Raw genomic sequence first — 57,671 nt, 5'->3', positions numbered from 1 at the left:
AAAGATTAAAATCCTGCTTATCAGATATCGCTTGTGTATTTTTATATTCAAGTATTATTTTTACTGAGTTAGACGGATATATGATACCTTTTCCCCGTACCTGTAAATCGGGTGTTTCGAGAAGAGCCAAATCTCTTTTCAGAAGTCTTGCTCCATAAGATTCAGGATATTTATCTATTCCTTTCTTCAACCAGTCATACTTCTCTTTATTAATCTCTACGGACATTTCGCCCCAATTGTACGAATTAACAATTCTAGAAATAACCTCTGTACTGGTCTCATTATTCTCATATTTTTTCTCTAAACGTACTAACGCATCATGGGCAGGCTTACCACTAAAATTACCGGAAACGGAAGATATAAAGTCTATCTTATCCATCTCTGTAAGAATAATTGTGGAAGTAAGATTTCGTCCGAGCAGATCTCTCAGATATTCCTGATAATAAAGAAATACAGATTGTTTTTTATCTGCTCCTGTTTTTATATTCAGTTTTGTGTATTCTTCAGCAAATAAAGCCAACTCATCTACACTCACTTCGGTATTTTCTAGTCCTGAATCACCATAATTTATACTATTGATATTCTTAGATATATCAATAGCACGCTTCATGAGAAAGTCATATATAGTCGGATATATTTCAGTATCTCTCCCCAGATTTATTATATCATCATATTCCTTTGTAGTATGTTTTTTTAAGGTAGAAATATCTTGTATAGACAAGTTGAGGTTTTCTATAATTTTATCAAGGAACATATTTCCACTCCATTCATTAATGTCTTCCGGCACAAAGTCTGCAATATTCGTCCTTCGGTTTATCTGCCAACTATTATCACTATAATAATTAGAATAAACCTCAGCCAACATGGAATTCAACAAAGCCTTTTCTACAGCATTATTTGTCTGTACAATAAGCGTTTGAAGATCTGAATAAATACTGTCGCTGTCACGGTCAATATCTCTATTCAATTTATTCTTATATATAAGAGCCTTTATTACCTGAGTATTATTTTTCTCGGCAAATGCTTTCTTCAGAACAGTATTTACTTCATTCAATGCCGATTGGGGAAGAGACTCCTCCAAGAACTTCTCAATTCGGCTCCAATCATTCTCATATTTATTGTTTGCTTTTTGTGCCATCATACCGATGCTCAATAAAAGGAGTAAACTAATTAATAATTGCTTGTTCATATTATTATGTATAGGATTATTTCTCGATTATATGATATAGACGAATAACAGGTAGTTATTTCACAAATTAGAATATTAAATATCGTTAAGAGATCTGCGATTTGTTTACTTTGTAAGATACATACCTAACCAAACAGCTCCAAGTCCAAATACAAGGCTTGATACTACGTAAACAACAGCAATGGGTATATGGTTGTTATTTACCAACGTTAAAGTTTCATTAGCAAAAGTGGAAAATGTAGTGAAACCTCCACAAAAACCTGTAATAAGCAAGAACCGTAGATTATTTGAAGGAATAAGGTTTGCGAAAAGGCCAATACAAAAGCAACCCAATATATTAACAAAAAATGTTGCAACCGGAAAAGGAAAAGGTTCGATACGTGCAACAAAAACAGATGTAAGAAATCTCAAGATACTCCCTACAGCCCCTCCAGCACCAACCAACATTATTTGCTTTATCATAGATACAAATCTACTTAAATATAGATAAACCGTAAACTAAATACTCCAATATTATTCAAGATGAAAGGTAAAAAACAAAAAGAGGGTGAGCAATTAGCATTTGTTAAACAATAGTTAAGGGTTTTTGTTATATTTGCATCTCAATAAAAATAAATAATGCGGAGTAAAAATGCGAAACAAACTAATCCCCGTTTTCCTCTTAATAATTATAATCTCCACTTCGGCGCATGCACAGTTCGCGATCCGCTATCAGGTAGCCCCGCCCAAACCTGCCGATTCGCTCGACATTGCATACTATTCTAAAAAGAATGGTTGGCTGGCAGCGTCAAAAATAGTAGGATTGAATATGAGTATTTGGGCTTTTGACAGATATGTCCAAAAAGCAGACTTTGCTTATATCAATATTCATACCATAAAAAAGAATCTTAAACATGGTTTTGTTTTCGATAACGACCAGATGGGAACAAATATGTTTCTACATCCTTATCATGGTAGCTTATATTACAATTCAGCCCGCTCTAATGGGTTTAACTATTGGGAGTCCGGACTTTTTGCTTTGGGAGGAAGTGCAATGTGGGAGCTTTTTATGGAAAATGAATATCCTTCTATAAACGACATTATAGCAACCCCTATAGGAGGGTTATCATTGGGGGAAGTATTTTATCGCACATCTGATCTTGTTTTGGATGACAGAAGAACGGGTAGAAATAGGTTTGGCCGAGAGCTAGCCGGTTTTATCATTGCTCCTACGCGTGGGCTCAGCCGTATTATCAGTGGCGATGCATGGAAAAGACGTTCTACATCAGGAAAACAATTCGGAGTACCGGATGTGAGTGTTGAAGTCTCTGCCGGAGTACGTGTTCTGGAACTAAAAGGAGAGATATTAGACAAAGGAGTTGGTGCTGCAATGGATGTAAACATAGAGTATGGCGATAGATTTTCAGCCGAAAATGAAAAGCCTTACGATTACTTTACATTTAAGGGTAACCTCAATGTTCATAGTTCGCAGCCTTTGCTCAGTCAGTTAAATATTATAGGCCGATTGTATGTCACAGATCTGGTAGACACACAGAAAGATTTCCTTAGTCTAGGATTTTATCAGCATTTCGATTATTATGATTCAGACACTATCTCAAGTGTTTCTAACAAAATACCTTATAAATTTTGTACACCAGCATCAGCCGGTGTAGGGCTAATATACAGAAGCAACAGAACCCGTAGCTTCTCATTCGATGCTTTCCTACACTCTAACTTAATTATACTTGGAGGTACTCTCAGCGACCATTATAAAGTAGATCAAAGAAACTATAATCTGGCTAGTGGGTTCAGTACTAAAGCCGGATTCAATCTCGCTTATAAAGATAGACTAAGCATCTCCGGAAACTATGAAATGTATCGTATGTTTACGTGGAAAGGTTATCCGGAAGATATAGACTGGGATACGATCGACGTCCACGAATTCGATTATCAGGGAGATAGGTCACAAGCCATACTTCATGCAGCCAGCCTCAGAGCAGATCTGAGACTGACCAGACACATGTTTCTTACCGGAATCTATTACAATTATACTCGTGATACGAACTACAAGTATTTTTCTGACGTATTCTCTAATACATCTGAAGGTCGTCTGATGCTAACTTATAAATTCTAAAAACTATGATAATATCCGAAGCTCCTTATGGAGAGGTTTTAACCATACGCCAACAAGTAATGTACCCTGAGAAAGATGTTGATTTTGTAAAACTACAAGACGATGATCGGGCTATTCATGTCGGAGTATATGAGAACAATTCTCTGGTTTCAGTCATGTCCATTTTTCTACACGGACGAGATGTCCAATTCCGAAAACTAGCTACTCTTAACAGTATGCAACAAAAAGGATATGCGTCAGCCCTCATGCAGTGGCTTATAGACTATGCCAATGATATGAAACTAGAACGTCTGTGGTGTAATTCGAGGAAAGAGGCTATAGACTTTTATAAAAAATTCGGATATGAAGAAACTGACAAACAATTTACAAAAAACGGATACGATTATATTGTTATGGAAAGAATATTCCAGCATAGCTAGAATCTGACTTAATCAGAAACTAAATGTCCGGAATTATAAAATCCGTCTTCTAAATTCTGCACAAATAATAGCTGTAGCTATGGCTACATTAAGAGATTCTGAAGTAGAGCTTCCCAAAGGATAATTTGGTATATAGAGTCTTTGGGTTATCAGTTTTTCTATTTCAGGGCGTATTCCGTTTCCCTCATTTCCCATCACAATAATTCCATTTTCGGAAATAGTCTGTTCGTACATATTTTTACCATCAAGCAAAGTTCCATAGATAGGCAGATGTTTGTTCCTGATCAAAAAGACTGACAAATCTGTATAATGAACAGATACCCTAGCCAAAGCACCCATAGTAGCCTGTACTACTTTAGGGTTATATACATCTGCGGTGTCCTGCGAACAAAATATATTATGAATTCCATACCAGTCTGCCAAACGTATTATAGTCCCTAAATTTCCCGGATCTTGTATTCCGTCAAGAGCAATTGTCAACTGACTATCTACATTTACATTCTCTGGCTGCTTAGGTTGATAAAAAACAGCTAAAACCTGTTGTGGATTTTGCAAGAAGCTAGCTTGTGCCAACTGACTTTCAGTGACTTCTATAACATCTTCTACATCCGAAACATCAAGACCTTCTAAAAATGTATGAGTTCCAATTAATAATTGACACTTTATAAAAGGAAGTAGGTCTGTTACAAGTTTATTTCCTTCAGCAACAAATGTACCAAACTCTGTCCTATATTTCTTCTCTTTAAGAGAGCGTATATATTTTAGTTTACTTTTACTTAAATCCATAATTAAATATGATCTCTATATAATACTTCGAGCCTATTACCCTCAGGGTCTACCGTTTCGAATTCGTAATAGCCATCTCCGGTAATTCTGGGACCTCTCAATATTTGATAACCGCTCACAGACAATTCCTGAGCTTTCTTGTCTACTTCTTCTTTAGTATTTACAGCAAAAGCAAGATGAATATATCCTTTATATTGCCGAATATTATCATTCAGATTATCAGGAATATCCTCTCTGTGCATAATTTCTAATTGAGATCCCGAAGAGAACGTTAAGAAATAGCTTCTAAATCCAGTCTGACTATTTTCGTACAGATCATTACTCTTAGCACCAAAATGATCTATATAATAATCTCTGATTAATGCTAGATCATTAACCCAAATAGCAGTGTGATGGAGTTTCATTTATATATTTTTCAAAAATACTTTATACTCTTTTCTCAACAAAACTACAAAAAGAAACAATTAAAACCCTAAATTTGTCGTTCATTTGATAAATAGAATTTGTACCGGTATGTCGCTTATGAAAAATAAGTTGTTCAAAATCCCTTTGCTTGCTGTTTTATGTGCTATACTTATACAGTCGTGTAGTTCCACAAAATTTGTACCCGATGGAGAATACTTATTAGCAAATGCAAGCGTAAAAAGTGATAAGAAGGTCATTCCTACATATGAGATAGAAACCTATATAAAACAAAAGCCCAACTATAAGACATTCTCTATATTTAAGCTTCCTCTTTTTATATATAATCTGTCCGGCTCCGATACCACCAAATGGGTAAACCGAACACTTAGAAATGCAGGAGATCCGCCCGTACTCTACGATAGCACACTCATGCATCAAACAATTATCGATCTCAAGCAAATCATGACAAATAAAGGATATCTGAATGCTGAGATCACTCCTACTGTAGACTTAAACAAAAAGAAAGCTAAAATAGTATATAATATTAAGGCCGGAGATCCTTACCGAATAAGTGAATACAATATAGACGTAAATGACAGTATAATATCGAATCCGATCTTTTTATTACGGAAGTATAATAAACAACCGGATGCTGAGTCTGCCAACATTAAGTATACAATGGACACTATACTACGTCACAACACATTGGTACGCCCCGGCACTCCTTTCGATCTGGATATGCTGGACAAAGAAAGAGAGAGAATTTCCTCCGTTTTCAGACGTACAGGATATTATGCTTTTAATAAAGAATACGTAGGATTTGAAGCTGACACAACTATAGGCAACAACAAGGTTTCATTAGACCTGAATCTCTATCCTTTTCTACTTCGCTCTCTCAATGGGCAGGAAGTAGAAACCCCGCATCATAGATATATCGTAAAAGAAGTTGAACTATACATTGATTACAACCCGTTGGAAGATGGAGATATCAGCCAGTACAAAGAATCGGAAGTATATGAAAGAAACGGCTATAAGATAAAGTATGGTCCAAGGGGAGAATATATAAAACCTCATATTATACTCAATAATTGCTACATAGTACCGGGAGCATTTTTTGATGAAAATATGACAACACTTACCTACAGTGCTTTGTCTCAGCTACAGATACTAAAAAACGTAAATATCAGCTATACTGAGTTTTGGGAGAATGATTCTACAAAACTACGCTGTACCATAACATGCGTACCTGATAAAAAACAGGGAATCTCCGATGAAGTGGAAGTTACCAATTCGGGCGGATATATTGGAGTAGGTGCAGGATTAGGCTATCTGCACAGAAATGTTTTCAGAGGATCCGAACTCTTCAATATTAAGATACAGGGAGCATATGAGGCTATTACACCCAATTTTGCGAGTTTTTCCGAAAACTACTTTGAGATAGGAGGAGAAACATCTCTTACTTTTCCCCGGTTTATGTTTCCATTCTTGAAGAAAGACTTTAGGCGGCAGATACATGCCTCTACACAGTTCAACACGAGCTATTCTTTTCAGCGGCGTCCCGGTTTCTTTACCCGAACGGTATTATCTACAGGTATTAAATACATCTGGCAAGATAGACGTATGTCTCTAAACCGCCATTCCTTCGACCTGATAGACATTAGCTATGTGCACTTACCAAAGGATCAATTAAACCAGAAGTTCTACAATGAATTATCGGCGGCAGCTCAACAATATAGTTTCAATGACCACTTTATAATGAGTTCCGGCTATACCTTTTCCCGATCGAATGTAGCTTCACCTACTCGTCGCAACAAACCCATCTACTCACTGAGAGCGTCAATAGAAAGTGCAGGTAATGTCTTGGCTTTAGCAGCTGCCCTAACCGATGCGAAGAAAGATGCGTATGGATCGAAACAAATATTTGGCACAAATTATGCCCAATATGTCAGAGGTATTGTAGACTATAGCAAGACCTATCAGGTAGATGAAAAGAACTCCATAGCATGGCACATTGGCGGTGGTTTAGCCTTCCCCTATGGCAACAACCAACAAATCCCTATCCAAAAAAGATTCTTCTCGGGAGGAGCTAACAGTGTCAGAGGATGGGCTATACGAGAGCTTGGCCCTGGATCATATTACTTTCAGGATACAAATGAAGAAGGACGGGTTAAAGAACGGGACAACTTCTATTTCCATTCGGGAGATATACGCCTCGATGGAAGTATAGAATACCGTAGTAAGTTGTTCTGGATATTAGAATTGGGAGCATTCTTAGACGCAGGTAACATCTGGACAATAAAAGAGTATGAGAAACAAGAAAGAGGCATGTTTAAGTTTAATAAATTTTACAAAGAAATAGCTGTTTCATGGGGGCTGGGAATCCGTCTCGATTTCGAATTCGTTCTTATTCGTCTCGATAGAGGATGGAAAGCTTATGATCCGAGTGGAGATCCAAGTACTACTAACTGGCCGATTAAAGATCCATTCAAATTTAAATCAAACGGAGCATGGCACATTGCTGTAGGATATCCATTCTAAACATTCAAAGAAATCTATCTCTCGTTCTCAATAACAACATAAGCCCTATATTTACTCTTTTCGGAAATGGGGCAAAGAGCTAAATAACCACTCTCTAATCTCTTATCAGCAAAGCTTATTGGATATTCTAACAAGTTTTCTTGATGTCTCTTCATTATTTCTCCCTCCGTAGCATTAAATTCTATAAAGAATTTTCCAGAAGAGGATGGTACAACGTAATTCTCGTACAGCTTAAAAGCTAAATATCCCATATTGTAACGCATATTAATCTCTAAACAAGGATGCAATTTATACACTCCACCGTCTTTATAGATCATCATATCCACCCCAATACATCCTTTATATACTTTGGCATATTGTTCTGTCAGTGTATTGAGTAATGACTTTTTGACCTCATCTAATAAGATATTGGATATTTTTGATGTCAAAATATTTTCGATCCTATTCTGAGAACCAATAAAATTTGCCTCATATCCACCTTTTTTATTTGTGTAAAATAATGAATAGCCTTCAAAAGAAACATTGCCTTTGCCATCACTCATAAACTCCATTGCAAAATCAACTTGCTTATCCAAAACACGTTCTACTGAAATATTACCTTGCTTCTTCAGAATACCGTGTAATATCTGACGCTCGGTACGGGTAAGCCCTGTAGGAGGTAACCAAAGCAATCCCCGCCCGGAAGAAGAATAAGGAGCTTTCGCCAAAAGAGGATAAGAAGAATTCTCCAGATAAGTTTCGAGGATTTCTAGACTATCGAAAATCTGAGGAGAAATGTTAGAGTCCACTTCGGGAACCATCTTTATCACTTCATTCAATACGTTTCTGGCAAACAATCTGCTATTCAAAAATGTATATTCATCATTCCAAATAGGGAGAGTAAATGATATATCTTGCTCTGCAGCCAACGTCTCCCAATAATATATTGACTGGGGAGAGATTCCCCACAATATTACCTCTTCGTCTGAATAATTTAGCAGGCTTTCATTTGTTACAGCCATAGGTAATGCCTCTAGATTCTGATAGAGAAATTGATAATAGTCCGGAATCTCTATCGTATCGACTAATACAACATCTCCCGTTGCCCCATACCATGCGGGCAGATAAGATAATTCATTTTGCATAGTCACAATATTCGCAGGCGCTGTATAATACGGAGAACCATTAAGCACTGCCGTTTCGTGTCCGGGATTGAAGTAAAGAATCATTCAACTAACGTTTTTATTATATATGACTATTTTCGGCCTAAGTAAAACTCCTATTTTAACTAAAAGGTGACAAAAGTTACATTTTCTACTCATATTTTGTTCGTTACTTTTATGTTACATAGAAAAGAGTATTTTCTTTATAGATAAAGTATAGAAATATAATAGCCACCTTTTACTATAGAAATTCAGAATACAAAATTAATCAATAAAATCAAGATAGAAATCACCTAAAAGAAGCTACAGTCTGAATAATAAATTGAATCAATCTCTACATAACAAATATCTATTTGACTTCTTGTTATCTTCAATGTATATTTGTAATAGAAATTAAACAAACTAAAAACAATAATTATGTCAGTATTAGTTGGAAAAAAAGCACCTGCATTTAATACAAATGCAGTAGTAAACGGACACGAAATCGTAGAGAACTTCTCTCTAAAACAATTCGAAGGTAAAAAGTATGTAGTATTGTTCTTTTATCCTGCCGATTTTACATTTGTTTGTCCTACAGAGATAATCGCATTTCAGGAAAAAATTGCAGAATTCGAATCTCGTAATGTAGCTGTTATCGGTGCATCTACCGATTCTGCATTTTCTCATTGGAAATGGCTACAAACAGAACAAAACGACGGAGGAATTAAAGGAGTAAAATACCCATTGGTATCTGACCAATCATTGATGATTTCTAATGCTTACGACGTTTTAGCCGGAAAATTCGATTACAACGACGAAGGAGAGGATGTATTTGAAGGCGCACCTCAAGCCTACAGGGGTCTGTTTCTTATCGACAAAAGCGGTATCGTTCGCCATCAGGTAGTAAACGACATGCCATTAGGACGTAGTGTAGACGAAATACTTAGAGTTATAGATGCTTTACAGTTTACAGAAGAGTATGGAGAAGTATGTCCTGCAAACTGGAAAAAAGGAGATAAAGCTCTGAAAGCAACACAAGAAGGAATATCGGACTATTTGTCACATAAACATTAATTATACATTATAGACCGTATTATTTTAGGTTAATTTAGTTCTGGAAAGGCCGCAATCAACAGTTGCGGCTCTTTTTATAGAATGAGCTCTATACCTTAATAAAAAGAGGAATATTTAAAGAAATCTCTAAAAACGATAACTTATAATTGAAGTTATGGATATATGAATAAATAATCCTGTGAACTTAAAAATGGAAAAAATAAAGATCTCCATCCGATTACTTGCTCCGAAAGGATTATCTTTGCATCTGTGTTGTTATTAAATAAATTTTAATATGTCCAAATATAATTTTGATGAGATAGTAGACCGCAAAGGTACAAATGCAATAAAAGTAGATGCTCTGGAGCCACGATATGGCAATCCTGATCTTATACCTATGTGGGTAGCCGATATGGATTTTAAGTCGCCTCCCTGTGTAACCGAAGCTATTATAGAAAGAGCTAAACATGGAATATTTGGCTATACCAATGCATACCAGTCCTACTACGATTCTATTATAAGTTGGGTAAACCGTCAGCACGATTGGGATATAAAACAAGAATGGATATCATTTATTCCGGGCATAGTAAAAGGTATTGCTTTCGCAATAGACTGCTTTAGTACTGTCGATCATAAGATAATAATACAGCCCCCAGTATATCATCCGTTCCGGATTATCCCAACCCTGCATCACAGGATAGTAGTAGACAATCCTCTAAAGCTGAATTCAGGACAATACGAGATGGATATAGAAGGACTAAAAAATCTCATTGATCCTACATGCAAAATGCTGATACTATGCAACCCTCACAATCCGGGAGGAAGAGTATGGACTCGCCAAGAGTTGATCGACATAGCAGAGATTTGCTACGACAATGATATATTAGTCATTTCGGACGAAATACATTCCGATTTGGCATTTGCCCCACATAAGCATATTCCATTTGCATGTGTTTCCGAAAAGGCAGCGCAAAACAGTATAACCTTTATGGCTCCGAGCAAGACATTCAATATCGCCGGAATCATTAGTTCTTTCTCTGTTATACCAAACAAAGAGATACGGGAGAAATTTTACGCCTATCTGGAAAGCAGTGAATTGGAAAGCGGACATATATTCGCCTATCTTGCTACTGAAACAGTATACAATCATGGTGAAAGATGGCTGACTGAATTAAAAGACTATCTGTGGAATAATATAACTTTTGTAGACAAATATCTGAAAGCAAATATACCTCAGATAAAAGCAATGCTACCCCAGGCTTCTTTTCTCATATGGCTCGACTGTAGGAAATTGAACCTCTCACAAAAAGAATTAAACTTTCTTTTTGTAAATGATGCAGGATTGGCTCTAAATGATGGCACAATGTTTGGGCAAGGAGGAGAAGGATACATGCGCCTAAATATAGGAACTCCGCTTTCTATAATTAAGAAAGCATTAGAGAATCTTAAAAAGGCAATAGACGCAAAACAAATTCAATATTGAGATTGTTTTTAGAATAAGTTAGGCACGATTATTGTAAATAAATAGTTAAAAGTCAGAAAAGACTTCGTTATTAATCAAAACAAACAAATACTTAAAAATGAAAATTTCTACAAATAAGTTTGTTTCTCTGTCTTACGACCTCAATGTAGGAGAAGGGGAGGAGCGCGAATTGATGGAAAGAGCTACAGTTGAAACTCCATTAGAGTTTATCTACGGAACGAATTCTATGCTCGAAGCTTTCGAAAAGAATATTGACGGATTAGCAGAAGGCGATAGCTTCGATTTTGTGCTTACTCCGGATGAAGCATACGGTGAGTATGACGATGAAGCTGTTGTAGATTTACCTCGCAATATTTTCGAACAAGATGGTAAACTCAACGAAGAAGTAATCTTCGAAGGAAATATCGTTCCGATGATGGATACTAACGGAAATCGTCTGAATGGCTCGGTAGTAGCAGTAAAAGAAGAGGTGGTAACAATGGACTTTAATCACCCATTGGCAGGCGAAACTCTTAACTTTAGCGGAAACGTACTTACTGTAAGAGAATCTACACCTGAAGAAATAGCTGCTCTGTTTGCTCCACAAGGTGGATGCGGATGCGGATCAGGTTGTGGATGCGGCGACAGCGAAGAAGGAGATTCTTGCGGATGCGGCAGTCACGGCGAAAAAGAAACTGCCGGAGGTTGCGGATCAGGATGCGGATGCGGTCACTAAAAAGCTAAATAAACAAATAAAAAAGCTACAGTATATACTGTAGCTTTTTTTGTTAATATCTAATTTTATTAAATTCCAATTTATTCTTTTATCTCAACCTTTAAGTTTAGTTCATCCAACTGAGATTGATCTATAACAGAAGGAGCATCTATCATAACATCCCTACCCGAATTATTTTTAGGGAAAGCAATGCAATCGCGAATACTATCCAATCCTGCAAACAAAGAAACCAGACGATCAAGACCAAATGCTAGTCCTGCATGAGGTGGTGCTCCATACTTAAACGCATTCATAAGAAAACCAAACTGAGCCTGAGCTTTTTCTTCGGTAAAGCCTAATACCTGAAACATCTTATTCTGTAGCTCGCTATTGTAGATACGAACAGAGCCTCCTCCTACTTCCACTCCGTTTATAACCATGTCGTAAGCATTAGCACGAACAGCTCCCGGATCGGTATCTAACAAATGGATGTCTTCTTCTTTAGGACTTGTGAAAGGATGGTGTTTAGCAAAATAACGTCCTAGCTCCTCATCCTTTTCCAGTAGAGGAAAGTCAACTACCCAAAGACAATTAAATTGATCTTTATCTCTCAATCCCAGCTGCTCCCCTACTTCGAGACGCAGTTCGCATAATTGTTTCTGTGCTTTTTCTGTTTCGCCACAAATAATTAGAATAAGATCTCCCGGCTCTGCATTACAACGATCAGCCCATGTTTTAAGGTCTTCTTGATTGTAAAACTTATCGACAGAAGATTTCAGCGTTCCATCAACCTCATAGCGGACATAAACCAACCCCTTAGCTCCTATCTGTGGACGTTTTACATAGTTGGTTAGTTCATCCAATTGCTTACGAGTGTACGATGCTGCACCCTTAGCACATATCCCCCCTACATATTCGGAAGAATCGAAGACAACGAAATCTTTGCCTGTGGTAAGATCTTTAATCTCTACAAACTCCATCCCAAAACGAGTATCAGGCTTGTCCGATCCGTAATATTTCATAGCGTGAGCATACGACATGCGAGGAAAATCAGGAATGCTAATACCTTTGATAACCTTAAAAAGATGTTTAGTCATTCCTTCAAACATATCCAATACATCCTCCTGACCGACATAAGACATTTCACAGTCTATCTGAGTAAACTCCGGTTGACGATCTGCACGCAAATCTTCGTCACGAAAACATTTTACTATTTGGAAATAACGATCAAAACCCGAAACCATCAGCAATTGTTTAAATAGCTGAGGCGATTGAGGCAGAGCATAAAATTCTCCGGGGTTCATACGTGATGGAACCACAAAGTCACGAGCTCCCTCAGGAGTAGAACCTATCAGTACAGGAGTTTCCACTTCGAGGAAATGACGCTCGTCGAGATAGCGGCGTGTTTCAAATGCAATCTTGTGGCGCAGTTCAAGGTTCTTGCGAACAACCTCACGACGCAAATCAAGATAACGATATTTCATCCTCACATCATCTCCCCCATCTGTATTGTCTTCAATAGTAAAAGGAGGTGTTTCCGAGGTATTTAGTATAACTAATTTAGTTACGATTATTTCTATTTCGCCTGTCGAACGGTTTAGGTTTTTATTTGAGCGTTCTTGCACCTTACCTGTCACCTGTAAGACATATTCTCTGCCCAGTTTATTAGACTGCTCGTATAAGTCGGCGTTTATATCTTTACCGAAAGATAGCTGTGTAATGCCATAACGGTCGCGAAGGTCAACGAAAGTTACACCTCCTCCAAGTTTGCGCACAGCCTGCACCCATCCGGCCAATATTACTTCTTTATTTACATCTGCAAGGGTCAACTCCCCACACGTATGATTTCTGTACATAGGATAATTATTTAAGCAGCCAACTCTCGAGGTTGGCTAGCTTTGTTCTATATTAATATATTCGCTTTATTACATCTACACTCAGGCTATCGACCTTACCTTCTATTGCTGCAACAAATGCCTTGAAATGTACACTTGCGTTATGCTCGTCAATAGCAGCCTGAGATTTCCATACTTCAAGAATTGTATATTTCAACTGATTTTTGCAATCTTGGTGTAAGTCATACGATACATTTCCCGATTCTTTTCGTGTTTCATCAACTACTGTACGGAATATCTTTTCCATTTCGTCACGAAACGCCTCTTTGACTACAACTACTGCAATAATTTTCAATTCCATCATAACCTTCTATATTTAACCATTCAGGGATACAAAAGTATAGATTTTATTTGTCTTTATTATTAAATCATGAGAACAATATCGTTACTTTCAGAATATAATATATAAATTGCATTGCTTTATTCTAAATGAGTACTCATCAAAATAATATCTCAATTTATGAAATATAATTACTGTGGAAGAAGCGGACTTCAACTACCTGAAATATCTTTGGGTTTATGGCACAATTTCGGAGATGTAGATGATTTCGAGACATCAACATCCATGATTTTACATGCTTTCGATAGAGGTATCACGCACTTCGATCTGGCAAACAACTATGGGCCTCCTCCGGGAAGTGCTGAAAGCAATTTTGGGAAGATACTCTCCAAAGAGCTTAAAAGCCATCGTGACGAACTGATTATATCGTCAAAGGCAGGACATCTTATGTGGGACGGACCATATGGAGATGGAGGTTCCCGAAAATATATAATGGCAAGTATAGATCAAAGTTTGAAACGCACAGGACTTGAATATTTTGATATATTCTATTCGCATCGTTACGACCCAAATACACCTGTAGAGGAAACGATGCAGGCATTGATAGATATAGTAAGACAAGGAAAAGCCTTGTATATAGGCATTTCGAAATATCCGCCACAAAAAGCGATAGAGGCTTACGAGATACTAAAAGGCCAAAATATTCCGTGCCTTATCTATCAAGACAGATATAGCATGCTGGCTCGTGAACCTGAAGCCGAACAAATGAATATAAACAAAAAGTACGGAGTCGGATTTATTGCATTTTCGCCGTTGGCTCAAGGCCTTCTCACCAATAAATATCTACACGGGATTCCTAAAGGATCGAGAGCAAGCAAAAGTCATGGATTTCTTCAGGAAAAGGAAGTGACGTCCGAAGTAGTAAAGAAAGTAACCGCTCTGAATGAGTTAGCTATACAACGAGGGCAAACTCTTGCCGAGATGTCTTTAGCTTGGTTACTACGAAACGAGCATGTGACATCCGTTATTATAGGTGCAAGTTCTGTAGAACAATTAAAAGATAACTTAAGAGCAACGGACAATTCTCTATTTAGTCCGGATGAGTTGAATCTAATTGAAAATATCCTAAGATAAAAAAATGAGCATCATTAAAAATGATGCTCATTACTTAATTATTAACCTTATAAAAGAACTGACTACATAGCACTTACATTGTAAGCACTATATCATTTTCTTCTGCCATACGGCGTATATTTAATATAGCATAACGCATCCGCCCCAAAGCTGTATTTATACTTACACCTGTCTGATCTGCTATTTCTTTGAAGCTTAAGTCCTGATAGTAGCGCATCTCTAGCACTTCTCGCTGAGTGTCGGGCAAATATGTTATTAATTTTCTGATATCTGAAGTTATCTGCATCTTTACCAACTCGTCTTCGATAGTACCATCGCACAGAGCCGGATTATTTAACAAATCGACTGGAGCTTCATCGTTCGATACTGTATTTTCGTTTTTCTCCTGACGAAAATGGTCTATTATCAAGTTGTGGGCTATACGAGAAATCCACCCGCGAAACCGACCTGTCTCAGTATAACGACCTTGTCGGATAGTTACAATTGCTTTTATAAAAGTTTCCTGAAAAATATCTTCGGCCAATTCTCTGTTACGCACAGTGAAGTAAATATAATTATAAATACTCTGCTTGTGACGAGTCAATAAAATGTCGAAAGCAAGATTGTTGCCATTAGAATAATCAATAACCAATTCTTCATCGGTCATACTTATTAATGTTTCCATTATCTCTTATATTTTAAATTAAAAAGAGTAATGTATATTCTATAGGCAAAAGTGTTTGAGGTTTTTACTAATCTTTTATTAATGATACAAATAAAAGGTAAAATTACGAAACAAACAAACCACAAAAGATTATTTAACAATGCGGCTATATTTTAATTAATTTTATAAAGTTCTTAGAAAAAACAAAACTCCTCGTTTGCGAGAGGAGTTTTGCTGTTCCATTATTTTTATTTGTACATTTTCTCTTTTAAGGCTTTAATATCTTCCGATGTAATATAATCATCATAATCCATAATCTTATCTATTATACCATTCGGAGTCAACTCAATAACCCTGTTACAAACAGTTTGAATAAATTCATGGTCATGAGACGACATCAACACATTCCCTTTAAATTGGATCAATGTATTATTAAATGCCTGTATCGATTCCAAGTCCAGATGGTTGGTAGGAGAATCCAATACAAGACAGTTGGCACTTTTCATCATCATACGGGCAATCATACAGCGCATCTTCTCCCCTCCCGAAAGTACTTTTGTATTCTTCAATACTTCTTCGCCGGAGAATAGCATTCTGCCCAAAAATCCTTTTATATATATTTCGCTGGTGTCGTCTGAGAATTGAGACAGCCATTCTATCAGATTAATGTCGTCCTTAAAATAATCGCTGTTATCCAAAGGTAGATAGGCCGGAGTAATAGTTTGTCCCCAACTAAATGTTCCTGCATCGGGTTTTATATAATCATTGATTATTTCAAAAAATGCAGTCATTGCCCTAGGATCTTTGGACAGGAATATAACCTTATCTTCCTTCTCTATATTAAAGCTCACATTGTCGAACAAAACTTTACCATCTATAGAAGCCTTCAAACCATTTACTTCCAGAATCTTATTTCCCGGTTCACGATCGGGCGAAAATATAATTCCCGGATAACGGCGTGAAGAAGGCTTGATCTCCTCAATGTTAAGTTTTTCCAACATCTTCTTACGACTGGTAGTCTGCTTCGATTTTGCCACATTGGCACTAAAACGACGTATAAACTCTTCCAGCTCTTTCTTCTTCTCTTCGGCTTTCTTATTTTGTTGTTGCTGTTGGCGCAATGCCAACTGGCTAGATTCGTACCAAAAGCTATAATTACCGGCAAACATATTTACTTTTCCGAAATCAATATCTACAGTGTGTGTACACACCGAGTCGAGGAAGTGACGGTCGTGCGAAACAACCAACACTGTATTTTCGCAATTAGCCAAATAGCTTTCCAACCACATTACAGTATCAATATCGAGGTCATTGGTAGGCTCATCGAGCAATAGGTTGTCAGGATTTCCGAACAGAGCACGGGCAAGCAATATACGAACCTTTTGTTTTCCGCTAATATCTCCCATTACCTGATAATGCAGATCTTCGGCAATACCCAGTCCGCTAAGAAGCATAGCCGCATCACTTTCAGCATTCCAGCCTTCCAGCTCTGCAAATTTCTCCTCTAATTCCGAAGCTTTTATGCCATCTGCATCAGAGAAATCTTCCTTTGCATAAAGAGCATCTTTTTCTTTCATTATTCCCCAAAGAATGTCATGTCCTTGCAGCACTGTATCCATTACAGTCTGGCTATCGAAAGCAAAGTGATCCTGCGATAGTACAGAAAGACGTTCTCCCGAGCCTAAAGAAAATGTTCCGGTTGTCGCATCTTTCTCTCCGCTCAAAATTTTAAGGAAAGTGGATTTTCCGGCACCATTTGCACCTATTATTCCATAGCAATTCCCGCTGGTAAACTTAAGATTCACATCTTGAAATAATACACGTTTACCAAACTGAATACCTAAATTTGAAACTGTTATCATTATTTATATCTTTATTTCGTAGTATACTGGCTATGTAAAATACATAACGCTGAAATCGGGTGCAAAGATACGAATTTTTATGTATATTTCCTCACTGTAAAACACCTGATCAAGATACAAATTAGAAAAAGTTACATGTTTTGTATTTTTTATCATTGAAACAATTCTGGTTCACGAAAACACCTTAATTTTCTTTATGTTTTATACAACGTAAACGATATAGTCCATGCCTTTTATGGACAAGTCGGTGCAACTAACGAAGTGCTTGTCGTTGTATTCGGAATATATTGAGGAGTCACTTTTCTTGAAGCAATATTACAATAATTCGGATTATTTGCTTTCAGATTATCTAAATCACTTTGTGTCATCCAATTAAAATCACATGTAAGTTCAGTCAACAAAGTATTCTGAGTGATATCAATAGCTGCAAGTTGATTATAACCAAATCTTAAGGTAGCTAATAATGTATTTTGTGTAACATCTAGCGCTTTAAGCTGATTTTGGGAACAAACTAGATATGTTAAGCTTTTATTGAGTGCGACATTTAACGATGTCAATTGATTGCCAAGTAGCGCAAGAGTAGTCAATTTTATGTTTTGAGTAAGATCTATTGCTGTTAGTTTGTTCGTTGCGGCCCACAAATAAACTAAATTAGGACTTTGTGTAACATCTATAGAAGATAATCGATTTGTCCCACAACTTATATACGTTAGATCTTTTTTGTTTCCTATTTTCAGAGTCGTCAACACATTGTTTTGACACTCTAGCCTTGTCATATCTAAATTGTAGGTCAAATCTAATATACCGATTTGATTATTACCACAGCGTAAGTCCAACAATTTGGTATTTTGAGATACATCTAATGAGGTAATTGAATTACCACTACAATATATATTTATCAATTCTCTATTTGCTGATACGTTGAGTGACGTAAGCTGGTTTGATGTTATTGACAGATGTGTCAATTGGCTCATTTCATTGATTCCCCTATCTGAAGTTATGTTAGAGCTTTGAACAGATAACCTTTTTAGACGGTGATTACCACAAATATTGTCTTTAGCCCATATTGTTCCGGTAAAAGCCGTTGGATCTCCATTCTCAATATCCCAGTTCAAAGTATTACTGGGATTACTATTGTAGAATAACTTCAAGGCTTCTACATCGGACTCGTAACTACCATCTTCTATTTGTTGTTTTCCTAGAGATGTCCACTTCTGACCACTCCATACATACACGCCTATAGGGTAACAAGTAGGATCATTGTTGAATACAGTAAGACCGACATGTTCTTCTAAGCCCCAGTCTCCTGATCCACCTATCGAGGCTGATAAAGCTGACGGAGTTTTTGGGCTCTGCTTTTTGAGGTTCACACGAGGTAGCCCAAAGCCCTTTGTTCCTGTAGTATTTTCGCCACTAGGAGTCTGCTCTTTTAAATCGAGCAAAGCTCCGGCTATTGGTTTCTCATAACTACCAATAGTTACTTGTGCATTGATCGATAGACAATACAATAATGATAATATGGTTAAGATAAAAATTAATAGTTTTGTTTTCATAAATGTTATAGTTTTGTCTGTAAGTTTTTGTTATGCCTTTTAAGTCTCTTTGTACCTAATCTGTAAATAAAATAAATATCAATCGTATTTATTTAGACCAAAGAGTAAAAAATCCGTAAATGTAATTAATAAGTTTTGTAGCACAGTTTCGTTAAAGAATTATTGTTTCAAAAGTTTATCTGTCAAAATAGGATTGCAAAACTAAAAAAATACAATTAAAACTATTTCATTATATTAAATTTATTGAACTTTTATAACAACAGATTTGCGAATTTCGGGTTTCACCTGAAATATACGTATCTGCATACCATCCCAAGCCTCAATAGTAATTTTATCCTCATATTTACTATTTACATACTTTCGGAAATCATACAAATAAGCGAAATGAGTAACATTTTGGGTTTTATTGAATTCCTTAACAATGTCCGCATAATAGCCGATATTCCAAAACATACAATCACTATACCCTTCGGCATTCGTAAAGCGGGTAGCCTCGTCACGATAAGGCATAGTTTCGGATATAAACCGTTTATAACCTTCCGATAGAGACTCTTTTGTATGGTCAAACTTTTTATTGTTTATTTTTCTGATAACATATCCGGGACGAATTCCCGCCTGATAGGCAGGAGAGCCTATCTCTACATCTTTTACTGTAGTCAGATCATTGGCATCGAAATAAATACCGGTATAATTATAACGATTAAATTCAGCTTTGTAATCTGCTTTTGTTTTAGATTCTGAATACGGAAACTGCTTTAACATAAGAGGAGTATGAAATTTCACATAATTCTCCAATGTATATTGAGCAGATAAGTAATCTGTAATACTACAATCCCATATCTGGGTAAGTTTTTTCTTATCTATGTATTTACGATCATATAAGCTGAACCCATATTCGACAATAAACTGGGCTACATTCTCTTTATTCTTCTCCTTCTCATCGAATATAGATAAAGATGTCATTTGCTCCCTTTCGCTATCATACCTCCATGTTCCCGGAGCATAATTAGGATTAACCAAAGCACTAAATCTTGGATTGGGCACATAGCTGTAATACGCCTGTACTACAATATCAGGATCGGAAGTATCCCGGGTAAGTCCTTTAGCTATTAATTCTTTTTCCAACAGGGCTGTTATCTGAACGTCGATGGGAGGAGTATCAACTCCGCTGGGTGTATAAAAATCGAATGTATGATAGTCTGTAAAATCTACATCTTTGTTTGTTTCCACCCTTAGAGGCAAAGAGAACAGACGCTCATTGGTATCTTCGAGACTATAGAACGCAAATATACGGGAAAGCTCTCGTTCACTAACAGAATTTGTTGCTATACATTCACGATTGAGAGTATATTCTTTGAAATAAGTATTCATATTACGTATAGTAAACTTAACGGTAGGAGCATACATATCTTCGAACAACCATCTGGCTATGGTCTGATTGTCACGCAGGTATGTCGCATTACCATTTATCTCCATTATGATATCGTTTACCTTTATACCTGTTTTTTCGGCAGGAGAATTTGGCGACACATCCGTAATCACAAGCTCTCCATAACCCCAGTTGGGATTCTGGCTCACCTCGAAAGAAAATCCGAAAAAACAATTTTTATCGTAGTCTTGTGATTTTATATTAATAACAACAAGTAGTAACAACAAGCAAACAGAGAGCGTTTTTCTCATTTTATGTATGTATTGAAATATTTAGGTCACAAAGATAGAACTTTTTTGCAAAAAGCCATGTTATTAGCAGGTCTTTAGCGATATAGGAACATGAATTGAAAGATTAAAACGTCCTCCAGTATCGAAGAAAATCAAAGATTAACCTATTTTCAAACAAGCATACACTAGATTTACCATAGTGTTATTTTAACTAAAAAGTAACGAAAGTGACATTTTTAGGCTGTTTTAAGATGTTACTTTTTTAATATTATTTCGAAGCAAGTATCTACTTTATAGATAAATTACTTTTATCTTTTATTATCTTTGGTAAACGGATATTATCCTCTAATTTCATTTTATGCTTACACACAAACACACTCTTATTTTATTTATTCTTCTGATAGGTAGTTTTGGTTGCCAAAAAGACACAAATGATTCCTTTATCTGTTACACTGTAGACACAAAATCTCAGAATATTCATTTCTATTGGCTCGATGATGCAGGAAAGAATATAGGAAGCATCCAAAATCTAAAAACTTATGTTGAAAGCAAAGGAGAAAAGTTGGTATTTGCAACCAACGGTGGCATGTATAATAAAGAAGCTTCGCCGCAAGGGCTTTTTATAGATCAGTATAAAATACAGACTCCTCTTGACACAACATCCGGAACAGGCAATTTTTATATGTTGCCCAACGGTGTATTTGCAATCACATCCGACAATGTTCCCATTATATGCAAAACAGAGAATTTTAAAGAAAAAGGACTTATCAGATTTGCAACACAATCCGGGCCTATGCTAGTTATTGATGGAGAAATACATCCTGCATTTAAGAAAGGATCTCAAAATACTCATATCAGAAACGGAGTTGGCATCCTGCCCGATGGGAAAGCCATCTTCGTTATGTCCAAATCGAAAGTGAATTTCTATGACCTTGCATTTTTCTTCAAATCTTTAGGCTGCAAAGATGCATTATATTTCGATGGATACGTATCCAGAACATATCTACCTGAGAAAGACTGGATACAAACAGATGGCAACTTCGGAGTCATCATTGCTGTTATAGAACCCTTTGTAACTTTTGCTCATTAAATCGGCAGAGACAAAAATAATTCAGTACCTTTGTACTCCTAAAATATAACATAACCAATAAAGGATAAATAACATGTTCTCAGGTATAGTAGAAGAAGCCGCAACAGTTGTTTCGTTGCGCAAGGAAGAAGAAAATTTACATCTGACAATGAGATGCTCGTTCACTCACGAACTAAAGGTTGACCAGAGTGTTTCCCACAATGGAGTATGTCTTACTGTAGTGGATATCTCTGACGACACATATACTGTCACAGCAATTAAAGAAACATTAGAATGCTCTAATCTGGGACTGCTTAAAATTGGCGATAAAGTAAATCTGGAACGCAGTATGATGATGAATGGTCGTCTGGACGGACATATCGTACAGGGACACGTAGACCAAACAGCAAAATGTATAGAAATAAAAGAAGCCGATGGCAGCTGGTATTTCGGGTTTCAATATGACTTCGATCGAGCAATGGCAAAAAAAGGCTATCTGACAGTAGATAAAGGTTCGGTAACAGTAAACGGAGTAAGCCTTACTGTAGTAGAACCAACAGACAATACATTCAAGGTTGCGATTATTCCATATACCTACGAGCACACGAATTTTCACCAATTTAAGATTGGAAGTACAGTAAATATAGAATTTGATATAATAGGCAAATACATAAGTCGTATAACTCAATTATAATCTCACTCTCTGCCGATAATGGTAACAACAAAATAAAATCGGCAGAAGAGATTATCTCTTATAGCACTTACAAATAAAAACAAACTCTGCATGATGAAGAAAAAGCATATAGCTTTTTTGCTTATATTTTTAGTAATAGCCACTTGGTCGGGAATTGGAGCTTATGAGTTAGGACTCTGGTTTCTCGAAGCAGGAATGTGTATTATTGGTGTAGCAATACTTATCCTTACCTACAAGAAATTCAGGTTTACAAATCTGACATACACTTTCATACTCATACATCTTATAATTCTGCTTGTAGGAGCACATTATTCCTATGCACGGGTTCCACTCTTCGACTGGATAAAAGAAGTTTTCGATCAGAGCAGGAATAATTATGACAAAGTAGGTCATTTTGCTCAGGGTTTCGTACCTGCCATGATTTCGCGAGAACTCTTAATTCGGCTTGATGTATTCAAAAAGCGCTCTTGGTTACCTTTCGTTGTAGTATGTATTTCGATGGCGATCAGTGCTTTTTACGAGCTTATAGAATGGTGGGTTGCAGTATTGTCCGGAGACGGAGCTGAGGACTTCTTAGGTATGCAAGGGTATGTGTGGGACACTCAGTCGGATATGTTTTGCGCAATGATAGGCGCTATATCAATGTTAGTTATTTTTTCAAAACTTCAGGACAAACAGATAAGTAAACTCCGGAAAGATTGAGCCATTTATTATTTTCTAAAAAATGAATTTGTCTAAAAAACAACAGGGAAATCTGATAATGCTTTTAGTTATCAGCATATTTGGACTAAACATTCCTGTCAACAAATATTTATATTCCGAGCACCTCCTATCTCCTATGGCAATGACAGCACTGAGAATGTCTTTTGCTGCGGTTGCTTTTTGGCTGGTGTCTTTGTTTATGCCAAAAGAAAAAGTAGAAAAGAAAGATTTACTTTTTCTATTTGCAGGAGGACTATGTGGCATGGTATTCAATCAGGGATTATTTGCATACGGACTAGGGCAGACATCGCCGGTGGATGCCTCAATTATAACTACAAGTAGTCCTCTGTTTGCTATGATAATAGCTGCCATTGTACTCAAAGAGCCTATCACATGGATGAAAGCTGGAGGAGTATTGGTCGGGGCAGCAGGAGCTATCTTTCTTGTATATTCCAGCAATCATGGAGATATAGAACAGGGAGCAAGCCTGTCAGGCAATATGGCAATAGTAGGCGCACAGTTCTTTTATGCTTTCTATTTGGTTATCACACGACCTCTGTCCGAAAAATATTCTTCGGTAACAATGATGAAATGGATGTTTCTTTCTGCTTGTATTGCAGCTCTGCCGTTCAGCTATGGAGATGTGCTTAAAGCTCCTTTATTCTATCAAACAGACACATTGCCATTTCTGTTATTAGCTTTCACCCTTGTTGGCGCCACATTTATTACCTATCTGCTGATTCCTTTTGCACAACGAAGAATAAGGCCAACAACCATATCTATGTACAACAACATGCAGCCTCTTATAGCATCCGGCATTGCCATATACATGGGAATGGATCATTTCACGTTAGAAAAACTCATTGCCGCCGTTTTCATATTCGGAGGTGTATATCTGGTAACAGCCAGTAAGTCGAAAGCAGATATAGAGAAAGAAAACATAACAAGTAAAGATATTGTTAAATAAAAAAAATATTCAAACATAACTACATATTAATGTTGCAGATACGAAAACAATAAAGAGGTCTGCGACCTTATTAGAAAAATAAAATGTAATTTTGTACCCTATTCAATTACACGAGAAATGAGATATATAAAAATCATACTTCTGCTACTTTTATTTCCTTTAGTGGGCTTTGCTCAGTTTTTGGGAATAGGAGCACAATACACAGATGCAAAAAACAAAGGAAATGACTTTCAATTTGCGGCAAATGCTTCATTTCCCACATGGCACAAAAAAAACCCACTAAACACATTTATATCCAGCGGAATAGACTATACAGGAGGAAGTTCGCCTGTAGCCGGACTAAACCTGAAACCAATACAAATAAACTCATTTATTACAGAATCGTTATTTAATAAAAATAAAGCGACCATTCTTATTGGCTGCGATGCAGGATATTTGTTCAACTTCAAACATGGAGAAGATGGGATAGTAATTACCCCAAATGTATATTTCGACTATAAATTCTTTTTTGTAAAAACAGGCTACGATTTTAATGTAACTGCCGGAGAAAGCCAATTTTTCGTCAGGGCAGGCTTTTGTTTTGGAATGGGATCTATAAAGTCGTTTGTAAAAACTGAGATTTGGTAATATAGAAATGAAAATAGCAGCATTAGTATCGGGTGGAGTAGACAGCTCTGTCGTAGTGCATCAATTAAAAGAATCGGGCTATGACCCTACTATATTTTATATACGTATCGGGATGGAAGACGAGCAGGGATATATTGACTGCCCTGCCGAAGAAGATATTGAAATAACAACCTATATAGCAAAAAAATATGGTTGTAAAATGGAAGTTGTATCCCTTCATGAAGAATATTGGGAGAACGTAGTTAGTTACACTATTGACGCTGTTAAGCGAGGATTGACACCTAACCCTGATATGATGTGTAATAAAATGATAAAATTCGGATGCTTCGAACAAAAGTGGGGACACGAATTTGATAAAATAGCAACAGGTCATTATGCCACTACTACCGATATAGACGGGAAGACATGGTTGTCGACAGCTAAAGATCACGTCAAAGACCAAACATATTTTCTAGGGCAAATAGACTATTTACAGGCTTCAAAATTAATGTTTCCTATTGGTAATCTATTAAAAAGTGAGGTAAGAGCCATTGCTACCGAACAAGGATTGCCTTCGGCTCAACGAAAGGACAGTCAAGGGATTTGTTTTTTGGGAAAAGTGAACTACAATGATTTCATTCGCCGCTATTTAGGCGAACGCAAAGGCAAAATAGTTGAATTAGAAACCGGAAAAGTTTTGGGTAGTCACGAAGGTTATTGGTTTCATACAATCGGGCAACGTAAAGGTCTTGGCTTGAGTGGAGGCCCTTGGTTTGTTATCAAGAAAGATACAAAGCGTAATATAATCTATGTATCAAACGGATATGATCCCGATACCCAATACGGAAATGTCGTCAATCTGGCCGGATTTTCTTCTATAACACAAGATATCTGGGGCGATTTTGAAGGCTCTAAAGATGTAACCTTCAAGATTCGTCACACACCCGAGTTTACGCACGGACGTATAGAGAAAATAGGAGATCTTTACCGTATATATTCGGATGAAAAAATACAAGGCATAGCTGCCGGACAATTTGGTGTAGTCTATGACGCCGACTCCAATCTATGTATTGGTAGCGGTATGATAGCTAACGAAGAGGAGTAATACAGATATTAATTAAAATCCTAACTAATACAATGTTCCTTTTTAACGATCTGGTTCAAATTCAGTTTGTAGATGTAATTGAAGTTTTGGGAACTATAGCTTTTGCTATTAGTGGAATTCGTTTAGCCTCAGCAAAGCAGTTCGATTGGTTTGGGGCAATTGTCATTGGTTTTGTTACAGCTGTCGGAGGCGGTACATTACGCGACCTCTTGCTCGACATACCTGTATTTTGGATGCAAGCAAGCCGATATATCTGGTGTACTTTATTTGCATTCATTATAGTTATTTTTTTTAGAAAATACCTTGTACACCTCAACAATACGATATTTTGGTTCGACTGCATCGGCTTGGGGCTCTTCGTTGTTGTAGGATATGAAAAAGCCATGGCTCTCGACTATCCCATTTGGGTGTGCGTTTCTATGGCCACTGTAACGGGCATTGTAGGAGGTATAATACGAGATATCCTTATCAATGAGATACCTATCATTTTCACACAGGAGCTATATGCAGTAGCTTGCATCTTGGGAGGAATTTTATTCAGTATTTTAAATTTCTTACAAGTAGATTTGGTTATAACAGAGATCGCCACAGCTATTTTTGTAGTTGTAATAAGAATATTGGCAACCAAATACCATCTCAAACTTCCAGTACTGAAAGGTGAAGACTAGGTGAAAAAAGTCGTTTACCATTTTACAAAGCAATATTCTATATAGAAATCAGTTATATTTGTGTATTGATACTCTATTCATTATATAAATAGGAAAGCGATATATTTTGAGAAGCTACATTTATTATACATTCGGCTTATTTGTTCTTTTTGCATTCTTTTTTTCTTGTAAACAAGTAAAATTAGAAGATGCGGACCGTAAGTTTGCGCAAGGAGAATATTTTGTCGCTGCCGATATGTATCGCAAAATATATAGAAAAACATCTCCTAAAAAGAGAGAATTGCGAGGAGAAGTAGCACTACGTATGGCCGAGAGTTATCGCCTTATAAACTACCCCATGCGAGCAAATGCTGCTTATGCAAATGCAATCCGCTATAAAGTAAATGATAGTACAGTTGTTCTGCAATATGCACGGTCGTTACAAAAAGTAGGCGATTATAAACAAGCTGCACATTATTATAGCGAATTTCTGAAACTATTTCCTGACAATCAATTTGCTAAAAACGGACAAGAAGGTTCCATTTTAGCACCTCAGTGGAAGGCAAATCCGACGCTATATAAAGTTAAGCGTATGGACATATTCAATTCCAACAGAGGAGAATTCAGTCCGATGCTTCTGCCGCCCGATTACGATCAGATATATTTCTCGTCTAATAGGAAAGAAGCTATAAGCGATACTATAAGCGGCATTACAGGATCGAAACTGAACGACATATTTATGGCTCGTAAAGACGAGAACGGCAATTGGATGAAAGTTGAGCATCTGGAATCTGCTGTCAATACAGACTCTGACGAAGGCACACCTTCTTTTTCCAATACAGGTACTTCCATGTACTACACACATACTCCCAAACTAGATTCAGTAGGTTCTACCTTTCCGGGTATCTATATATCAAGACGTACAGGAGGCTCATGGAGTGCGGGACAAAAAATAGAAATAAATAAACGAGATACACTCAGTGTCTTTGCTCACCCAACTATAAGTTCTACAGGCGACTATCTTTATTTCGTATCTGATATGAAAGGCGGATATGGAGGTAAGGACATTTGGCGGGCAAGAATGGTAGGTGATCTGGTCGAGTCTGTCGAAAATCTTGGTGCTGATATAAATACGGCAGGAGATGAGATGTTTCCTTACCTTAGAAACGACTCTACTCTCTATTTCTCTTCAGATGGACATGTCGGCATGGGAGGTCTGGATATTTACAAATCTGTTTACAATTCAAAAACAAAGCGCTGGATAGTGGAAAACCTAAAGTCTCCTATCAACTCTATGGCTGATGACTTCGGTATCACATTTGATGGGGAAAAAGAAAATGGTTACTTTAGTTCTAATCGTGGTGATGGAAAAGGATTTGATCACATTTTCTCTTTCGAATATCCGGTTATCAAAACACTTGCCGAAGGCTATATAGTAGATACTGACGACGAATTTATAACTTCCTCAACTATACGAGTTGTAGGCAAAGATGGAACCAATAAAAAGTTTCCCGGAAAAAACAATGGTACCTACAGCCTCGATGTACAACCTGGAGTCAGTTATGTTTTTCTTGCCAGTGGAGATAATTATCTGAATACGAGAATGTCATTGAAAACGGAAAATATAGACCGAGACTCTGTCTATATGGTAGATTTCATCCTTACTCCTATCAATAAGCCTGTGGTATTGGAGAATATATTTTTCGACTTCGATAAAGCCACGCTCCGCCCCGAATCGAAAGAAGAGCTCGATGGATTGATCGACTTACTAAACCTTAATCCGAATGTAACAATAGAGCTTTCTGCCCATACCGATCGCAAAGGTAGTGACGAATACAACATACCATTATCGCAACGCCGAGCCGAATCGGTAGTCAATTATCTTATTACCGGAGGAATTGCTAAAGACAGGCTGACAGCAGTAGGTAAAGGAAAAAGCGAGCCAAAAAGAGTTACAAAAGCGGTGAAAAAGAAATATGACTTTCTTGAAGAAGGAGAAATTCTCTCTCCCGAATTTATAGAGAAGTTACCGAATGAGCAACAGGAAATGGCCGATCAGGTAAATCGCCGTACAGAATTTAAAGTATTGAGTATAACCTATAATTTGGAATAGCAGATGATACGATTTATTATATTAATAGTATGTTCTCTCTACATCTTATCATCCGTTGAGGCTCAGGAACTGAATACTAAACTAACCATCAACACGCAAAAGATACAGTCTGCCGACAAAGAACTATTTTCTACGTTGGAACGGAATTTGAATCAGATGCTAAACGAACAGAAATGGACAGATATTACCTTCAATCAGGCGGAACGTATAGACTGCAATATTACGCTTACTATAAATGAGATAAAAGATGCTAATACTTTCTCATCAGAGATATTAGTATCTTCCCGCCGTCCTGTTTACAACTCTACTTATTCCAGCCCTCTTATCAATTATAGAGATACTCAGGTAGAGTTTAAATACACTCCGGGGGAATCTCTTTATTTCAATTCGATGAATGTGGATAACAATCTGGTAGCTGTCATATCATTTTATGTGTATATAATAATAGGATTCGATTTCGATTCTTTTTCCATGAAAGGAGGTAGTCCATATTTTGCCCGGGCTATGGAAATAGCCAATATGTCTCAATCGCTGGGAGTAAAAGGCTGGGAACCTTTTTCGGGCAAAGATAATAATCGATACGATCTTGCTGTAGCCCTCACTGATGACCGTCTAGCCGATTCTCACACATTCTGGTATAATTATCATAGACTGGGTCTCGATGAAATGGCTGCTAACCCGACACGAGGAAGAATCAGAGTCTTAGAATCGGTCGATTATCTGAAATCAATATACGGAGTTCGTCCGTCATCCATATTATTGACCATTATTGGAGAATCGAAGCTTGACGAAATAGTGCGTATAACTTCACTAGCTACATCTGAAGAAAAACAGGCATTAAAGAAACTACTGACACAAATATTCCCTACCAAAGGTTATTATACAAACCTGATAAAATAATAAGGTTATTTACACAACAAAAGAAAATCATTTACTACAGTTTCTTCTGCACCCAATTCTTTTGCTTTCAGGAAATCATCTTTTGCCAGTCGTTTTTCAAATTGAGCTATACGAATCTGTCCTCTCAATATATATATCGCCGCATCTTCATAGCCCAAACTTATTGCTTTGGTTATGTCTTCCTGTGCACGTGCAAGTCTGTTTAAGCGTAGATAGCACTCTGCTCTATTAAAATAAACTTCTCCGTTCGACTTATATTTATAAACTATATCACTGTATGCTTCTTCGGCTTCTTTCCACTCCCCTCTCCTTTTCATTATTGCGGCCAATCCCATTTTACCATATAAGTTTTCAGGAGCAAATTCAACAATTTTCTCAAAGCTTTCCTCTGCTCTGAACAAGTCCTTATTGCTTAAGAATATCAATCCTCTCCTATAGAAGGCTTCTATATCCCTATCGTCGTACAGCAAAATAGTATTATAATCTTTCAAAGCATCATCGAAACGATTCATCTGACAATACAGAGCAGCCCTGTTATGCCTTACAAATGAATTTTTCGGATGTTTTTCCAAGGCTACATTATATGATAATAATGCCTCCTCAAATTTCCCCAAATTACGTTGAATAGTGCCTAGATTAACCATCAACATTGTATTGCTCGGATTAGCCGGTTCTTTTCTCAATGCTGCTTTAAGAGCCTGTTCTGCGGCTGCATAATCGTTTTGCTCTACATAATCCATAGAACGGTTTACCATCTCTTCGTACGTCTGAGCCGATATGTCGGCAATTAGAATAGAAAACAGGAATAAGGCAATTGATATTTTTTTCATTATCTGATATTTAATCATTCTGTGGCACAAATTTACGCTTATTAAACTGACTTAATAAAAACATATTGTCTAAAAACAATTAAAAAAACGAGGTCAGGTATTAATAAATTAATAATTCCCGACCTCGTATATAGACTATAAAATCTTTACTCTATAATAATCTCATCTACAAAAAGATAAGCAAGAGAACCCTTACCTTCATGCCAATCAGGTATTTTTCCGGTATTTTTTGCTATTACCTTTACAAACCGTGCTTTTGTTGTTGGAAACTCTGCAACAAGATCAACTGTTCTTATTGCACTATTTTTATCTAATACAGGAATTTTCTTATCATATACCTGCTTATATATTTTTCCATCTTCGGATATGGCGACTGTATATTCTGTGGCACCAAACACCCACGACATAGGCTCTTCATAAGTACCTGTTATGACCTTCGATATATCTGTTGCTTCTTTGAGGTCGATAGTAGCTACAAAGTCATTTCCCTCAAAGCCAATCCACTCTCCACTGGCGAATCCTCCCACTGCTCTTTTACCGTCTACAAGTAGAACCGGGCCTTTGAATGTATAATTCTTATGAGGAGAATTCTCTAGTTTTATTTCTTTTAAAGTAGCCTTGTTAAAATCGAATTTATTGTCATACTCTTTACTTTTTTCACTACCTCTATATGCTACAGCCCGAAGATACACACTCGAATCTATACTTAATGGTTGCTCATATTTCACACTCTTATCTGTAGGCTCACTACCATCGAGTGTGTAATATATAGGAGCATTATCATACGTAAACAAGCTTATTTTTATTGTCCCGCTAGATATATCCGGCTCTATTTGCGATGCAATAGCCGTAATATGAGTTGCATAATTATAACCCAGTCTTTGATACAAATCCATGAGCTTAGTCAGACGTGGCAAGAACTTCTCATAATTCTTTTTTTCGGGCATAGTCCATTGTATCTCACTCAAAGCAGCTATACGAGGCATCGTCATATATTCGGCATGTTCAGGTGTAACTACATATTCGCACCACAAATTAGCCTGAACTCCAATTATATATTTTTGTTCTTCCTTCGTCAACTCTGATGGCACCGGTTCCAATTCATAAACTTTCTGTACAGGCACATAACCGCCTATTCCAAATGGTTCGTTCTGAATATCTGTTGTTTGATAATAATCAAAATACAAATTGCTGGTAGGCGTCATTATTACATCATGATGAAGTTTTGCAGCTTCTATGCCTCCAGACATACCTCTCCACGACATAACGGTCGCATCAGGAGCAAGTCCGCCCTCCAAAATCTCATCCCATCCTATAATACGGCGTCCCTTACTATTCAGGAACTTTTCAACGTATGTCATCACATAGCTTTGCAATTTATCCTCTTTAGAATGTTTTGCATCTGACGTCAATTTCAGTTCTTTTATCTTAGCCTGACACTTAGGACATACTTTCCATCGTGTTTTTGGACTTTCATCTCCTCCTATATGCACATATTCGGAAGGAAATATTTCTACTATCTCCGAAAAAACTCCTTCGAGAAATGTATATATATCTTCATTTCCTGCACAAAGAACATCATCAAACACGCCCCATTGTTCTCCAACTTTATATGGGCCTCCGGTACAACCTAAGTTTGGATATGCCGCCAAAGCAGCAAGCATATGTCCGGGCAGGTCAACTTCCGGAATCACTGTTATAAATCTTTTCTTTGCATATTCTACCACTTCCTTAGCTTCTTCTTGTGTAAAGAATCCACCATAAGGCTTTCCGTCAAATTCTCCCGAATTCTTTTTTATTACAGTTTGCGCACGTTGTGAACCTATTTTTGTCAACTCGGGATATTTCTTAATTTCTATTCTCCAACCCTGATCGTCTGTCAAATGCCAATGAAATTTATTTATATTGTGCAATGCCAGAATGTCGATATACTTCTTTATAAATTCCAAAGACTTGGTGTGACGAGCGACATCGAGCATCATACCTCTATATCCAAAACGGGGAAAATCCTCGATACTCACAGCAGGAAAAACAACCTCTTTGTTCGTCCCATCGACAGGCATAGACTTCCTTAAAGTTTGTACTCCATAGAAAGTACCTGCTTCATCCGAGCCATTTATTATTATTTGTTTCGAATCTACTATCAAATTATATGATTCGGGTTTCTCTACTTTATAATCTGCTTTCAGAATAATCACATTATCCGAAACATCCTGATCTGTTACAGCCAGAGTAAGCCCTGTACTCAATTTTATATATTCGGCAAGAAATTCGGCAGTTTGTTTTTGCACGTCATTTTCTTTCGGATAATAGATCTTTGTACTACCTTTAAGAATAAACCCTTCGCCATCTGTTTTTACAATGCTTTGGGGTAATGGAACTACTTCATAATCTGCATTCATTGGTTCTTTACTACATCCTATAAAAAATAAAATAATTGCTAAATAAAAAAAGCAGGATTTGGCCATAGTCTTTTGTTTTATGTTTTTGGGGATTAAGATTTCATAATGTAAATATACAATAATTCTAAGTGCAGAGGGTACTGTTAATAGCAAGAATGAGCTATCTTTGCGCTTATATCAAGTTTTTTTATGAATAATTTGCTAAATCAACTCAATAAACAACAACGCGAAGCTGTAGAATATATAAATGGACCATCGCTTATAATAGCAGGTGCAGGCTCAGGAAAAACCCGCGTGCTTACATATAAAATAGCCTATTTACTTCAACAAGGGTTACCTCCTCAAAGTATTCTATCCCTTACATTTACCAACAAGGCTGCCCGAGAGATGAAAGAACGGATTGCTCAGCTTATAGGCTGGCAATATGCACGCTATTTATGGATGGGCACATTTCACTCCGTTTTTTCCAGAATACTAAGAACCGAAGCCGAAAGAATCGGATTTACCGCCAATTTTACGATCTTCGATTCTGCCGATTCCCGAAATCTGATAAAAACAATAATAAAGCAGTTTCAGCTTGATGATAAAGTATATAAACCGGCAAAAGTACAGTCTATTATCTCAAATGCTAAAAACGCATTAGTTTCGCCGACTATGTATGCACAAAACAAAGAATTGTTGGAGTATGACCAACGATCGAAAATGTCTGTTGTGAAAGATATATACAAAGAGTATAACAATAGACTGCGAGCCTCTAACACAATGGATTTCGACGATCTCTTATTTCATACGAACTGCCTGTTCAGAGACCATCCCGATGTATTGAAAAACTACCAAGAGAGGTTTCAGTTCATTCTGGTAGACGAGTATCAGGATACAAACTTTGCTCAGTATCTTGTTGTAAAACAGTTGGCAGACGCTCATCACCGTATCTGTGTTGTAGGAGACGATGCCCAAAGTATTTACTCTTTCCGTGGGGCGAATATAGAAAATATACTGAAGTTTAAAGAAGTATACCCCGAATCGAAATTGTTTAAGTTGGAGCAAAATTACCGTTCTACCCAGAATATAGTTAATGCAGCCAATAGTCTTATCAAACAAAATCAGGATCAGATAAAAAAGACTATTTATTCGGAAAACGATGAAGGTGAGCGCATCGAAGTAGCCAGTGCTTTCTCCGATTTCGAAGAAGGAGTCATTGTTTCAAATAAAATATGGGATCTTCGAAGAGACAAAAAAGCTCCATATAGTGATTTTGTAATATTATATCGTACAAATGCCCAATCCCGTATTTTTGAAGAGGCATTGCGTAAGAAAAACATCCCTTATCGCATCTATGGCGGACTTTCGTTTTATCAGCGAAAAGAGATAAAAGATGTGATTGCATACTTTCGTATGATAGTCAACCCCAACGATGAGGAAGCATTCAAACGAGTAATAAATTATCCTACACGAGGTATTGGAAACACTACACTCTCTAAAATAGGAGATGCTGCACGCCTACACAGTGTTAGTTTATGGGAAGTTATCAAGAATCCTCAGGGGTACAATCTTAATATAAATGCAGGTACAGCCAACAAGATAAGTAGCTTCAGGGAACTTATAGAAAGTTTTATTGTACAGTTGAAAGATCGTTCGGCATACGAACTGGCTTCTATAATAGTAAAACAAAGCGGTATAGCTACCGAAGCTTATCAAGATCAGACTCCGGAGGGTATGAGTCGTCAGGAAAATCTTCAGGAACTATTAAGTGGTATACATGAGTTTGTAGAAAGTCGTCAGGAAGAGGGACTTGGTGGTATCGGGTTGTTAGACTTCCTTTCCGAAGTATCTTTATTGAGCGATCAGGACACAGACAAAGAAGCCGATCAGGAAAAGGTTACAATGATGACCATCCATGCAGCGAAAGGACTAGAGTTCAACAATGTATTTATAGTTGGGCTAGAAGAAGATCTGTTTCCTTCGGCTATGGCAAAAGATGAATTCCGAGGACTTGAAGAAGAGCGCCGTCTCTTTTATGTGGCAATAACCAGAGCTAAAGAGTTCTGTATGATTACCTACGCAAAGAGTCGATTCAGAAACGGTCAGATAAACGCTTGCAATCCGAGCCGTTTTTTAAAAGATATAGATGATACTTTTCTGAATGCCAATCCGGGAGTTCTATCCGGCGGATTCGTTTTCAATAGACCCGAAACATACGAAAACAAATCATCCGCTTACAGTAATAATAATTATAATCAAGGAAGGAAAACACCAAGTGCTACCGAAACGCCTAGGCCTGAGAAACCAAAAGCACAATCACCTCCTTCAAACTTTGTAAATACTCGCATTGCAACTCCGAAATTGTCGGCGGGAGGAAACATTGGAGAAGTTGAAGTGGGTGCAATTATAAAACACGAACGCTTTGGTATTGGTAAAGTTACGGCCGTAAGTGGAGATACTGATAGCCGTAAAGCGACTGTTGAATTCGAGAATTCGGGAACAAAACAATTATTACTAAAATTTGCACGATTCGAGGTCATCAAATAAGGACTCTTAACTACTAGAAAAAAGAACCTTAATAATCTTTAAAAAAGAACTATTTCATTTATAAAGACGTGCAACGAGAGTGTTTTATTTACGTCTATAAATTAAGAATAAGATAATTATTGTATATTTGTTTTATCTATATTGTTCTTATTTATATGCCAGATTAAACCATTAGACTTTTGAATAGTCTAAGAAACATAGATGATTAATATCAAACTCTGAAATACGAATCAATTAGAAATATTTGTAAACTATAAATAGAAGGAGAGCAAATTATGAAAGCTAAAAACTTATTATGGATGTTCCTGGTGGCTGTATCACCGCTTTTTGTTTTTGCACAAGAAGACTGGGATGACGTCTATGCTACTTCTAAACCTACAGAAAAGAAGAAAGAAGTAAACAATACTGTTCAACGTAAGCCGGTGAGCAAAACTCAAGTTCTCGTAGTACGAGACAATGGGGATGTATCTATGGAAACCGTTGGTAATGTAAATGTTGATGTAGATGCATACAACCGTCGAGGAGGTAATGTAAATGTATATCAGGCAGATCAAGAGCCTGTGGACTCGCTTGTTTATGACAGCCAATATCAGGACTATGAATATACAGACCGTATCGTCAAATTTCACGATCCTGATAACAGTGTGAAAATTTCGAGCAACAATGAAATAAATGTATATGTCACTAACGACCTATATAGTAACTACTATCGCAACAGAGGCTGGAGCTTCAATGTAGGTTGGGGATGGGGTGGTTATTACAATTCGTGGTACGACCCTTGGTATGATCCATGGTACTATCCTAGCTATAGCTGGGGTTGGAACAACCCTTGGTATTCAGGATGGGGATGGAACAGACCTTGGTACTCTTCCGGCTGGGGCTGGGGAGGATACTATGGAGGTTGGTACGGCGGCGGTGGCTGGTATGGTGGTCATTCTCACTACTACTCAAGACCTTCATATTATGGAAGTGCAGGACGTTCGAGAGGAACATATTATGGCTCAAGATATTCATCTGGAAGATACAATTCAGGCAGATATAACGGTGGCAGCCGAGACAATTCATACGTAAGTTCTCGACCAAGCACTCGTCCGGGCTATAATTCCGGAACTTCTACTCGTCCAAGTACAAGACCTAGCTATAATGGATCAGGTACATCAACCCGTCCGAGCACTAGACCGAGTTACAATGGTTCAGGAACATCAACTCGTCCAAGTACAAGACCGAGCTACAATGGTTCAGGTACATCAACCCGTCCGAGCACTAGACCGAGCTACAATGGTTCAGAAACATCAACCAGACCGAATTATAATGACGCCGGTACATCAACTCGTCCAAGCACTAGACCAAGCTATAACGGTTCTGGCACTACAACTCGTCCGAGCACAAGGCCAAGCTATAATGGATCGGGTAGTTCTACAACTACAAGACCATCATACAATGGATCATCGAGTTCTTCATCTCGTCCGAGCACTAGACCAAGTTATAACGGATCATCAAGTAGTAGTTCATCTCGACCTAGTTATAGCGGATCAAGTTCTAGTTCTTCATCACGGCCTAGCTACAATGGATCAAGCAGTAGCAGTTCATCGCGACCTAGCTACAGTGGTTCAAGTAGTAGCAGCTCGTCACGACCTAGTTACAGTAGCCCATCATCTAGCAGTTCATCATCTCGAAGCGGCTCATATAGTTCCGGTAGCTCTTCATCCAGCAGTCGTTCTTCTGGAGGAGGCGGTGGTCGATCTAGCAGTAGTGGCCGAGGAAGATAATGATATAATAATTGAATAATTAACTATAGAAAGCTGTTTCAACAATGCTAATTGAAGCAGCTTTTTTGAAAATGCAAAAATAGAATATTATGAAACGTAAAGTTTTAATCTTATCAGCATTTATTTTGTCAATAGGAAGTATGTTTGCTCAGGGAGAATTGGACGCATACAAACTTTCTCAGACAGATTTAGTAGGTACAGCCCGTTCAGTTTCTTTGGGTGGCGCTATGGGAGCCATGGGCGGTGATATTTCAGCAGTTTCCATCAATCCGGCGGGTATAGGTATTTATAAATCGTCAGAGGTTGTAACAACTCTGAATTTTCAGAATACTCAAACCAAAATAGAATCAAATCTTGGTAAATTTGATGAGAGTAAATTTAAAGTAAACTTCGACAACCTTGCCTTTGTCTCAGTTTTTCCTTTAAATAGCGATGTAGCTCCATTTCTTAACTTTGGTTTTTCATACAATCGTCTTAAAAACTATGACCGGACTTATTCTATGGACATGGCTAATCCATCTAATTTGACATTAGCTCATTACATGGCTAATAGAGCTAATAATATAAACTTCTTTGACAAGAATCCACAGAATGAATTACGCTTTAAAGACGATAGTGATATATATCCATTACAAAATTATGACTGGATGGCAGTTATTGGAGCCAATGCAGATCTTATGGGATATGACCCCACTAAAGGTTTCTTTGTATCACCCTCAAACACTGATGCCAATTTATATGTTCGAGAAAAAGGATCTGCGAATACTTACGATTTTAACGTAGGAACAACATTTTCAAATATTGTAAGTGTTGGCTTGACGTTATCAGTTACAGACATGAAATATCGTTTATATTCAGAGTTGACAGAAAATTACTCCGACACGTATTATACTCTAGCTAACGACATAGAAACAGAAGGTGCTGGATTTCAAGTCGGATTAGGAGTTCTTGTCAGTCCGATAAAACAGTTAAGACTGGGAGTTGCCTACCACTCTCCTACTTGGTACAATATGACTGATTACTATAGCGCCGGCTATAGCCCAACAAATCCACAAGACGGATTTGAAACAGGACGTTTTCGTTCAGATTACAGATTACGTACTCCTGACAGATGGACTTTCAGTTTAGCAGCTTTTGTTCTCGATCCGGGAGATGGACTATTCCCTAAAATCAGTATTAGTGGAGACTATATGTTGACTAACTATAATAATATGAAGCTATTTGATGACAATGGAGACGAATTAAGCCATCGTCCGAATGAAGTAATCAAAGAAGACTTCAAAATGGCCTCTACCCTCAGAACAGGTTTGGAAGTTCGTTTTACAAACCAATTCTCTGCACGCGTAGGTTACTCTTGGCAACAAAGCCCTCTGAAGAAAGAATTTAAAAATAATGAAGTGGAAGCCTTAACTATTGGCTCTGTTTCACATTTTACTCTCGATGGTGATACAAACTATTTCACCTATGGGCTAGGTTACAGATTTTCTCGTAGTTTCTATGCAGATGTTGCTTTCGCAATGAGAACTCAAAAATCAGAACTACGTACATTCTCTTCATATACAGATGCAAAAACTAAACAATATGTTAGTTCAGAGAAAGCAGAATGGAAAGATAATACTTTTCAGGGTATTCTTACTCTAGGATATAAATTCTAATATATTGACTCTAAAAATTAAAAAGGGGATCCATTCTTTGGGATCCCCTTTTTCTATAATAGTTAATAATATCAATAAATTAACTTCATAACGCTTACTTCAGATTTTTCAACCATATCTTTAGACGCAGCTTTGAAAGATTTAAAATGATCTGTATTATTATGATAATTAATGGCATCCTGAGATTTCCATTCTTCGAGCATAATAAATTTTGTAGAGTCCTTTATATCCTGATGTAAGTTATATGATATGCAGCCATCTTCTTCCTGACTACCCTGAACTATTTCTTGAAACAGAGGAAGCATATCTCTTATTTGCTCAGGCTTCACAGTTATTATAGCCACTATTTTCAATTCGTCACCCGTTCTTTCCACTTCATCTTTTACTATTACAGCATCTTCTTGCTGATTATCTTGTCTTGTATTGCAAGCTACAAATGAAAACAAGGCTAATAGACCAATTAGTACTTTCTTTTGCATAATGTTTCGATTGTATTTATATTATTTCTTTATTCTTTTTGCGATATCATCTTCCAGCTTACCTTTCTCTATCAGTTTTGCATATTTTTCTACATTACCATCTTTCTTCAGATAACCTCTATTCTTCAGATAGAATGCTACAACAGCCTCTACTCCGGCCTTATTTCCTTGTACTTGATCTTTCGAATATGAATCATTAAGAGAGTACTCTGTCCATCCGGCTATGAAAGGGATTAGCAACTCCGGGTTTTTGTCTATAAAATTCACTATCTGAGGAGAAATCCCGATCGTAACATTTGGTGTTCCTCCCACCCAAGCCATAAGAAATGAATTTGCTTCACTCCGTTTTATTGCATCTTTACCCAATGATGTAGACAGCAGCCATGTTATAGTTTCTTTTACCTGAGGCTCGTAGTCTGAATAACTTTCTTTAGTATCGAACTTATAGTCTTTTGGAATGTTATAATCTTGTCCTATAAGCATTATTGAGAACAAACTAAATAAGAAAGGTAGAAATATCTTTTTCATCATATAAGGTTTTTAGGTTTATTCATATACAAATATAAACAATGAGATTAACATAAGATGTATATTGGACAATATATAAATTTTGTACGCTTTGTATATTTTCCTACCTTCGTCTCACAAGAAAACGCAAATAAACAAATTACATAAATTACGCAGTTGTTAAATTAAAAGTTTTTTTCTTATGAAAAAGTATTTAGCGGAAATGATCGGAACTATGGTTCTAGTATTAATGGGATGCGGTGCGGCAGTATTTGCAGGAGCAACTCAGCCTTTTGCATCTGTAGGCACACTTGGAGTGGCTTTTGCCTTCGGTTTATCAGTAGTAGCAATGGCATACACTATCGGTAAAATATCAGGATGTCATATTAATCCGGCAATAACATTAGGTGTTTTCCTTTCTAAGAAAATGTCTGGCAAAGACGCCATCATGTATATTATTTTTCAAGTAGTGGGAGCTATAATAGGCTCGGCTATTTTGTACATTCTGGCTAAAGATTCCGGCTCCACAACAACTCTTACCGGAGCTAATGGCTTTGCTGAGGGTTCTATGCTAACAGCCTTTATCGCCGAATTAGTTTTTACATTCATTTTTGTTCTGGTAGTTCTTGGTGTTACCTCTAAGGGAGCTCCAAATCAATTTGCAGGCTTAGCGATTGGTTTGGCCTTAGTTCTTGTACATATTGTATGTATTCCTATTACAGGAACATCGGTTAACCCTGCAAGAAGTATCGGCCCTGCTATCTTTGACGTTATAGAAGGAGGTAAAGCATTATCTCAATTATGGCTATTTATTGTAGCACCATTCTTAGGAGCTGCACTTTCGGCAATAGTGTGGAAAATTATTGATACCGAAAAAGAATAATAAATCGTTCTTAGAACAATATAAAAGGGGAATGCTTTCTGAGCATTCCCCTTTTATATTATTAGGTACCAATTATTTCTTAGATTTCTCCATCGAGCATAGAGTCACGATAGCCCAAAAAGTATAGAATACCATCGAGCCCAACTGTAGACAAAGACTGTTTTGCATTCTCTTTCACTTTAGGTTTAGCATGAAAAGCAATTCCCAAACCGGCAATACCAAGCATAGGCAAATCGTTTGCTCCATCGCCAACAGCAACAGTTTGCTGTATATCAACCTTCTCTACCTGAGCTAGTAAGCGCAGAAGTTCAGCTTTACGTTTACCATCTACAATATCGCCAACATAGTTACCGGTAAGCTTACCGTTTTCTATTTCTAGTTCGTTAGCATATACATAGTCGAAGCCATATTTATCTTTCAGGTAATTACCAAAATAAGTAAATCCTCCCGAAAGAATAGCCAACTTACATCCACTCTTTTTCAATATGCGGATAAGGCGAGTCATTCCTTCCGTTATAGGCAAGTTCTCGGCAATATCCTTCATTACAGATTCATCAAGGCCTTTCAATAAACTCACACGTTTTTTGAAACTTTCAGAGAAGTCAATTTCTCCACGCATAGCTGATTCTGTAATAGCCTTCACTTCATCTCCCACTCCTGCTCTATCCGCCAGTTCGTCAATAACTTCTGTCTGAATAAGAGTGGAATCCATATCGAAGCACACAAGACGACGCATACGGCGATACATACTTTCTACCTGAAAAGCAATATCTATCCCGTGATCATCAGCAAGTTTCATAAAGTCATGCTTCAAAGCCTGCACATCCTCTACATGGCCTCTTATCGCCATTTCGATACAAGAACGGCTCGGACGTTCTGTCGATTCGAGAGGAACTCGTCCTGTAAGACGAATTATCTTTTCGATATTAAGTTTATACTTTTGGCTTATTTGGGCTACGGCAGATATTTGAGCCGGCTTGAGGGTACGCCCTAATAGGGTAACAATATAACGGTTTTTAGTTCCTTGCAAACAAACCCATCGGGAATAATCTTCTCTACTTACCGGAGAGAACCTAATAACTACTCCTAACTCAGTTGCTTTGAAAAGCAAATCTTTTATAACTTCTCCTGCATTGGCAGCCTCAAACATTATAGCCAAAGACAATGAGTGATGTATATTAGCCTGTCCTATATCGAGTACGTTTGCATCGTGTTCTGCCAAAACAGCTGTTAACGCTGCAGTAACTCCGGGTTTATCTTCTCCTGATAAACTGGCTAATATTATTTCTGGATCTTCCATAAGTGATTACTTATTGCATGTAAAAAAATTAGACGATAATCTTTTATGTATTATCGTCATTTTTGAATTTGGGCTTATTCTCTATTTAACAAAGCTTTTTCAGCTTTTACTACTTTATCAAATCCAAACTGATTTACAATCTGTTGTTTCAATAGATCGACTCGATCATTATACAAATTACCAATACTACCCTCATGTGTATGATTCACATTTTTATCGTGAGCAAAGTTGCCTTTTTCAATCTCTAAACCTACTTTTTTATAAGCATCACGAAAAGGCATACCTTCGAGAACAAGACGATTCACTTCTTCTACACTAAAGATCAGTAGATACTTAGGATCGTCTAATATGTGCTCGTTAACTTTCACTTCACCCATCATACGGGTAACCATATGCAGGCAATCATTTATTTCTTCAAAAGCAGGGATGAAGAGTTCTTTTATAATCTGCAAATCTCTAAAATATCCGGATGGTAGATTATTTACAATCAATGTTATATCGTTAGGCAATGCCTGTAATTTATTGCACTTGGCACGTGTCAGTTCAAATACATCAGGATTCTTCTTATGAGGCATGATGCTGGAACCTGTAGTATATTCGTCAGAAAGCTTTATAAATCCAAAATTCTGACTATTATACATACATGCGTCATACGATAGCTTCGACAAAGTGGCAGCAATAGAAGAAATAGCGAATGAAACAATTTTTTCCATCTTCCCTCGTCCCATCTGAGCATAAACTACATTATAGTCCATTGAGTCGAAGCCGAGTAAGTCGGTTGTCATTTGCCTGTTGAGAGGAAAAGACGAACCATATCCAGCAGCAGAGCCTAAGGGGTTACGGTTACAAACTTTATATGCAGCCAACAATACTTGCAGATCGTCAACCAAACTTTCAGCATATGCACCAAACCATAGCCCAAACGATGAAGGCATTGCTATTTGCAAATGAGTATAACCCGGCATCAAAACTGATTTATATCTCTCGCTTTGAGCCAGTAGGACATCGATAAGAGCAGAAACAGAGTCTGTAAGAATGTGTATTTGATCTCGTGTGAATAGTTTCAGATCGACTAAAACCTGATCGTTACGAGACCGTCCGCTATGTATTTTCTTACCCACATCGCCTAATTTACGTGTAAGCATAAGTTCTACCTGAGAGTGAACATCTTCAATACCATCTTCTATTGTAAATTTGCCATCGCTAGCAACTTCATATATTTCTTTAAGCTCATTCAACAACAAATGCAATTCTTCTTTAGTAAGAAGCCCTATCGATTCAAGCATAGTTATATGAGCCATAGAACCCAATACGTCGTAGGGTGCGAGATATACATCCAATTCTCGGTCGTGACCTACAGTATATGTTTCTACGTCTTTATTTACCTGAACACTTTTTTCCCAAAGTTTCATTAGCTACTCTATTGTTCCTTTATTCAAAATTTCATTGTATGGCAATCCGGCTAAAGTTTCAGCAACCTTATCTAGTCCAGCCTGAAGAGGTTTAGATACCATTGGTTTTAAGAACGGATTAAGATCTGCTTTTATTGTAAGTTTCATCTTAGTCTCCCCTAATGAATCCGGCATTAGCTGAATCCACATCGTTACACCAAAAGGTAATTGTTCTGCCTGAAATTTAATTGTTTTGTTTATTTCTCTTTCTATAACAACAAACCGGATTTTACCTACCGGATCAACTGTTACTGTGCAAGAGTCTCTATCGAATGAGAAGTCTTTTATTTTATCCTGAGGTATTTTACTTTTTGCTAATTCCAGATTATTCAAATCTGAAAGCACAGTATATACGTCCGCATCGGAATGCGGTACGACTTTTATTTCGCTTACAAATTCCGTCATATCACATTTTCCTTATTTCCAGTCAGCCGGAGCTTTTCTCCATTCCTGAAGAGTTTCCAAGTCTGACTCTGCAATATAATCGATGCGTAAAGCCTCTTCCAGAATTGCATCATAATTGGTCAATGTCAGCAATTCAACTCCTGCTTCTTTAAATTTTTGTGACGCAACCGGAAATCCATATGTAAAATTAGCAACCATACCTATGACCTCCGAACTGTCTCTGCGAATAGCTTCAACAGCCTTTAGGCTACTGGAACCTGTGGAAACTAGATCTTCAACTACAACAACCTTACTTCCTGGCTTCAGTTCTCCTTCTATAAGGTTTTCTAAGCCGTGATCTTTAGGTGTTGCACGAATATATACAAATGGTAATCCGAGTAAATCTGCGACTAAAGCACCCGGAGCAATAGCTCCTGTTGCAACCCCTGCAATAGCATCTACTTGAGAGAAGTTTTCTAATATAAGACGAGACAACTCTGTTTTAATAAATGTACGTATTCTGGGATACGATATAAGTTTACGGTTGTCGCAGTAAATTGGAGATTTCCATCCAGAAGCCCATGTAAAAGGATTAGAAGGTTGGAGTTTTATAGCTCTTATACTAAGAAGTTTCTCGGCTGTGAGTTTCTCTAGGGTTCTCATATTATCTATTATAAATAACAACAATCAACTATTATTAGCCTACAAATATACAATTAATAGCTAAAAGAAAAGAAATTATAGCATAAAGAAAATGTGAAATATTGTAGAGACTGAAAAGCAAAAAAGGAATCGACTGATTGCTCAGTCAATTCCTTTTGTATATAAAGCCGTATTGGTGGATATAGCCGAAACTCCTTAAAACAGGATTTGAGTGCCTCGATCCCTTTGTAATCCACCGCGCTATGCAACCCGAAGGTGTGGCCCGCCATTAGAATCAAAAGCTTGTCTCGGATATGTTATTCATTGATGAGTTTCCCAATCGACCAACACGACTTAAACTAATCTCTTTTAGTTTTCTTACTTCAAAGTTAAACAAAACTATTGAGTTTTCCAAATAGAATTTCAATATTTAACTTCTCTCTTTTTAGGACTACATCCACAATTAGAACATCCACAACTCCCTTTTTGTTCGTTCTTCGAGAAGAAGAAACCATAAATTTTATATATAACTATCAGGGCTACAAGAAGTCCTATCAATAAAACAATTATTTCCTGAATCATTTTTCATCCTCCTTTTATATATACAAAGGTAGAAAGGAAAATCTAGATATAGTTTCTACCTAAGGTTAAAAGAAACAAAAAGCCTCCAAGAAATATTGGAGGCTTTTATATATAATAGTAAGATCTATTATTTTACAGAGGACTTATTCTACCGTTACTATAATGTTTTCTGAACGGCCTTCCATATCCTTAATGGTTATTTTAGCACCACCAGCTGCATGCCCATTTATAGTTATTGTTCCAGTATGCTTTTCCGGATCGTTATTTTCAACAACGGTAGCAGTAGCAATGGCAGGAGCAGAAGATTCTATTGTATATGTACCATTACCTTTCTTTATAGCCACAGTAGTAGATGCACCTGCCGCTAAAGATACTGTTGTTTTAGCCAAAGAGATAGGATCGGCAGCAGTAGGATCATCTTCATGCCAACCTGTTCTTCTATAACCTGATACTATATAGGTAATACCGGGATGCAAGTCCGATGTAAGCTTGAAGCTAATAGAGTCAGCTTTACCTCCTGATGGAGTAACTGTACCATCTAAGATAACTTTTCCCTCTGATACAGAAAACTTTTTACCGGAAAAAAATCCATTCTCCACATCACTAGCTGAAAACGTTTTTGAGCCAAGGTCTATATTAACCTTTCCTTTTACAGCAAATGGAGCATACGGAGATGTTGCAGAAATAGACGCAGAACCTATTCTCAACCACATTTGGGTTTTACTACCATCCGAAGTATTGTAAGTATAGATAGGCACCTTATCATCTTTATAACCTAATACATTTAACAATGCTTTTGTATTAGCATCATTTAATCGGATAACCCACTCTCCCGACATTTTCTCTACAGAAGAATAATCAACATCGGGATCGCCATATGTCTCACACGATGTAAAAAAGGCAGTTACACAAAATAGTAACAGAAATATCTTATATATTTTCATAATCAATATGTATTTATTTTTATAGGGGATTATTTATGCCACCACATTTTATCAGTTATAGGAATAACAGCCGGTGCATTCGGATTATTATCAGTAGAATTTTTCGGCAACAAAAATCTCTTAGGATATTTACCAGCACTCAATACTGAGTTTACGCTTGGAGTTAATTTACCTACCACATAATTGGAGTTTGGAACTGTCCACAAATCTTGTACTGTCACATATTCCGTACCCAATTCAGGATATCCTGTACGATTGATATCAAAAAATGCATCCCAAGCCTGACACCTAACAGAAGCAACCCATTTTTGCATAATTATAGATTTAATCATATCTTCTGTTGAAGCATCGTTAAATTTATAAACTCCAGCCAAGAAAGCTGCTGCTTTATCAGCAAATCCCCAACGGTCAAATGCTGCAGTTACACCAGCTTCATAAGATGTCTTTGCCTTAGTTTTATCTCCTAAACGAGCATATGCTTCTGCCTGAATAAAATGGCTTTCTACGACAGACATGAAATAAACAGGGTCCGTTGCAGCTAGTCTTGCACGAGATACATCTCCTGCAGCTATTATCTTTTGAGCAATATTATAACCTCCCTGGGGTAACCCTCTAAAATCACCTTTATCGCCTGTTTCATAATAAGCCTCAATACGAGGATCATTATAAGCAGAAAGATAAGCTATCATTGTAGCACTAGCCTTAATATTATACTTAGTATTTAACTTACGACGGTCATACTCATACAGCGGATTTGACTTATTTTCTTTATCCTCGAAACCATTTACTCTCGCATCTTCTGTAATAAACCCTCCAGCATTCAACATAGTTTGAATAGTAGTTTTATTTGCATCAAAATCGCGCATTAGTATTTTTAGTTTCAATGTCTTTGCAAACTCAATCCACTTACTTATATCGCCACCATACACCAAGTCTTTTTCTTCAAGAGAAGTTTTATCCGCAGCATCAGTTCCTTTAGCTATAGCCTTGTCTAATAAGTCTATTATACCAGCATTAACAGTTTTACTATCATCAAATTTGGGAGCTTTATACTCATCAAAATTTACAGCCTGAGTAAAAGGAATCGTTCCAAAAAGGTCATTTAATATATGATAGTCAAAAGCTATTAATACTTGAGAAGTAATCCAATATTGCCACTCACCTATTTTTTCCGATTGAGATCTTGCATCATATAAGTCTGTCAAAGCTCCAGCATACTCATGCAACCATAATCTATTAAATGCTGTATTCGTAATATTATAAGAATCATACGAAGTGTATTGATTCGAAGCATTATTTTGAGTATAGTGTTGAGACCACATACTTGTTGCCAATTGGACCTCCACTCCCAAATTAGAAACAGACCACGCCATTCCTGAAGGTATCAACATCGTTGGATCAGCAGTCGTCGGAAAGCTGGGATTTTCATTTATATCCAAATCACAAGATGCTGCAGAAAAAATCAGGGAAGCAATTATCAGATATTTATATATAAATTTCTTCATTTTCTTGATTTATTAAATTTTACTTATTAGAAAGTGACTTTCAAACTACCTCCTATTGATCTGGTTGTAGGAGCTGCAGTAAATTCACCTAATTCCGATGTTATATCGTTACCATAGTTAGTAGCCTCAGGATCGACAAAGTTATTTCCTTTAGGAGTCCACATTAATAGATTTCTTCCAATAACTGCAATTTCCAGTTCTTTTACAATTTTAAGTTTTGTCAAAAGATTCTTAGGGAAATTATAAGTCAAACTCACTTCTCTCAACTTCACATATCCCTTAGGAATAACAAAGTTTCTATACATATATGTATTAGTAGAGTGATTATAATATGAATACATGCTTTCCCATGTGATAGGCACATCATTTTCAACAAAGGTGTTTCCTGACGGTTTTACTGAATTAGGTATAACAAATGGCTGACGTCCATTATACATAGTAGCAGTAGCATTACCATTCCATGTCATCATTTCCGCTGTATTACTCCAGAATTTTCCTCCACTTCTCCAGTCTACAACAGCACCGAAAGTCAAATTTTTCCATGTAACACGGTTTACAAACCCCATAGTAAAATTAGGCGCGGAAGAACCGACCTCTTCTTTCTCTCCACTAACAATTAGCGGACGACCGGTGGAAGCACTTACTACAATTTTACCATCATCTGTACGTTGTACTTTTGGTACTTTGTAAACGCCCAATGGTTTACCTACCTCAGCAACAAAGTCTACACCATATGCAGACGTCAAAACATATTCATTAACATCCTTACCATCAACACTCCAAAGTTTCTTCACTTCACTATTATTTTTAGCGAAAGTTACTCCTAAATTCCAATTCCACTCTTTTGTTCGAACAGGAACTACTCCTAAAGCGATCTCAACTCCTCTATTTTGTATTTCACCTACGTTTCTTGTATATGTACCATAACCTGTTTCATAAGGTTGAGTAGCAGCTATAATTTGATCTTTGGTATTTCTATCATAATATGCAAAATCAAGAGTAACACGGCTATCAAACAAACGTACATCAAACCCAAATTCAGCCTCACGCGTAATTTCTGGTTTCAGGTTTTCATTTCCATGTGTATTACCCATAGTCAGCCCTGGTATTCCACCTAATGGTAAGTTTAGGTTACCAAATCCTAATGCAATCTTAGTTGGCTGATATTCATTTGAAATAAGATACCAATTTGCATCCTTACCTGTTTTTCCATATGCAGCTCTCACCTTTAGGTAATTTAACCAATCACTCTTGATAGACGGAATCATATCCGTTACTATCAATCCGGCATTAGACCCCCAGTAAAAAAAGCTTCTGTCATCTTTAGGCAAAGTTGAAGACCAGTCGTTACGACCAGACAAAGTTACATATAAGTAGTTCTTATAACCAAACTCTGCTTGAGCGAAAGCACCATAGAGACGGCGTTTATATAAACGAGAGTAAGTTGTAGGATCCGTACTACCATTTTCTAAACTATACCAACCTGGTACATTCAGACTATAGAGATAAGCATCTATAAGATTAAGATCTCTATGATTATAATTCCATCCTAAAACTCCGGAAAGACTAATATCTTGATTTAAAGCATAATTAGCATCCAGCATCCCTGTTACATCTAATTGAGTTCTTGACTCATTATGCTCCAGATATGATCCTTCTGCGTAAGATTTACCACCTTGGTCACTATAAGAACCAGGAGTATAACGAGCTACACCATTCCACGCCTGACGTCTGGAATCACTAAAATCTCCACCAATACGTCCTATAGCCTTTAACCATGGCATCAACTGATATGATGCTTCAAGATTAGCAATTGTATGGTTATCAATATATTTATTTCCGTTATTAGCCAATACCCAATATGGGTTTTCAGCGTACCATGTATAATAATTATCAGGATTATTATATGGATTATTTAAGTCTTTAAGATCCTGTAAATTGATATCTACCGGGTTCTGTAAAACCTCCTGAAATAAAGCAGCACCATCTCCCCCTTGTCCTGAAGAAACTGCTGATATATTTTTTCTTGAATAGTTTACATTGTAGCTTATATTTAATTTATCATACACAGTATTACCTCTGAAAGAGATTGTATTACGAGTATATTTATCCGCATCTCCAGGGAGTATACCATCTGAAGTCAAATTACCATATGAAACCATAATACCTGTATGCTCACCGCTGGCAGCATAAGAGACATTATTATTCATCTCAAAACCTGTAGAATAAAAGTTTTTCACATTATCTTTAATGTATGAAAAAGGCTTCTCTCTATATACTCCATTTATATCAGCACCCCATTCATGCATTCTACCGTCAAATCTTGGTCCCCATGAACCATTCTCTGCGGCATCCCAAATAGGCCAGCCTTGTCCAAACATGTCTTGTGTTTGAGGAGCTCGTAATACATTACTTGCAGAAAATGTTCCTGAGTAAGTAATAGTCGGCTTTTGATTCTTTTTTGCTTTTTTGGTAGTAATCATGATAACACCGCTTGCAGCCCGTGTTCCATACAAAGCTGTCGCTGATGCACCCTTTAGAACTGTTATAGACTCAACATCATCTGGATTTATATCTCCAGCCAAGTTACCAAAGTCAACAGAGTTATTAGTTTTGTCATTTCCTGAGAATGTGTTTTGAACAGGTACACCATCAATAATATACAATGGCTGGTTTTCTGTAAAAGAAGAGAATCCACGAACGATTACTTTTTGAGAAGTACCAGTTCCACCCGCAGTAGAAATGTTCATACCAGCAACTTTTCCTACTAGCCCAGACATTAACGAGCCTGATTTGGCAGCAGTAATTTCTTCATTCTTAACTGTAGTAGAACCATAACCCAACGCTTTTGCATCACGAGATATACCCAGTGCGGTTACAACTACTTCATTAAGAATCTGATCGTTATTTTCTAGAACGACCCTCATACCTTGTGTAGCTTTTACTTCTTTTGTCTTCATACCCACCAATGAGAATACAAGAGTATTATTCCCTTCTGGTACATTAATAGAAAACTTACCATCCAAGTCGGTAACTGTACCGATTGTAGTTCCTTTCACCACTACTGAGGCACTAATAACAGGCTCCCCGTTACTGTCTACAACAGTACCGTTAAACCGATTTGTAGTTTGTGCCATAATAAGTCCTATACTTATAAATAAGCAGGACAAAATTAACACCATTCTTTTCTTCATACAAACACTACTTTATTAAAATTAAAATAACTTTTCTGTTATATCCACATAACATTTTGATGCAAAGCATTTTTAGCATCTATTTATTATTAAACATGCAAATTTATACAATTTTTACGAAATAACAAATTATAGCAAACTAGACAAATAAATATCATTTTATTACAAAAACAAGATAAAAACAAACAAAAAAAAGATGATAAACAAATAGACATCTCCAAGGTTGTGCAGAATCAAAGACAAAAGGTAGGAAAAGAATACATATCAGATATACGCATCTACGGTTTTAACATTTTATATTTAAAATTTTAACACAAAAACTTTATAAAAGAACTCGTTCTTCTAAACAAATAGAAAAAAAATGGAAACATCACAAATTTAAGAAAACCTGACTAAAAAGAATTCTTTAAAATATTGATCCTATCTGGTATGCCAAGAAGGAGATAATCCAAGCCAGCAAAGTTGTATAAACAATACTGAACATACCCCATTTCCATGAACCAGACTCTTCCTTTATGGCAGCAATAGTGGCAACACAAGGAAAGTATATTAGAACAAACAATAGCAAACTGACAACAACTAATGGTGTAAACGTAACCGTCCCATCTGGTTTTGTTTCATTAAGCAGACGTACTTCTAGTGATTCCTGATTTTCAGGATCACCTGTATATAAAACACCTAGCGTGCTAACAACAACCTCTTTTGCTGCCATACCTGAAAGAAGGCTAACGCTTATTTTCCAATCAAAGCCCAACGGACGCATCACCGGCTCTATAGTTTTGCCAATCCGTCCAATATAAGATTCCTCCTGATGAGAAATATTACGCTGTTCCTCGATCTCTTCTACCTGATCCGCTTTCTCTAAATCATCTATTATTTTATTTTCATAACTAGCTTCAACATTAGCTATCTGGCTATCGAAAGCTGCATCCCGTTCTTTGTCCCGAGGAAAATAGCCTAAAAACCATATAACGATTGACGCAATTAGTATAACACCTCCCATCTTACGAAGATATTGCTTCGATTTATCCCACATATGCGTAAGCACTGCACGTAGCGTTGGCATACGATACGGAGGCAATTCCATTACAAAAGGAGTATCTTCTTTTGGAAACAGAAACTTTTTGAATAGACGAGCTGAAACCACCGCCAGCAATATTCCTATAAAATAAAGTCCAAATAAAACAAAGCTTGCATACGACTTGAAGAAAACGCCTACGAAGAGCAAATATACCGGCAGACGGGCACTGCAAGACATAAAAGGATTTATGAGCATAGTTATCATCCGACTATTACGACTTTCTATAGTACGGGTAGCCAAGATTGCAGGAACATTACATCCAAATCCCATAACGAGAGGGATAAACGATTTTCCATGTAGACCCATTTTATGCATTACTTTATCCATTATAAAAGCTGCTCTGGCCATATATCCTGAATCTTCCATAAAAGATATAAAGGCATATAGAATCAGGATGTTAGGCAAGAAGACAATAACGCCTCCTACCCCACCAATAATGCCATCCACAATCAGATCTTTGAGTATACCCTCAGCCATATTGCCTCGAATAAAATCGCCAATCCATCCTACTCCGTTCTCGATCCATTCCATCGGATATCCTCCCAGACGAAATGTACATTCGAACATAACCCACATAAAAAAGAAGAAAACAGGAAAGCCCAAATATTTGTTTGTAACAATAGAATCGATAATACGAGTACGATCCGATTCATTTGTTTTTTCCTTTAATGTTTCTTTTAGTCCTCCGGCTATAAATCCATAACGGGCATTTGTCAGAGCAGACTCTGTATCTTCATTCAGAGTTTCCTCAATGTACTTGACTTCGCTATCACGCGCTTCCAGAATTTCTTCACCTCCTTTCAGAGAAGCAATATATTGCTCTAAATCCTGATCTTTTTCTAACAACTTAACAGATATGTAGCGACGAGGAAACAGCAATTGTCCATTTCCACTTTTCTCTAACTTTATATTAAGTTTGCTTACTGAGTTTTCTACAGTATTACCATAAGATATATGCACCCTACGAGAAATAGGTTCTCTTTTTTCATAACTTCTTATTACAGCATCGAATAAGTCTTTGATTCCTGTACCCGATTTGGCAACAGTTGGCACCATCGGGATTCCGATCATTTTAGAGAGCTTCTTATAGTTAAACTCTGTGCCACTCTCCAACAACTCGTCATACATATTCAATGCAATAACGGCTGGCACTTCCATATCAATAAGTTCAGTAGTAAGATACAGATTCCTTTCGAGGTTAGAAGCAGCGACAATATTAATAACAACATCAGGCTTGTCTTCGACAATAGATCTGCGAACGAATATTTCTTCAGGAGTATATGCAGAGAGAGAATATGTACCAGGTAGGTCTATAATAAGAAATGTATAGCCTCCATATTTAAATTTGCCTTCTTTCGAATCCACAGTCACCCCTCCATAATTTCCAACATGCTCATGTGCACCGGAAGCTATATTAAAAAGAGAGGTTTTTCCCGCATTAGGATTACCTACCAAGGCGACTTTTATTAGTTTTTTATCTTCATTATGAATTTCTGAATTTGAAACTCTAGACTCATTGCCCGAATTATAATCATTATCAGAATTATAATCATTATGCATAGGCATAAGACCAGTGTCTCCTACAGATCCGGGATACACCACTTCTATCAATCCCGCTTCGCTGCGGCGAAGAGAGACTTCATAATCCATTATCTTATATTTAATAGGATCTTTAAGAGGAGCATTTAAGATCACCTTGATAGTTTTGCCTTTTATAAACCCCATTTCGAGTATCCGTTTGCGGAAAGCACCACTACCATTCACTTTTACAATAACACCTTTTTCTCCTGTTTTAAGGTCAGATAAGAGCATATTGAATCCTTTTTTTAATAGAACTGCAAAGATGAGCATTTTTTACCATATTTCGCACATAAAAAATGCTTTATTTAGAACGAATATAAAAAGAGAAAAGACATTCTTCTCTTAACAAAGTATGATTCAACACCATTTTGAGAAAGAATAAAAGAAAAAACCAATGCTAAAAGTTTGTCTCAATGGCGGCTCTATATTTTCACTTTCACAAGTAAGTTTACAGAACATGCTTATCTCAGAAAGCCATTGCCGGAGTAATAAATGCCCAATATATCCGAATTCCTCTTTACAGCATTGGTTTTTATTTTTTCTAAAGTGCTAAAAACTGAATTAACTTTCCTTCTGAAAAGAAAGCAATCAATCTGCACAAACATACAATTATAGATTTATATACATTAAAAGACTAAAGTTTGTTGAATTATAAAAACCTGTCTCTATTTATCTCTAAAAAACATATTTATACTCTATTCATAGTTGTGTAAACTACAGTTTTCTGCATCACGAGCAGATAACTATAAAGTAAAATTACAATTTTGTTTTTATTCTACAAATTTTACATCACTAATTTCAGACAAAAAAATAAAAGGCATCTTTTTTTTTAACACATATTATTCTGCTGCTGCTCTAAAGCCAACCATAAATTATCATTGGGAACAGGAGCTGTTACCTCTATCACTTCCTTAGAAACAGGATGAATAAATGATATTTTACGAGCATGCAAACTAATTCCTCCATCAGGATTGGAACGATCTGCCCCATACTTTAGATCTCCCTTGATAGGACATCCAATCTTAGACAACTGACAACGTATCTGGTGATGACGCCCTGTTTCCAGATTCACCTCCAGAAGGTTGTACTTATCGGAATGGGCTATAAGCCGATAGTGAAGAATAGCTAATTTCGAGCCTGTTTTTTCCTTATCGTATGCATAAGATTTGTTTTGCTTCTCATTCCTAACCAGATGGTGAGTCAACGTTGCCTCCATCTGTTTTGGTATATTTTTCACTACAGCCCAATATATTTTTTTTATTTCTTTATTCTTGAACATTTCATTAAGACGAGACAGCGCTTTGCTTGTCTTAGCAAATACGACAATCCCGCTGGTTGGGCGATCGAGACGGTGAGTTACTCCACAAAAGACATTCCCCGGCTTGTTATACTTTTCTTTCAGATATTCCTTTACTATATCGGACAGGGGCATGTCTCCCGTCTTGTCGCCTTGTACTATTTCAGAAACAGCTTTATTGACTATTATTATATGATTATCTTCGTAAAGTACCGTCATTTCTTATTAATATATATTGAGATACAAAGAAAAGCCTTTCGACATAAAATCGAAAGGCTTCTCTAATAAAATATTCGTTATATCTTAAGCGTTTTTATTTTTACGCCATTTTACATTCTTCATATCACCTGTTTCAAGAAATGCTTCATGGAAAGCAAAAGCATTATACATATCGAAACGAGTATGTCCTTGCGGTGCATTTTTTATATACTCCTGTAACAATGGACGATAATCAGGGTGAACACATTTATTTATAATTTCCTGAGCACGATCTTCCGGACATTTTCCACGCAAGTCTGCTACACCATATTCTGTGACTATAATTTTCACAGAATGCTCACTATGATCTTCATGTGCTACTGCCGGAACAATAGAGCTAATCATTCCGTCTTTGGCTACTGATGGGGTAACAAAGATAGAGATATAGGCACCACGCGTAAAATCTCCTGATCCTCCAATACCATTCATCATTTTAGTACCCATCACATGAGTAGAATTTATGTTGCCATAAATATCAGCCTCTATTGCTGTGTTGATAGCAATAACACCTAAGCGACGAACAATTTCAGGATTGTTAGAATATTCGGAAGGACGCAATATAATTCTTTCTTTAAAGAAATCTAGATTTTTATATATGTGCTCGATACAAGGATTACTTACTGTTAAAGAGCAACCACTGGCAAACTTCACACGGCCAGATTCCATCAAATCGATAACAGCATCTTGAATAACTTCTGTATAAACATCGAAATCAGGAATTTCTTTGCTATCTCCCATTGCGGCTAATACTGCATTCGCAATATTACCGACACCCGACTGAACAGGAAGGAATGTTTTCGGCATACGACCTTCAGCCATTTCTTTAATAAAGAATTTAGCTACATTTTCTCCAATTTTGGCAGTAACTTCATCTACAGGAGCAAAACTACCCCCTTCGTTTGGTTCGTGAGTTTTTACTACTATAATTTTTTCAGGATCTATCTTTATATAATTTTTCCCTGCTCTATCCTTAACATCATAGATAGGCATATCTTTACGACGTGGTGGATCCAATGGTTCGGGAATATCATGCATCCCTCTCATCTCTTTCGGATTCCATGTATTCAACTCCACTATTACTATCTTAGCCAAACGGCTTACTGTCGGCGAAATACCTACTCCACAAGTAGGAACTATTTCTCCGTCTTCGGTCACATCGCAAGCTTCAACTATCGCACAGTCTATATCACCATAATATCCATAACGAATATCTTGTGCCATAGTTGACAAATGCAAGTCACAGAATTTTATTTCTCCATTGTTGATTGCTTCACGCATACTTTTGTTAGTCTGATAAGGCGCACGGAAGTTAATCGCTTTAGCTCTTGTTAGAACGCCATCAAGTTTGTCGCCGGTCGAAGCTCCGGTAAAAACATTTATTTTAAAGGGATTACCCTTTGCATGTTCTTCTTCTGCTCTTTTTGCAATAAATCCGGGAACTACTTTGGGACATCCGGCATGCGTAAAACCGCTAAATCCCACATTGTCATTGTTGTTGATAAGTGCGGCTGCCTCTTCAGCAGTCATAAATTTTAAAGCCATTGTTCTTTTAAAAAATTATGATTTATATAGTGTTATTTTATCTTTCTACACTTGTGCCACTAAGCGCTCGCAAAGGTACAAAATAAAAAGAACAACAACCATTATAGGCTACATTTATTTCTTCTTACTTTTCTCTCAAAAAATCGCATAACTTTTTTACGGCTAAAGCTCTATGACTAATATCATTTTTCACCTCCATACCTAATTCGGCAAAAGTCCGGGTATAACCATCGGGACGAAAAACAGGATCGTAACCAAAACCGGCACTTCCATGCTCTTCGGTTAGTATATCCCCATCAATCCGTCCTTCGAACAGATATTCTTTACCTTCCATTATCAGAGCTATTACTGAGCGAAAATGCGCTTTGCGGTCGGCAACTCCATCAAGGGCAGCTAATAGCTTTTTCATATTTGCCTTCGCATCGTGCCCTTCTCCGGCATAACGTGCCGAATATACACCGGGAGCTCCACCTAAAGCATCTACCTCAAGCCCCGTATCATCACCAAAACAGTCGTAACCATATTTCTCCTTAACATGTCTTACTTTTATCAGAGCATTTTCCTCTAAAGTTTCTCCAGTTTCTTCAATATCTTCAAAGCAGCCAATATCTTTCAAGCTCAAGATTTCGAAACTATTACCAACTACTTCACGTACTTCTTCGAGTTTATGATTATTGTTGGTCGCGAATACTAACTTTCTTTTCATTTTTCAGACAATGCATTATATGTTTCCAGAGCCTTTTCTAATACTGTCAGGGCACTGTTCAAATCTTCTTTATTAAGCACATAGGCTATGCGAACTTCGTTACGTCCTAATCCCGGAGTAGTGTAGAAACCCGAAGCCGGAGCCATAAATACAGTTTGTCCTTCATATTCGAAGTCGGAAAGACACCATGCACAGAATTTATCGGCATCATCGACAGGAAGACGAGCCACCGTATAAAACGCACCCATAGGAATAGGCGAATAGACTCCCGGTATACGGTTTAGTCTGTCGATAAGAAACTTACGACGTTCTACGTATTCATCATACATATCGCGTAAATATTCGGTATCTGCATCCAAAGAAGCCTCTGCTGCAATTTGCCCAATAAGAGGCGGGCTAAGGCGTGCCTGACAAAACTTCATCAGTGTCTTGCGAAGTTCTTTATTTTTAGTTATCAATGCCCCTATACGAATACCGCATTCACTATATCGCTTAGATACAGAATCGATAAGAACAACAT

The 57,671-nt window shown here is 37.1% G+C and carries 47 protein-coding genes (2 of these 47 running past the window's edge); 20 read left to right on the top strand and 27 right to left on the bottom strand.

Annotated features, from left to right (window positions below; all coding sequences use genetic code 11):
* Positions 1-1,189 carry the beginning of an alpha-2-macroglobulin family protein gene (locus tag BGC7_RS07975; protein WP_050701020.1) on the bottom strand. The gene continues 4,781 nt to the left of window position 1, outside the view, so 1,189 of the gene's 5,970 nt are visible here — the first part of the coding sequence; its start codon is at positions 1,187-1,189; its stop codon lies beyond the left edge, outside the window.
* A gap of 105 nt (positions 1,190-1,294) precedes the next feature.
* Positions 1,295-1,651, bottom strand: coding sequence for a fluoride efflux transporter CrcB (crcB, locus tag BGC7_RS07970; protein WP_050701019.1), 357 nt, complete (start codon positions 1,649-1,651; stop codon positions 1,295-1,297).
* 169 nt (positions 1,652-1,820) lie between these two features.
* On the opposite strand from crcB, the gene BGC7_RS07965 reads away from it, so the two are divergent.
* Both BGC7_RS07965 and BGC7_RS07960 read left to right on the top strand, forming a co-directional pair.
* Positions 1,821-3,302 carry a DUF3943 domain-containing protein gene (locus BGC7_RS07965; protein ID WP_050701018.1) on the top strand — a complete coding sequence of 494 codons (1,482 nt, stop codon included), beginning with the start codon at positions 1,821-1,823 and terminating at the stop codon, positions 3,300-3,302.
* Between the two features lie 5 nt (positions 3,303-3,307).
* Positions 3,308-3,721: a GNAT family N-acetyltransferase gene (locus tag BGC7_RS07960; RefSeq protein ID WP_050701017.1), complete on the top strand. Its 414-nt coding sequence runs from the start codon at positions 3,308-3,310 to the stop codon at positions 3,719-3,721.
* A gap of 33 nt (positions 3,722-3,754) precedes the next feature.
* Here the strand turns inward: BGC7_RS07960 and BGC7_RS07955 are convergent, their stop codons facing one another.
* Both BGC7_RS07955 and BGC7_RS07950 read right to left on the bottom strand, forming a co-directional pair.
* The gene (locus tag BGC7_RS07955) at positions 3,755-4,507 is read right to left on the bottom strand and encodes an RNA methyltransferase (RefSeq protein WP_050701016.1); all 753 of its coding nucleotides are present in this window, start codon (positions 4,505-4,507) and stop codon (positions 3,755-3,757) included.
* Positions 4,508-4,509: 2 nt separating this feature from the next.
* Entirely contained in the window at positions 4,510-4,911 is a 402-nt protein-coding gene (locus BGC7_RS07950) for a VOC family protein (protein WP_050701015.1), read from the bottom strand.
* Between the two features lie 109 nt (positions 4,912-5,020).
* On the opposite strand from BGC7_RS07950, the gene BGC7_RS07945 reads away from it, so the two are divergent.
* Complete coding sequence (locus BGC7_RS07945) at positions 5,021-7,450, top strand: translocation and assembly module lipoprotein TamL (protein WP_242034432.1); 2,430 nt, start codon at positions 5,021-5,023, stop codon at positions 7,448-7,450.
* Positions 7,451-7,464: 14 nt separating this feature from the next.
* Here the strand turns inward: BGC7_RS07945 and BGC7_RS07940 are convergent, their stop codons facing one another.
* A complete protein-coding gene (locus tag BGC7_RS07940) occupies positions 7,465-8,658 on the bottom strand; it encodes a hypothetical protein (RefSeq protein WP_050701014.1) in 1,194 nt (397 codons plus the stop codon).
* 351 nt (positions 8,659-9,009) lie between these two features.
* Here BGC7_RS07940 and BGC7_RS07935 point away from each other — a divergent pair, with 351 nt between their 5' ends.
* The 3 genes from BGC7_RS07935 (at position 9,010) to BGC7_RS07925 (ending at position 11,822) form a co-directional block, all read left to right on the top strand.
* The gene (locus BGC7_RS07935) at positions 9,010-9,645 is read left to right on the top strand and encodes a peroxiredoxin (protein ID WP_050701013.1); all 636 of its coding nucleotides are present in this window, start codon (positions 9,010-9,012) and stop codon (positions 9,643-9,645) included.
* A gap of 274 nt (positions 9,646-9,919) precedes the next feature.
* On the top strand, positions 9,920-11,107 hold the full coding sequence (locus BGC7_RS07930) for a MalY/PatB family protein (protein ID WP_050701012.1): 1,188 nt from the start codon (positions 9,920-9,922) through the stop codon (positions 11,105-11,107).
* 97 nt (positions 11,108-11,204) lie between these two features.
* On the top strand, positions 11,205-11,822 hold the full coding sequence (locus BGC7_RS07925; RefSeq protein WP_050701011.1) for an FKBP-type peptidyl-prolyl cis-trans isomerase: 618 nt from the start codon (positions 11,205-11,207) through the stop codon (positions 11,820-11,822).
* 80 nt (positions 11,823-11,902) lie between these two features.
* On the opposite strand, the gene aspS is transcribed toward BGC7_RS07925, so the two are convergent.
* Together aspS and BGC7_RS07915 are read right to left on the bottom strand one after the other, a co-directional pair.
* A complete protein-coding gene (aspS, locus tag BGC7_RS07920) occupies positions 11,903-13,657 on the bottom strand; it encodes an aspartate--tRNA ligase (RefSeq protein WP_050701010.1) in 1,755 nt (584 codons plus the stop codon).
* A 52-nt stretch (positions 13,658-13,709) separates the two neighbouring features.
* The gene (locus BGC7_RS07915; RefSeq protein WP_050701009.1) at positions 13,710-14,000 is read right to left on the bottom strand and encodes a putative quinol monooxygenase; all 291 of its coding nucleotides are present in this window, start codon (positions 13,998-14,000) and stop codon (positions 13,710-13,712) included.
* Between the two features lie 156 nt (positions 14,001-14,156).
* On the opposite strand from BGC7_RS07915, the gene BGC7_RS07910 reads away from it, so the two are divergent.
* Positions 14,157-15,110, top strand: coding sequence for an aldo/keto reductase (locus tag BGC7_RS07910; RefSeq protein ID WP_050701008.1), 954 nt, complete (start codon positions 14,157-14,159; stop codon positions 15,108-15,110).
* A gap of 73 nt (positions 15,111-15,183) precedes the next feature.
* Here the strand turns inward: BGC7_RS07910 and BGC7_RS07905 are convergent, their stop codons facing one another.
* From BGC7_RS07905 to BGC7_RS07890, 4 genes are all read right to left on the bottom strand, one after another.
* Positions 15,184-15,774, bottom strand: a complete 591-nt coding sequence (locus BGC7_RS07905; RefSeq protein ID WP_050701007.1) for a sigma-70 family RNA polymerase sigma factor — start codon at positions 15,772-15,774, stop codon at positions 15,184-15,186.
* A 227-nt stretch (positions 15,775-16,001) separates the two neighbouring features.
* Positions 16,002-17,615 (bottom strand): ABC-F family ATP-binding cassette domain-containing protein, encoded by a 1,614-nt coding sequence (locus BGC7_RS07900; protein WP_050701006.1) that lies wholly within the window; start codon positions 17,613-17,615, stop codon positions 16,002-16,004.
* Between the two features lie 233 nt (positions 17,616-17,848).
* Entirely contained in the window at positions 17,849-19,168 is a 1,320-nt protein-coding gene (locus BGC7_RS07895) for a leucine-rich repeat domain-containing protein (RefSeq protein ID WP_157258681.1), read from the bottom strand.
* A gap of 240 nt (positions 19,169-19,408) precedes the next feature.
* Positions 19,409-20,848 carry a PDZ domain-containing protein gene (locus BGC7_RS07890; RefSeq protein WP_050701004.1) on the bottom strand — a complete coding sequence of 480 codons (1,440 nt, stop codon included), beginning with the start codon at positions 20,846-20,848 and terminating at the stop codon, positions 19,409-19,411.
* A 337-nt stretch (positions 20,849-21,185) separates the two neighbouring features.
* Here BGC7_RS07890 and BGC7_RS07885 point away from each other — a divergent pair, with 337 nt between their 5' ends.
* The 9 genes from BGC7_RS07885 (at position 21,186) to BGC7_RS07845 (ending at position 29,630) form a co-directional block, all read left to right on the top strand.
* Positions 21,186-21,917: a phosphodiester glycosidase family protein gene (locus BGC7_RS07885; RefSeq protein WP_050701003.1), complete on the top strand. Its 732-nt coding sequence runs from the start codon at positions 21,186-21,188 to the stop codon at positions 21,915-21,917.
* 73 nt (positions 21,918-21,990) lie between these two features.
* Positions 21,991-22,590: a riboflavin synthase gene (locus BGC7_RS07880; RefSeq protein ID WP_050701002.1), complete on the top strand. Its 600-nt coding sequence runs from the start codon at positions 21,991-21,993 to the stop codon at positions 22,588-22,590.
* 90 nt (positions 22,591-22,680) lie between these two features.
* Positions 22,681-23,292 carry a DUF2238 domain-containing protein gene (locus BGC7_RS07875; protein ID WP_242034431.1) on the top strand — a complete coding sequence of 204 codons (612 nt, stop codon included), beginning with the start codon at positions 22,681-22,683 and terminating at the stop codon, positions 23,290-23,292.
* 22 nt (positions 23,293-23,314) lie between these two features.
* Positions 23,315-24,259 carry a DMT family transporter gene (locus tag BGC7_RS07870; protein WP_050701000.1) on the top strand — a complete coding sequence of 315 codons (945 nt, stop codon included), beginning with the start codon at positions 23,315-23,317 and terminating at the stop codon, positions 24,257-24,259.
* 117 nt (positions 24,260-24,376) lie between these two features.
* Entirely contained in the window at positions 24,377-24,886 is a 510-nt protein-coding gene (locus BGC7_RS07865) for a hypothetical protein (protein ID WP_050700999.1), read from the top strand.
* A gap of 7 nt (positions 24,887-24,893) precedes the next feature.
* Complete coding sequence (mnmA, locus tag BGC7_RS07860) at positions 24,894-25,970, top strand: tRNA 2-thiouridine(34) synthase MnmA (protein ID WP_050700998.1); 1,077 nt, start codon at positions 24,894-24,896, stop codon at positions 25,968-25,970.
* 32 nt (positions 25,971-26,002) lie between these two features.
* Positions 26,003-26,638, top strand: a complete 636-nt coding sequence (locus BGC7_RS07855) for a trimeric intracellular cation channel family protein (protein ID WP_050700997.1) — start codon at positions 26,003-26,005, stop codon at positions 26,636-26,638.
* 106 nt (positions 26,639-26,744) lie between these two features.
* Positions 26,745-28,730, top strand: a complete 1,986-nt coding sequence (locus BGC7_RS07850; protein WP_050700996.1) for a PorE family type IX secretion system protein — start codon at positions 26,745-26,747, stop codon at positions 28,728-28,730.
* A 3-nt stretch (positions 28,731-28,733) separates the two neighbouring features.
* The gene (locus tag BGC7_RS07845; protein ID WP_050700995.1) at positions 28,734-29,630 is read left to right on the top strand and encodes a type IX secretion system protein PorD; all 897 of its coding nucleotides are present in this window, start codon (positions 28,734-28,736) and stop codon (positions 29,628-29,630) included.
* A 5-nt stretch (positions 29,631-29,635) separates the two neighbouring features.
* Here BGC7_RS07845 and BGC7_RS07840 read toward each other — a convergent pair whose 3' ends face one another.
* Entirely contained in the window at positions 29,636-30,460 is an 825-nt protein-coding gene (locus BGC7_RS07840) for a tetratricopeptide repeat protein (protein ID WP_050701085.1), read from the bottom strand.
* Between the two features lie 146 nt (positions 30,461-30,606).
* Positions 30,607-32,928 (bottom strand): glycoside hydrolase family 20 protein, encoded by a 2,322-nt coding sequence (locus BGC7_RS07835; RefSeq protein WP_050700994.1) that lies wholly within the window; start codon positions 32,926-32,928, stop codon positions 30,607-30,609.
* Between the two features lie 123 nt (positions 32,929-33,051).
* Between BGC7_RS07835 and BGC7_RS07830 the strand changes: the two genes are divergently transcribed.
* The 3 genes from BGC7_RS07830 (at position 33,052) to BGC7_RS07815 (ending at position 38,815) form a co-directional block, all read left to right on the top strand.
* A complete protein-coding gene (locus tag BGC7_RS07830) occupies positions 33,052-35,391 on the top strand; it encodes an ATP-dependent helicase (RefSeq protein WP_050700993.1) in 2,340 nt (779 codons plus the stop codon).
* A gap of 275 nt (positions 35,392-35,666) precedes the next feature.
* Positions 35,667-37,160 carry a hypothetical protein gene (locus tag BGC7_RS17625; RefSeq protein ID WP_082206549.1) on the top strand — a complete coding sequence of 498 codons (1,494 nt, stop codon included), beginning with the start codon at positions 35,667-35,669 and terminating at the stop codon, positions 37,158-37,160.
* Between the two features lie 89 nt (positions 37,161-37,249).
* A complete protein-coding gene (locus tag BGC7_RS07815; protein ID WP_050700990.1) occupies positions 37,250-38,815 on the top strand; it encodes an OmpP1/FadL family transporter in 1,566 nt (521 codons plus the stop codon).
* A gap of 71 nt (positions 38,816-38,886) precedes the next feature.
* Here the strand turns inward: BGC7_RS07815 and BGC7_RS17620 are convergent, their stop codons facing one another.
* Together BGC7_RS17620 and BGC7_RS07805 are read right to left on the bottom strand one after the other, a co-directional pair.
* Positions 38,887-39,294, bottom strand: coding sequence for a putative quinol monooxygenase (locus BGC7_RS17620; RefSeq protein ID WP_082206545.1), 408 nt, complete (start codon positions 39,292-39,294; stop codon positions 38,887-38,889).
* A 21-nt stretch (positions 39,295-39,315) separates the two neighbouring features.
* Positions 39,316-39,825: a hypothetical protein gene (locus tag BGC7_RS07805; protein ID WP_050700989.1), complete on the bottom strand. Its 510-nt coding sequence runs from the start codon at positions 39,823-39,825 to the stop codon at positions 39,316-39,318.
* A 178-nt stretch (positions 39,826-40,003) separates the two neighbouring features.
* Here BGC7_RS07805 and BGC7_RS07800 point away from each other — a divergent pair, with 178 nt between their 5' ends.
* On the top strand, positions 40,004-40,684 hold the full coding sequence (locus tag BGC7_RS07800) for an MIP family channel protein (protein ID WP_050700988.1): 681 nt from the start codon (positions 40,004-40,006) through the stop codon (positions 40,682-40,684).
* A 79-nt stretch (positions 40,685-40,763) separates the two neighbouring features.
* Here BGC7_RS07800 and serB read toward each other — a convergent pair whose 3' ends face one another.
* The 12 genes from serB to BGC7_RS07740 all read right to left on the bottom strand — a co-directional run.
* The gene (gene serB, locus BGC7_RS07795; RefSeq protein WP_050700987.1) at positions 40,764-41,984 is read right to left on the bottom strand and encodes a phosphoserine phosphatase SerB; all 1,221 of its coding nucleotides are present in this window, start codon (positions 41,982-41,984) and stop codon (positions 40,764-40,766) included.
* Positions 41,985-42,058: 74 nt separating this feature from the next.
* Positions 42,059-43,396, bottom strand: coding sequence for an argininosuccinate lyase (gene argH / locus BGC7_RS07790; protein WP_050700986.1), 1,338 nt, complete (start codon positions 43,394-43,396; stop codon positions 42,059-42,061).
* A 3-nt stretch (positions 43,397-43,399) separates the two neighbouring features.
* Positions 43,400-43,840 (bottom strand): polyketide cyclase, encoded by a 441-nt coding sequence (locus tag BGC7_RS07785; protein WP_050700985.1) that lies wholly within the window; start codon positions 43,838-43,840, stop codon positions 43,400-43,402.
* Positions 43,841-43,852: 12 nt separating this feature from the next.
* Positions 43,853-44,482 (bottom strand): orotate phosphoribosyltransferase, encoded by a 630-nt coding sequence (gene pyrE / locus BGC7_RS07780; RefSeq protein WP_050701083.1) that lies wholly within the window; start codon positions 44,480-44,482, stop codon positions 43,853-43,855.
* 704 nt (positions 44,483-45,186) lie between these two features.
* The gene (locus BGC7_RS07775; RefSeq protein WP_050700984.1) at positions 45,187-45,987 is read right to left on the bottom strand and encodes a lipid-binding protein; all 801 of its coding nucleotides are present in this window, start codon (positions 45,985-45,987) and stop codon (positions 45,187-45,189) included.
* A gap of 29 nt (positions 45,988-46,016) precedes the next feature.
* Positions 46,017-47,492, bottom strand: a complete 1,476-nt coding sequence (locus BGC7_RS07770; RefSeq protein ID WP_050700983.1) for a SusD/RagB family nutrient-binding outer membrane lipoprotein — start codon at positions 47,490-47,492, stop codon at positions 46,017-46,019.
* Between the two features lie 26 nt (positions 47,493-47,518).
* Positions 47,519-50,629 (bottom strand): SusC/RagA family TonB-linked outer membrane protein, encoded by a 3,111-nt coding sequence (locus BGC7_RS07765; RefSeq protein ID WP_242034429.1) that lies wholly within the window; start codon positions 50,627-50,629, stop codon positions 47,519-47,521.
* A gap of 463 nt (positions 50,630-51,092) precedes the next feature.
* A complete protein-coding gene (gene feoB / locus BGC7_RS07760; RefSeq protein ID WP_050701081.1) occupies positions 51,093-53,579 on the bottom strand; it encodes a ferrous iron transport protein B in 2,487 nt (828 codons plus the stop codon).
* A 598-nt stretch (positions 53,580-54,177) separates the two neighbouring features.
* Positions 54,178-54,864, bottom strand: coding sequence for an RluA family pseudouridine synthase (locus BGC7_RS07755; protein WP_050700982.1), 687 nt, complete (start codon positions 54,862-54,864; stop codon positions 54,178-54,180).
* Positions 54,865-54,948: 84 nt separating this feature from the next.
* On the bottom strand, positions 54,949-56,445 hold the full coding sequence (locus tag BGC7_RS07750) for an acetyl-CoA hydrolase/transferase family protein (protein ID WP_050700981.1): 1,497 nt from the start codon (positions 56,443-56,445) through the stop codon (positions 54,949-54,951).
* A 124-nt stretch (positions 56,446-56,569) separates the two neighbouring features.
* Positions 56,570-57,151: a non-canonical purine NTP diphosphatase gene (locus tag BGC7_RS07745; protein WP_050700980.1), complete on the bottom strand. Its 582-nt coding sequence runs from the start codon at positions 57,149-57,151 to the stop codon at positions 56,570-56,572.
* Positions 57,148-57,671: the 3' end of a pyridoxal phosphate-dependent aminotransferase gene (locus tag BGC7_RS07740; RefSeq protein WP_050700979.1), read on the bottom strand. The gene runs 679 nt beyond the window's last position; only the last 524 of its 1,203 coding nucleotides appear in the window; its start codon lies beyond the right edge, outside the window; its stop codon occupies positions 57,148-57,150. The genes BGC7_RS07745 and BGC7_RS07740 overlap by 4 nt, the downstream gene beginning before the upstream one ends.

Origin of the sequence: Dysgonomonas sp. BGC7 (assembly GCF_001261735.1) — a bacterium.
Classification (GTDB): domain Bacteria; phylum Bacteroidota; class Bacteroidia; order Bacteroidales; family Dysgonomonadaceae; genus Dysgonomonas.
Note: the sequence above shows the minus strand (reverse complement) of the source record. Positions and strands in the feature narration are given on the sequence as shown.

Excerpts from the sequence above, each read along its gene's own strand:
- crcB (WP_050701019.1), bottom strand. The coding sequence starts at position 1,651 with ATGATAAAGCAAATAATGTTGGTTGGTGCTGGAGGGGCTGTAGGGAGT.
- BGC7_RS07965 (WP_050701018.1), top strand. The coding sequence starts at position 1,821 with ATGCGAAACAAACTAATCCCCGTTTTCCTCTTAATAATTATAATCTCC.
- BGC7_RS07960 (WP_050701017.1), top strand. The coding sequence starts at position 3,308 with ATGATAATATCCGAAGCTCCTTATGGAGAGGTTTTAACCATACGCCAA.
- BGC7_RS07955 (WP_050701016.1), bottom strand. The coding sequence starts at position 4,507 with ATGGATTTAAGTAAAAGTAAACTAAAATATATACGCTCTCTTAAAGAG.
- BGC7_RS07950 (WP_050701015.1), bottom strand. The coding sequence starts at position 4,911 with ATGAAACTCCATCACACTGCTATTTGGGTTAATGATCTAGCATTAATC.
- BGC7_RS07945 (WP_242034432.1), top strand. The coding sequence starts at position 5,021 with ATGTCGCTTATGAAAAATAAGTTGTTCAAAATCCCTTTGCTTGCTGTT.
- BGC7_RS07940 (WP_050701014.1), bottom strand. The coding sequence starts at position 8,658 with ATGATTCTTTACTTCAATCCCGGACACGAAACGGCAGTGCTTAATGGT.
- BGC7_RS07935 (WP_050701013.1), top strand. The coding sequence starts at position 9,010 with ATGTCAGTATTAGTTGGAAAAAAAGCACCTGCATTTAATACAAATGCA.
- BGC7_RS07930 (WP_050701012.1), top strand. The coding sequence starts at position 9,920 with ATGTCCAAATATAATTTTGATGAGATAGTAGACCGCAAAGGTACAAAT.
- BGC7_RS07925 (WP_050701011.1), top strand. The coding sequence starts at position 11,205 with ATGAAAATTTCTACAAATAAGTTTGTTTCTCTGTCTTACGACCTCAAT.
- aspS (WP_050701010.1), bottom strand. The coding sequence starts at position 13,657 with ATGTACAGAAATCATACGTGTGGGGAGTTGACCCTTGCAGATGTAAAT.
- BGC7_RS07915 (WP_050701009.1), bottom strand. The coding sequence starts at position 14,000 with ATGATGGAATTGAAAATTATTGCAGTAGTTGTAGTCAAAGAGGCGTTT.
- BGC7_RS07910 (WP_050701008.1), top strand. The coding sequence starts at position 14,157 with ATGAAATATAATTACTGTGGAAGAAGCGGACTTCAACTACCTGAAATA.
- BGC7_RS07905 (WP_050701007.1), bottom strand. The coding sequence starts at position 15,774 with ATGGAAACATTAATAAGTATGACCGATGAAGAATTGGTTATTGATTAT.
- BGC7_RS07900 (WP_050701006.1), bottom strand. The coding sequence starts at position 17,615 with ATGATAACAGTTTCAAATTTAGGTATTCAGTTTGGTAAACGTGTATTA.
- BGC7_RS07895 (WP_157258681.1), bottom strand. The coding sequence starts at position 19,168 with ATGAAAACAAAACTATTAATTTTTATCTTAACCATATTATCATTATTG.
- BGC7_RS07890 (WP_050701004.1), bottom strand. The coding sequence starts at position 20,848 with ATGAGAAAAACGCTCTCTGTTTGCTTGTTGTTACTACTTGTTGTTATT.
- BGC7_RS07885 (WP_050701003.1), top strand. The coding sequence starts at position 21,186 with ATGCTTACACACAAACACACTCTTATTTTATTTATTCTTCTGATAGGT.
- BGC7_RS07880 (WP_050701002.1), top strand. The coding sequence starts at position 21,991 with ATGTTCTCAGGTATAGTAGAAGAAGCCGCAACAGTTGTTTCGTTGCGC.
- BGC7_RS07875 (WP_242034431.1), top strand. The coding sequence starts at position 22,681 with ATGATGAAGAAAAAGCATATAGCTTTTTTGCTTATATTTTTAGTAATA.
- BGC7_RS07870 (WP_050701000.1), top strand. The coding sequence starts at position 23,315 with ATGAATTTGTCTAAAAAACAACAGGGAAATCTGATAATGCTTTTAGTT.
- BGC7_RS07865 (WP_050700999.1), top strand. The coding sequence starts at position 24,377 with ATGAGATATATAAAAATCATACTTCTGCTACTTTTATTTCCTTTAGTG.
- mnmA (WP_050700998.1), top strand. The coding sequence starts at position 24,894 with ATGAAAATAGCAGCATTAGTATCGGGTGGAGTAGACAGCTCTGTCGTA.
- BGC7_RS07855 (WP_050700997.1), top strand. The coding sequence starts at position 26,003 with ATGTTCCTTTTTAACGATCTGGTTCAAATTCAGTTTGTAGATGTAATT.
- BGC7_RS07845 (WP_050700995.1), top strand. The coding sequence starts at position 28,734 with ATGATACGATTTATTATATTAATAGTATGTTCTCTCTACATCTTATCA.
- BGC7_RS07840 (WP_050701085.1), bottom strand. The coding sequence starts at position 30,460 with ATGAAAAAAATATCAATTGCCTTATTCCTGTTTTCTATTCTAATTGCC.
- BGC7_RS07835 (WP_050700994.1), bottom strand. The coding sequence starts at position 32,928 with ATGGCCAAATCCTGCTTTTTTTATTTAGCAATTATTTTATTTTTTATA.
- BGC7_RS07830 (WP_050700993.1), top strand. The coding sequence starts at position 33,052 with ATGAATAATTTGCTAAATCAACTCAATAAACAACAACGCGAAGCTGTA.
- BGC7_RS17625 (WP_082206549.1), top strand. The coding sequence starts at position 35,667 with ATGAAAGCTAAAAACTTATTATGGATGTTCCTGGTGGCTGTATCACCG.
- BGC7_RS07815 (WP_050700990.1), top strand. The coding sequence starts at position 37,250 with ATGAAACGTAAAGTTTTAATCTTATCAGCATTTATTTTGTCAATAGGA.
- BGC7_RS17620 (WP_082206545.1), bottom strand. The coding sequence starts at position 39,294 with ATGCAAAAGAAAGTACTAATTGGTCTATTAGCCTTGTTTTCATTTGTA.
- BGC7_RS07805 (WP_050700989.1), bottom strand. The coding sequence starts at position 39,825 with ATGATGAAAAAGATATTTCTACCTTTCTTATTTAGTTTGTTCTCAATA.
- BGC7_RS07800 (WP_050700988.1), top strand. The coding sequence starts at position 40,004 with ATGAAAAAGTATTTAGCGGAAATGATCGGAACTATGGTTCTAGTATTA.
- serB (WP_050700987.1), bottom strand. The coding sequence starts at position 41,984 with ATGGAAGATCCAGAAATAATATTAGCCAGTTTATCAGGAGAAGATAAA.
- argH (WP_050700986.1), bottom strand. The coding sequence starts at position 43,396 with ATGAAACTTTGGGAAAAAAGTGTTCAGGTAAATAAAGACGTAGAAACA.
- BGC7_RS07785 (WP_050700985.1), bottom strand. The coding sequence starts at position 43,840 with ATGACGGAATTTGTAAGCGAAATAAAAGTCGTACCGCATTCCGATGCG.
- pyrE (WP_050701083.1), bottom strand. The coding sequence starts at position 44,482 with ATGAGAACCCTAGAGAAACTCACAGCCGAGAAACTTCTTAGTATAAGA.
- BGC7_RS07775 (WP_050700984.1), bottom strand. The coding sequence starts at position 45,987 with ATGAAAATATATAAGATATTTCTGTTACTATTTTGTGTAACTGCCTTT.
- BGC7_RS07770 (WP_050700983.1), bottom strand. The coding sequence starts at position 47,492 with ATGAAGAAATTTATATATAAATATCTGATAATTGCTTCCCTGATTTTT.
- BGC7_RS07765 (WP_242034429.1), bottom strand. The coding sequence starts at position 50,629 with ATGGCACAAACTACAAATCGGTTTAACGGTACTGTTGTAGACAGTAAC.
- feoB (WP_050701081.1), bottom strand. The coding sequence starts at position 53,579 with ATGCTCTTATCTGACCTTAAAACAGGAGAAAAAGGTGTTATTGTAAAA.
- BGC7_RS07755 (WP_050700982.1), bottom strand. The coding sequence starts at position 54,864 with ATGACGGTACTTTACGAAGATAATCATATAATAATAGTCAATAAAGCT.
- BGC7_RS07750 (WP_050700981.1), bottom strand. The coding sequence starts at position 56,445 with ATGGCTTTAAAATTTATGACTGCTGAAGAGGCAGCCGCACTTATCAAC.
- BGC7_RS07745 (WP_050700980.1), bottom strand. The coding sequence starts at position 57,151 with ATGAAAAGAAAGTTAGTATTCGCGACCAACAATAATCATAAACTCGAA.